The sequence below is a fragment of the Vibrio pomeroyi genome (assembly GCF_024347595.1).
In the GTDB taxonomy this organism is placed as follows: domain Bacteria; phylum Pseudomonadota; class Gammaproteobacteria; order Enterobacterales; family Vibrionaceae; genus Vibrio; species Vibrio pomeroyi.
The window spans coordinates 346030-403700 of record NZ_AP025506.1 but is presented as its reverse complement, the minus strand read 5'-3'; the positions used below and the strand labels follow the sequence as shown (position 1 = coordinate 403700).

Here is a 57671-nt window from a genome sequence, read left to right as displayed (position 1 = left end):
TAATGCGACTACCACTACATTAAATGGTTTGGTGGCTCGTAGGTTCACAAGCCACTCTCCAAACACTTTCCCTGTCGTCTCTAGCCTAGAGAGTACAGCCCTTGCCCCATGGACAAACAGAGTTCTGAGGTGTTTATTCCCTCGTTTACTCATACCAAGTAGTTTGGTCTTTCCTCCCGTTGAGAATTGCCTTGGCACAAGCCCCAACCAAGCCGCCATCTCACGGCCATTGGTAAAGTTATTCGGAGAGCTTACATCGGCTATACACAATGTGGAGGTAAGATCGCCAATTCCAGGGATAGTTTTTAATAATTGAGCACTTTCATTGTTATTAACAATAGTTTGAAGCTTGTTATCTTGAGTTTTGATTTGTTCATTAAGGTACTTGTAATGTTCGTGGATAGATATCAATTCACATAGCAAGCTTTTTGGTAATGAGACTGTTTGTTCTGCTAACCATTGAAACAGAGACTTCATCTTTGCATGTCCTTTGGGAAAGCTAAGGCCGAACTCAAGTAAGATCGCCCCGATCCGCGACATAGTGGCAGTTCTCTCCTTGATATAACTATCTCTGACTCGATGAATCGCTGCGATGACTTGAGCCTCTTCACTTTTTACAGCTACAAACCTCATAGTCGGTCGACCCGCAGCCTCTGCGATCGCTGATGCATCAATGAAATCGTTTTTATTGCCTTTGACATAAGGCTTAACATACTGAGGAGGAATAAGTCGGGGTTGATGACCAAGTTCACCACACTTTCGAGCAAGCCAATGAGCACCGCCACAGGCTTCGAAAGCAATAGTTGTTGGTTCTATTTTACTAAGAAAGATTAAAAGTTGGTTGCGATTAAATTTACGACGAAGCACTTCCACTCCACAACGGTTATGTGCGATAGCATGGAAGCAATGTTTACCTAGGTCGATACCTAAAATATGAATAGAAGACATATGGTTCACCTCATTCTGAGAGCCTACTCTAAGCTTAAGGGCTTGAGAGTGAGGCGGACCATATAATTAAGCCCATCATTGGATGGGCTTCTTATTATCTATTTCTTAGATAAGCTGTCGATTACTCAACGGTTACCGCTTTCGCTAGGTTACGAGGTTGGTCAACATCGGTACCTTTGATTAGCGCTACGTGGTAAGACAGCAGCTGCATCGGTACAGTGTAGTAGATAGGTGCTGTAACTTCGCTTACGTGAGGCATCTTGATGATCTTCATGTTCTCATCGCTTTCAAAGCCAGCATCTTGGTCTGCGAATACGTAAAGTAGACCACCACGAGCACGTACTTCTTCAACGTTTGATTTCAGCTTCTCTAGTAGGTCATTGCTTGGTGCAATTACTACTACTGGCATGTCAGCATCAATAAGTGCTAGAGGGCCGTGCTTAAGTTCGCCAGCTGCATATGCTTCTGCGTGAATGTAAGAGATCTCTTTCAGCTTCAGAGACGCTTCCATTGCGATTGGGTAGAACTCGCCACGACCTAGGAACAATGTGTGGTGCTTATCAGCAAAGTCAGGTGCTAGTGCTTCGATCTCTTTATCGAATGCTAGAGCTTGCTCGATAGCCGTTGGTAGCTCATGCAGCGCTTTAACGATTTCAGCTTCTTTCTCTTCATTGATACGACCTTGTAGACGACCAATTGAAGTAACCATCATCAGCATTGCTGCTAGTTGAGTAGTGAAAGCCTTAGTAGAAGCTACACCGATCTCTGTTCCTGCGCGAGTCATGAAAGCAAAGTCAGATTCACGAACTAACGAAGAACCCGCAACGTTACAAATAGTCATTGCCGACATGTAGCCTTTCTCTTTTGCAAGACGAAGTGCAGCAAGCGTATCAGCCGTTTCACCTGACTGAGACAGAGTGACGAGTAGGCTGTTTGGACGCACAACGAAATCACGGTAACGGAATTCAGAAGCGATCTCTACATCACAGCTTACACCCGCTAGAGATTCAAACCAGTAACGCGCAGCCATGCCTGAGTTGTAAGAAGTACCACATGCGATGATCTGCACGTGTTCAACCTTGCTTAGGATCTCTTCAGCTTTAACACCAATTGCATTAGTGATAACCGAAGTTTCAGAGATACGACCTTCCATTGTGTTGATCAGCGCGGTTGGCTGTTCGAAGATCTCTTTCTGCATGAAGTGACGGTATTTACCTTTGTCACCTGCATCGTGTTCTGCGTTTGATTCAACGATTTCACGCTCTACACGCTCACCCGCCACATCAAATACTGTTACATCACGACGAGTAACCTCAGCAACATCACCTTCTTCTAGGTACATGAAACGACGAGTTACGCTTAGTAGTGCAAGTTGGTCTGATGCTAGGAAGTTCTCACCGACACCAAAACCAATAACGATTGGGCTACCAGAACGAGCAACAACAATGCGGCTAGGATCTTTGCGATCAACCACAACCGTGCCGTACGCACCGTCTAACTGTTTAGCTGTTTTTTGCAGAGCTTCAACCAATGAATCAGAAGTACGAAGTTCCCACTCAACTAAGTGAGCGATAACTTCTGTATCCGTTTGTGAAGTAAATACGTAGCCACGCTCTTGCAACAGAGTACGCAGTGCTTCGTGGTTTTCGATAATACCGTTATGTACAACTGCGATATCACCAGACATGTGTGGGTGTGCGTTTGCTTCAGACGGCTCACCGTGTGTTGCCCAACGAGTGTGAGCGATACCTGTACCGCCAATCACTTGTTGTTCTTCTACCGCGTCTGCTAGCTCTTGTACTTTACCTAAACGGCGAACACGAGTTAGGTTAGATTCGCTATCCACCACAGCGACACCTGCAGAGTCGTAGCCACGGTATTCTAGGCGGCGAAGGCCTTCTACTAAGATTTCGGCTACATCACGTTGTGCTACTGCACCAACAATTCCACACATAGTTTTACTCCATCAATTTTGTTTATTCCTACTGGCAGCAAGCAAAGGCCATATCTTTAATAAGATCAATTATAGGAAGTTAAATGCATAATATTTAAAATTAGTTTTAAGCTGGATCAGTCAGGATCACTCGAACGTCATGTGATTCGATACTTGCTTGAGATTCTTTGCTCAAGTCTGTATCGGTAATCAAAATATCGATGTGGTTCCAAGCCAGCTCTAAGTTGGGGATCTTTCGTCCCACTTTTTCAGACTCAACCATCACGATCACTTCTCGTGACACTTCAGCCATAACTTTACTCAGGCCAACCAACTCATTGAATGTGGTTGTGCCTCTGTCGAGGTCGATACCATCAGCCCCGATAAACAGTTGGTCAAAATCGTAAGCACGCAGTACTGACTCTGCGACTTTGCCTTGGAAAGAATCCGAATGGGTATCCCAAGTGCCGCCGGTCATGAGTAGCGTCGGTTCACTTTCCAGCTCATTAAGAGCGTTAGCCACATGCAATGAGTTGGTCATAACCACCAAACCACGCTTACTGTTTAGCTGCTGAATTAGGGCACCTGTTGTGCTGCCGCTGTCGATCACAATACGGTTATGGTCACGAATTAAATCTGCAGCAGCTTTTGCCAAAGAAAGCTTTCGAGTCGAAACTTGTTGACCCAGTTCTTCGTTCACAACCTCTTTCGGTAACGAAATCGCACCACCATAACGGCGTAAAAGCTGACCGTTTTTCTCTAAAGACGCCAAGTCCTTTCTAATAGTGACCTCTGAGGTTTCGAACTTAGCGGATAATTCATCAACACTAACCTCCCCTTTTTCGTTCACTAGGTTAGAAATTGCATGTCTTCTGAGCTGAGTGTTTCGTTTCGACATTTAAAAAAGACCGTTAAGTTTCGATATGAAACATATTATAGTTGCAACGAAACTATTTAGTCCATTTATTTTGATCCAAAAAATTAATAAATAGCGATAAAACCTTGTCCTAAGACAATTGTTAAGCAGTGATATTGAAGTCATTAGGTGGTAGAATCCGCACCCGAAAAGAAAAAAAATTACAAAACTGACTGTTATTTTTTTGCAACTTACCGCCTATATAGTGGGGTAAGTCACAGAAAACCGATATTGAATCAAAATCTTTTGGTCATAAAATGACTAAAATTGATGAAAGACTTACAACTCTGAAGGACATATTGGAAGTCCCGCGCTTTTACACAACAGGCACAAAATGTTGATGTAGCGGACCAATCTTCAGAACTTAAATAAATTTCAAATTGTAACAATACTTACCGGAGAGTACCTTCCATGAAAAAGACCAAAATCGTATGTACGATTGGCCCTAAAACTGAATCTGTAGAGAAGCTAACTGAACTAGTAGATGCTGGCATGAACGTTATGCGTCTTAACTTCTCTCACGGTGATTTCGCAGAGCACGGCACTCGTATCGCGAACTTCCGTAAAGTAATGGAAAACAAAGGTGAGCAACTTGCTATCCTTCTAGATACTAAAGGTCCAGAAATCCGTACTATCAAACTTGAAGATGGTAACGACGTAGATCTAGTAGCTGGTCAAGAGTTCACTTTCACAACTGACGCAACAGTTGTTGGTAACAAAGACGTAGTTGCAGTAACTTACCTAGGTTTCGCTAAAGACCTAACTGCAGGTAACACTATCCTTGTTGATGACGGCCTTATCGAAATGGAAGTTATCGCAACAACAGAAACTGAAGTTAAGTGTAAAGTTCTTAACAACGGTGCTCTAGGCGAAAACAAAGGTGTTAACCTTCCTGGCGTTTCTGTTCAACTTCCTGCTCTTTCTGAGAAAGACAAAGCTGACCTTAAGTTTGGTTGTGAGCAAGGCGTAGATTTCGTTGCTGCTTCTTTCATCCGTAAAGAAGAAGACGTTAAAGAAATCCGTGAGCTTCTAAACGCTAACGGCGGCGAGAACATCCACATCATTTCTAAGATTGAAAACCAAGAAGGTGTAGATAACTTCGATTCAATCCTTGAAGCTTCTGACGGCATCATGGTTGCTCGTGGTGACCTAGGTGTTGAAATCCCTGCTGAAGAAGTAATCTTCGCTCAGAAGATGATGATCGAGAAGTGTAACCGTGCACGTAAGATGGTTATCACAGCAACTCAAATGCTTGACTCTATGATCAGCAACCCACGTCCAACTCGTGCAGAAGCGGGTGACGTTGCGAACGCAATCATGGATGGTACTGATGCAGTAATGCTTTCTGGCGAAACTGCTAAAGGTAAGTACCCAGTTGAAGCTGTTACTATCATGGCTCAAATCGCGAACCGTACTGATTCTGCTCTTAAAGCTGAGCTAGGTTCTCGTCTAGACAGCCCACGTCTACGCATCACTGAAGCAGTATGTAAAGGCGCTGTAGACACAGCAGAGAAGCTAGCTGCTCCTCTAATCGTTGTTGCAACTGAAGGCGGCAAGTCTGCACGTTCAGTACGTAAGTACTTCCCAACTGCAAACATCCTTGCTCTAACAACTAACGAAAAGACAGCTGCACAGCTAGTTCTTACTAAAGGTGTTAAGCCAGTTCTTGTTGACTCTATCGAGAACACAGACGCGTTCTACATCAACGGTAAAGAAATCGCTCTACAATCTGGCCTAGGTAACAAAGGCGACATCGTAGTTATGGTTTCTGGTGCTCTAGTAGCTTCTGGTACTACAAACACGGCATCTGTTCACGTTCTATAAGAATGAACCGATTCGCATAAAATATAAAAGAGGGCTTCGGCCCTCTTTTTTTATGAAACAAAATCTTGCCTAACTTTTCAGTACGCTGTATTATCAATCACAATAGAACTACGTACTGTTAACTTCCAATGGGCTCTTTCTAAGAGACGGATTAGCAGACTAGAAATCAATATACATGAGGTTTGTAATGTCTAGTCCTACGCTCACTGACAAAGTATCAAAGATGATTCGCCAAGATATTCTTAATGGTGAGTTAACCCCAGGCCAAAAACTCGTTGTTGCTGATCTAAAAGCACGATACAACGTAGGCGCATCTCCAATTCGCGAAGCCTTGGTACAATTATCTTGGAGCAAATACGTAAAGCTTGAGCCACAAAAAGGCTGCTGGGTATCTCCTGTATCAAAGAAAGAACTGAATGATCTATACGAAAGCCTTCGTGTTGTCTCTTCTGTTCTACTCAAAAAGGCGATTTCAGCGGGTGATGAGAGCTGGGAACTAGATGTACTTACGTCTTACCATAAATTGTCACGAGTACAGCACGTATCAGAAGAGTTTGATTGTGTTGAGTGGGAAGAGCGTCACCAACAATTCCACGTTGCGTTACTTGAAGGCGCTGATTCAGAGAACATGTTTAAGTTCTTTGATGACCTGATCAACCAAGTAAAACGTTACCGCTTCTTAGCGATGTCTGCTGAAAGCGCGTCTGATGATCTGTTCAATATTGATGAGCACGAAATGATCATGAAGCTAGTACTGTCGAAAAATGTAGAACAAGCGACTGAACTGCTTGATCAACACCTGCTAGGTTCAATGAAACGAATTGAAGAAGTTATCGAAGCGGCATAACGCTAAAGTAGTTTCTAACCAAATAAAAACGGAGCCCAATGGCTCCGTTTTTTGTTTCCAGTATTACGACTGAACTACCACCCAAAAAACTCTTTGTGATGAGTATTGAGCAGCACAACCATAGGTAAAAAATACAAAGCACTCAATTGAAAGCCAAGAATGGCTAATGTGCCTATGGTTAACCTCACTAAAAAATCGACAAACATACCACGCCTCTTTTAACCAGACTGTATGATCCCCAAACTCTTGCTCCAGCTAACCTAATTCTACTGCTGCTTTTCAAACCATTGAAAAAGCTAGCTAATCAGTTGAATTAAGTTAACGGTGTCATCCTTTTACATCTGGTAAACACTCTATTTATTACACCGTTAAGCACGATGTAATCTGAAGCAAGGTAGTTTACTATTTGTTCAGTTTAGCTCAAATTATCACCAATATTAGACTTTAGTCTAACTGTATAGATTTTGTGACATAGGTCGCTCAAAAGTGAGATTCCTAATAAAGAGCAGGGAAGGCAAAATCAATCGAAAAGTAGTTTAAAGAGATGAGTCAGACAGAAGAAAGAAACTAAATAGGCAGAAAGCTAAGCAACATCAGCGTGGCTAGGACACATAGAGACCGTATTGCGACCAGAGGATTTCGATTCGTAGAGACCGACGTCCGCACATTTGTATGAGCGGGTGCTGTTACTGGTTAAATCCGTAAAGCCAACACTCACCGTCACCTTAGTACCGGCTGCTAACTCTATCTCAATGCGTAATCGGTCTAACACGCGCTTCGCTTCCGGCAGCGACGTGTGTGGCATCAGCAATGCGAACTCTTCTCCCCCAACACGAGCAACAAAGTCGGTACTGCGAAGGCTATCTTGTAAGAGCCCAGCAACGCGCGCAATCACGCGGTCACCCTCATCGTGGCCAAGCTCATCATTGATTCGCTTAAAGTTATCGATATCGACTAAGGCTAAACAAGTGGTGGCTTCATTAGGGTAACGCTCAACCAAGCGAGAATAGTAAGCCAGTTGTTCTTCGAACTTACGTCGGTTCCAGAGGTTACTCAAAGCGTCTCGCTCACTCAGAAAACGCAGACGCACTTCAAGCTCTTTCCTTACCGAGATATCAACCAACGAGGTAATGTAATAACTCACTTTGCCCGAATTGTTTTTGACCGCATGGACTCGCATGATGGCAGTAAAAGGAATACGAAGCTTGTTCTTACACAGCACCTCTCCTTCCCACACTTCCTCTTGCTCTAGGTGCTGCCAGATAGATTCACTAGAGAGCACCTGCTCGGTATTTTCCAGCAGCAGCTGCAAGGCATTGTGGCCGATGACTTGGTTTTTACTGTAACCCGTCATGTTTTCAAATTCGTTATTGATCATCATGGCACGATGTTGCTTGTCAGAGATCATCACTGCCGACATGCCGTTCAATGCCGCACGTGCTAATTTACTTTCCAAACTACGACGTCGATAGTGCGTCACCAGATAAGCAAATGGAAAGGCGAAAATCAGCACGGTAAATAGAACAATGATCTCTTCGTGGGCAAGATCATTCAAATCACGCTCAGCTCGATCAAGAAGCTGTTTCTCGTTCAAGTGGATCAACAGGTGCATTTTTTGATTATTCGCGAGCTTGACCGTGTTAAACGCGAACAGGTTACCGTCTTCAAACACCGTGCCCATTTGTTCACGAGAAATCGCTTCCCATGTCTTAGGCGCGAGATTTTTTAGGTTGAAGCTCTTTCTTTCTGGAACGGAATCACCGAAAAGCTTACTGCTGTTGTTACTCGCAATGTAATAGCCCGACTCATTGACGACCTCAGATCGAAAATCATAATCCGGTGAGAAATTAAGACGCGAAGACAGTCCCCAAACATCCAAATTAATCACAAGATAGCCGACACGCTTCTCTGGTGTTTCAACGGGAGTGAAGACTCGCAGAACGGGTTTATAAGGATAGGTTAACTCGCCATGTTCGGTTTCAAGTTCTATCCCCCAGCCGCCAATCTCTTCACGTTCCAAGCCTTGTGCAAATTGGTAGTAACTCGATTCCGATCGGTCTTGAAGGTGCTGAGGTAACGTCACCTCGCCTGTTGCAGACGAATAGTTCACACGCACTAGTTCTTTACCGGAAATATCAAGCAGATGAATTTGTGTGTACCATTTTTGGTTCACTAGAACAGACTGCCACACTTCTTCAAGCAGGTTTTTGGTTTGGTCTGATGGAGAAGAGGCGAAATTAACTAAACTTTGGCTATGGCTGAGTAACTCCATAACAGAGACTAATTGAGATTTTAGAAGGTTGTAGTCTCGTTCTGCATAGACCAATTGATGAAGGGCTTGTTTTGCCGACTCATTGAAGCTCTGAGTTTTAACGTCTTGATAGCGTTGTAAATAATACAACCCTACAGCAGAAGACAGTGTGATAGAGATAATCAGCAATGTAATTATTGATTTTTTAGTTCTCATTGCTAACTCAGGTGAATGGAAGTCGAGCGCGGGATTATAGCACTCTAAAAAATTAACAAAATAAAAGCCGCTTAAAAAAGCGGCTTTAAAGCTATTTTATAAAGACTTATCGTCTAGGCTTTCAGCGCTCGTTCACCACGAGCGATACCAACCACGCCACTTCGCGCTACCTCAAGTACTTCCGTTACTTCAGACAAAGCCTGAATGAAAGCATCAAGCTTCTCGCTCGTGCCCGCCATTTGCACCGTATATTGCGAAGCTGTCACATCAACGATCTGACCACGGAAAATATCCGCTGTACGCTTCACTTCTGCACGAGCAAAGCCGCTCGCACGTACTTTTACCATCAGAAGTTCACGTTCGATGTGCTCAAGCTCAGAGACCTCCTGTACCTTAAGTACATCAATCAGCTTATGTAATTGTTTCTGAATCTGCTCAAGCTGCATTTCGCTTGAGTTAGTTGTCACGTTCAAACGAGAAAGTGTTGGATCATCGGTTGGAGATACGTTCAACGACTCGATGTTGTAGCCACGCTGAGAAAACAAGCCAACCACACGAGAAAGCGCACCCGGTTGGTTTTCCATTAGTAGTGAAATAATGTGTCTCATATTATGTTCTCTCCGTTTTGCTTAGCCACATGTTATCCATACCCTCGCCTTTGATCTGCATTGGGTATACGTGCTCGGTATCATCAACACTGATATCGACAAATACCAAACGGTCTTTCATCGCCAGTGCTTTTTCCAAACCTGATTCCAATTCATCCGGAGATGAAATGCGCATACCTACGTGGCCATAAGCCTCCGCGATTGCAGCAAAATCAGGAACAGAGTCCATATATGAGTTAGAGTGACGACCTTGATAAACAATGTCTTGCCACTGTTTAACCATTCCTAAGAAACGGTTGTTCAGGTTAATAATCTTAACTGGGATATTGTATTGCAGCGCCGTCGACAACTCTTGGATATTCATTTGAATACTGCCATCACCGGTTACAACAACCACTTCTTCGTCTGGCTTAGCAAACTTAACGCCCATACCAGCAGGTAGACCAAAGCCCATGGTGCCTAGGCCGCCTGAGTTAATCCAACGGCGTGGTTTGTTGAATGGGTAATACAATGCAGCAAACATCTGGTGCTGACCAACATCCGAAGCAACGTACGCGTCGCCATTAGTTACTTTGTGCAGTGTTTCAATAACTTGTTGCGGCTTAATGCGTTCAGAAGATTTCTCATAAGCTAAGCAATCACGCTCTTGCCACTGTTTGATTTCACTCCACCAGCTTTCCATCGCTTCAGCATCGTTAGTGCCACCTTGCTCAATCAGCAGGTTCACCATGCTCTCTAGTACTTTTTCTGCAGAACCTACAATCGGTAGATCCACTTTCACGTTCTTAGAGATCGACGATGGGTCGATATCAATGTGCATGATCTTCGCGTTCGGGCAGTACTTGTCTAGGTTGTTAGTAGTACGGTCATCAAAACGTACACCTACACCAAAGATAAGGTCGGCATTGTGCATCGCCATATTGGCTTCATACAAACCGTGCATGCCCAACATACCCAAAGAGTTCTTATGAGTGCCAGGGAAAGCACCAAGCCCCATTAGGGTACTTACAACGGGTAAATTCAGTGCTTCAGCCAATTTAATCAGCTGTTGGTCTGCTTCAGATATAACCGCACCACCGCCGACATAAAGTACCGGCTTCTTCGCTTCAAGAAGTGCTTTTAGTGCCTTCTTGATTTGACCTTTATGACCCGTAACCGTTGGGTTGTACGAACGCATTTTGATCGTCTCAGGATATTCATAAGGAAGCTTGATTTGTGGGTTTAGGATATCTTTCGGTAGATCGATAACCACAGGACCAGGACGTCCTGTCGTTGAAATATAGAAGGCTTTTTTAACGACTTCAGGGATATCTTCCGCTTTCTTAACTAGGAAGCTATGTTTAACGATCGGGCGAGATACACCGACAATGTCACACTCTTGGAAGGCGTCGTTACCAATCAGGTTATTTGGTACGTTACCAGAAATAACAATCATTGGGATTGAGTCCATGTACGCTGTCGCAATACCTGTAACGGTATTGGTTGCGCCTGGACCAGAACACACAAGTACTACGCCCGGTTTACCGGTAGAACGAGTATAGCCATCTGCCATGTGGGTAGCGGCTTGTTCATGTCGTACTAATACGTGTTTAATTTCAGCAGTTTTAGCATGCAGCGCATCGTAGATATCAAGTACAGAACCACCTGGATAACCAAAGATTTGTTCTACACCCTCTTCAATTAGAGACTGCACCACCATCTCAGCGCCGGATAACATTGCTGTTTCAGGTTTTGTTGTCATATTGCTCTCCTCACCAGTTTCCAATCATATTTGGTGAACATGTTGGGCTGGTTTTTCATAGTCTAGGGCTTATTCGTAGCCTAATTCGAAATACTTCCACTTTTTCGGCTATGTCTGTTTGTCGTGATAACAACAAACAGTAATACGAAACAACTTTAACGCTTTATTATCATATGGTCTAACACCTGTTATCCGACAATCATGCCAAAAAACCAACTATTAGCTTAAAACATCAAATAAAACCCAAACCAAGATTGATAACTAGACATTAAAACTAGAAAGGAAACAAAAAAAAGCACTTAATATTTAAATGAATCGCTAATTATCGATAAATAACGAGCTTATCTGTGTGCGCTTTCGCACATTGTGCTTAGTCACTAGATACAAAAAATCCCCCTAAAAATGCAATCACATTCGTAGGGGGATTTTTAAACAACTGAAAATTTATCTCAGTAGAAAACTACTTATCTTTCGACTTTTCAGTGTACATTTCTTCGATTTCGTCTTGATACTTATCGTTGATAACCTTACGACGCAGTTTCTGGGTCGGCGTCAGTTCGCCATCATCCATAGAAAACGCTTTTGGCAGTAGCTTGAACTTCTTCACTTGCTCAAACTTCGCGAGCTCTTGCTGCAGGTCATTCACACGCTTCTCTAGCATCTCAACAATTTGGTGGTGCTTAATAAGCTCAACACGGTCGTGATACTTGATGTTCAGTTCTTTCGCGTACTCTTCTAGCGAGTCGTAACAAGGAACAATCAGTGCAGAAACGAATTTACGTGTGTCAGCGATAACCGCAATCTGTTCGATAAAGTGATCTTTACCAATCGCGCCTTCCACCACTTGCGGTGCAATGTATTTACCGCCAGAGGTTTTCATCAGCTCTTTGATACGGTCAGTAATGAACAGGTTACCATTTTCATCAAAATGACCCGCGTCACCGGTTTTCAAGAAGCCGTGTTCATCGAATGTTTTCGCAGTTTCTTCAGGCATCTTGTAGTAGCCGCGCATCACCATTGGGCCTCGAACAAGAATCTCGTTCTGAGCACCAATTTTTACTTCTGCGCCCGGCATAGACATACCGATAGAATCAGGGTTAAAGCAGCGGTCATCCCAGCAAGACACCGTTGCTGTGGTTTCTGTCATGCCGTAGCCAAGTTTTACGTTGATACCGATAGCATGGAAGAAGCGACCGATGGTTTCATCTAGCTTCGCACCACCACATGGCATGAAGTTGATGTTGCCGCCTAACAGTGCTCGCAGCTTAGATAACACAAGCTTGTCTGCTAGCGCATGGCTCTTCTTCAGCATTAACGAAGGAGTACGACCTTCTTGGTGACAAACAGAGAGTTTCGCTCCCATGTTCACCGCCCAAGTAAATAGCACCTTACGGATAAACGGCGCTTTCGATACTTTCTCGTGAATCGCAGAGAAGATCTTCTCGTAGAAACGCGGAACCGCACACATTACGGTTGGCTTCACGTCGCTCAGCGCGTCACGTACCTGCATCGTATCTTGCAGGTAACAGTTGGTTGCGCCTTTATAGAGAACGTAGAAAGTCCACGCTCGCTCAAATACGTGAGATAGAGGTAAGAAACACAATGAGACATCGTCTTTGCTTAAGCTTAGACGCTCATCGTGGCCTTCTAGTTGGTAGCCAATATTGGTGTAATCAAGCATTACGCCTTTCGGCTGGCCAGTTGTACCAGAGGTATAGATAAGAGTCAGCAAGTCGTCCATGCTTGCATCGGCAAGGCGAGTCTCAAGTTCAGCTTGCTGAGCCTCAACACCGCGCGCCATGAAATCAGCCCAAGATACCGCGAAGCTATGGCCTTGAAGATCGATATCATCAGACATCGCAACAACCACTTCTAGCTGCTCACACTCTTCAAATAGGCTCACCGCCGCGTCAAATTGAACTTGCTCACCAACAAATAAGATCTTCACATCCGCATTCTGGATGATGTAAGACGACTGCGCTGCTGTGTTGGTTGGATAAATCGGCACAGTCACAAGGCGAGCTTGTAAAGATGCAAAATCTGCCACTGTCCATTGAGGCATATTGTTTGAATAGATACCGATCTTATCTTGAACTCTCAGTCCCTGAGCCAATAGTGCTAATGAAAGCGTATCGATTTGTTGTCCAAACTGCTCCCAGCTAATACCTTGCCATACATTGTCTACTTTGTGCTTCAAAGCTGTACGGTTGCCGCCTTGGGCAATTTGGTCACGAAGTCTTTTTACGATATGAAAATCTAAATTGGCCATCTCTTTACCTTTGGCTTACACCTGTAAGCTTTTTTGAGCGCACAAGTGTACCTCTGATCATGGAAAAGGCAACTGATGAAGCTCAAAGTTATAAGTAATAGTACGTCTCACGCTAAGTTTTCTATCAACAAAAATAGCAGGTACAAAAAAGCCCCAAGCCAGACTCCTAGCTTAGGGCTTATAAAACATAGGGATTAGTGTCTAGTTAAGTGCCACTACTTCGCCACAGATCATCATTAACTGATCTCGTAACCAAATGTGTCCTTTGTCCTTTTCACTTGATTCGTGCCAGCTTAGGAAGCCTGAAATTGCCGCATTATCAAATGGGAAGTCTAGGATCTGAAGCTGCTCTTTGTTTGCTGCATGCTCTACCATCCAACGAGGAGCAATCGTTACTAGCTCAGACTGACCTACAACGTAAAGAACGTTACTTAGGCTCGTACCTTCGTAGAAAGGCATGCAATCTAAGTCACGGTAAGCTTGCTCAGAGAAACTACGTTGACCGTGAATGCGAGACAGTTTCGCGTGCTTTTCGTTAAGCAACTCTGCCGCTGTTACTTCACCGTTAATGCGTGGGTGAGAAGCAGAAGCAACAACAACCAACTCATCTTGGAAGATTTCAGTGCTTGAGAAACCTTGCTCATCAAAGCGAGCGTAATCGATCACGAAGTCGATTTCTTGGTAGCGCATACGCTCAGAAAGCTGACGATCGAACTCAGCATCCATGTGCAATTTAACACTTGGTGCTTGCTCGTTAATTGTCGACATAATCTTAGGTGCAAAACGCATGTCACAAGGGCTGCAAATCGCAAGTTTGAACAGGCGAGAAGACGACTCTGGAGAGAACACAGAACTTGGTAGTTCGTTGCGTACTAACTGTAGCGCTTGGCGGATTGGGCCAAACAACTGACGAGCACGTTGAGTCGGTTGAATACCACGACCTTGACGCATGAATAGTTCGTCGTTGAACATCACTTTTAGACGAGCAACAGCGTTACTTACAGCAGGCTGAGACATACCCAGATTGTGAGCTGCACGTGTAATGTTTTGCTCTTGCATAACTGCATCAAATACAGTCAATAAGTTTAAGTCGACTCCACGAAGTGTGCTTTCCATTCTGTAGCTTGCAATTGCACTCATTGCGTCTTTTTTCTCTAACATTCAAGTTGCCTCTTGTCGGTTCGACAGCGTTAAATTGGTAATGGTATGGGAATAGATAACCACTAATTCTTATATTTATCAGACCGATGTTTTTCGGATTACCATTACTATTAACCAATACATCTCGAGCTACCAACAAGATTGATAAAGAATAATTTTATTTTACCTTAATGATTAATTAACACCTAAAAATCAGTAATTTATAGAGTTATAAAAAAACATAAAATGCGTCACTTATGAGTTTCATTTCGACTTATTTAGCTGTTCTATCGTTTGGTTACATTTGTTACAATTTATTGAACGCGTGAATTGTTCGACTGGTCGATTCAGAAATAACACTTATGAGTTAGGTAAGCGATGCATAACTAGGAAAGTCTACCTTGTCCCAAAGTTGCTTTCTTAAGTCATCTTGGTTGGACCAATTTCCTGCCAATACCCACTCAACAAGTGCGCTCGCGACGTCTGGATAAGTGACCACTTCCGCTTGTTTTTCGTTGAGCCAACCACGCAAGATAGCAGGGTCTAAAAAGCTCATTGTTTGAGCCAATCCAAGCGCCTCTAGCGTCGCCACATTGCTCTGTTGTTCAAACTGCCCATCAAGCGGTTTAAGCAGCAACTTCTTACCCAACGTTAGAGCTTCAGAGGGTAATTCAAATCCGCCATTTGCCACCACACCTGAGCACTGGCTGAGGTCGAATTGGAAGCCTGCATGACTGAGCGGTTTGAACTCAATATTTTCGACTCGGCTTTGCTCAATCACATTCGGGTGATAGCAGACAAAGTTATGAGAAATGAACTTCATCAACAGCTCTGAAATCGCCTCTAGATCCTCAAACGGCAGATAGACCAAAGTGAAATCTTGCGGCGCTTTGGTTTGTTGTTCGCCAGTGAGTGTGTGAACGATCGGTGGCAATATTGGCTGTTCAAAGTGATACCAGTGCAGCCCAATTGAGTGCTCGGTTGGGGCAAAGTGTTGAATCACAGAATGCTCAATCCAGTTGCCGCCTTCTTTAGGCACATCATAACGGAATGCATTTTGGTGGCTTATACCTATGCAAGGTACGCCCTGTCTTTTAGCTGCCCAAGCGGTCACGGGTTCAAAGTCGTTAAGCACTAAATCATACGGTGTCAGATCGATCTGGTTAATCTCACTCAGAAATCGCCAGATGTTGTTCTTGATGAATGTCTTGCCGTATTTCACCTGCCCCTGCTCACTGTAAAACGTTAAGCCACTGCGGGTTTGATAGTTTCCAAATTCTTCCATTGAGAAATACTTGCTCTCATCTCTTCCTGAAAATAGAAAGTCGACATCGATGTTTTGCTGACGAAAGGCGACGGCCATGGCTCTCGCACGCGCGATGTGACCATTTCCAGTACCCTGTACGCCATATAAGATTTTCATGCTTTTTCCTTTGGAGTTGCCACTTGAACGCGGCAGAGGTTGCCAACAAAATGATTACAGAATGAAACTGATAGCTAGGCTCGTACAAGCAATGCCCAAAGCGGCACCTATCAGTACGTCTGTTAAAAAGTGAACACCAAGTAAGATTCGGGAGCCAGCGATCGCTATCGCCCAAAACAAACTAAAGAGATATAAGCTCGGATAGAAATGTCCGATGAGAGTCGCCATAACAAAAGCCGCCGCGGAGTGCCCAGATGGCAAACTGTATTTATCGGATGGCACAATGTGGGAATAAAGCAGTGAAGAGAACTCTGCCGGTCTGCGGCGTTTAAGGGTATTTTTCGCGAACCAGTAGATAGGCAGCTCGATAGCAAAGGCGGTTAAACCGACCAATAGAAAGTCTCGGCCAGTACTGCTATCAGCCAACAAAGCAATCAATGCAATTAACACGTAAAGGTGTCCATCTCCAGTATGAGACACCGCTTTACTGAGTGTTGCATGTTGCCCGCTATAACGGTTTTTTAAACAGAAAACAGAAAATGCCACATCCCAGCGGACAATAGGTTCGATAGTACGCATACGATCTCCTTAACAATCCTTATTCAGTTAAGGGTCAAGTTATGCCCAACAAATGACAGTTAAGTGACGTTTTGAATGAACTAAAATGAAATTTCCTTGGGATGCGCAGTGAAGCCGCTCAGCCCAAGGTGATAACAAAAACACCCTATAAAAATAAAGCGACACTAGGCCGCTTTATTGTTTATTACTTCTTTTCTTGCCTCAAAACTCTATAGCGAAAGAGGCTCGTGCTTTTTCACTAAACCAAAGTCAGCCAAGATCGCGTAGGCCGCAGGGATCATAAACAACACCAACAAGGTTGAGGCAAATATTCCGAACACAATAGATATCACCAGAGGCTGAATAACCTGAGCCTGTAAGCTGGTTTCCGTTAATAGCGGTAGCAAGCCGGCAGCGGTGGTCATAGAGGTTAAAAATACCGCGCGGAAACGCTCGCGACTGGCTTTAACAACTGAATCATGCACGCTATCCCCTTCATCGACATGGTGACGTATGTATTGCACCAACAAGATCGAATCATTGACCACGATCCCAGCGAGCGACACAAAGCCCATCATGCTTGGCATACTCAGTGCGTGACCTAACAACCAGTGACCAACAACGACACCAATGAACGCCAATGGAATCGCCAACATCACGACCACAGGCTCCAAGTAGCTTCGGAATTGATAACTAAGAATCGCAAACACACCGAATAAGCCCAATAAGAAACCTTTGCCCATCGAGGCTCCGGTCTTAGCGGCATCTTTGGCTTCGCCTTCAAAATCAAAACGTAAGCCCGGGTATTTTTGAATCAGCTTAGCTGCTTCTTCTTTTTGGAACTGAGCTAAAATCGCGGAAGAGCTCGCCTTCTTATTATCTATGTCACCAAAGATACTGATGGTTCTCAGGCCATCGATACGTTGGATTCGCACGTAGTTACGTTGAAAATCTAACGTTGCCAGGGTAGCTAATGGAATCTGACTGCCATCTGCGGTAATGATCGGGAAATTAGCCAGTTGCTGTAAATCACCCGCTTGTTCTTTATCAAGACGAACCTCAATCGAGATATTCTCAACACCAATTTGAATCTCATCCGCTGTCTGACCAAAGAAAGCCGCACGTAATTGGGAAGCGATCATCTGCCCATTCACGTTGTAGGTTTCAGCGCCTGGACGCAGCTTCACCAAGATCTCTTCTTTACCCATGCGCATGTCATCAAGCACACCGTGCACGCCATCGAACTGATTAAGGTATTCCTGAATATCCAAAGACGCCGATTTCAATGCACTTAAGTCATCATGTTTAGCACGAATCTCAATCGCACGACCGCCCGGCCCCATGGTCGGTTGCTTGAAAACTAGCGAGATAGGATCAGCCAAGTCACCGATGTCTTCTCGCCATGCATCAATAAAGTCATCAATAACCGTATTACGGCTCTCTGCTCCACGTAAGTCTAAGCGCACAGTAGCTAAATGCGGGCCAGATTCGTTGGCATCTGCGTTGGCATTAAACTGGCTAGTAATGTGCTCAACCAAGGTGTTGCCTTCTTCAACCTCTTCGCTCCACTGCGCATTCAAACGCTCGGCAGATGCGACGATCTTATTGACCACTCGCTCGGTTTGAGACAGTGACGCCCCCGGAGGAAGAATGATACGCGCCTCGGCAATATCGCCATCCAACTCAGGGAACGGTTGGAATTTGACAACACCACCAGCAATCAACGAGATAGATAGAAGCAACAAGGTGATCACTCCACCCATAAAGGCGTAGCGGAAGGTCACCACCTTCTCGACCATGCTCATCAAGGTGGTATTACGGAAGTTCTCAAACTTCTCTAGCAGCACGACTTTGAAGCGCAGCGCTGGCTTGTCATTTTTTTCTTTGTGTAATGAATGAGATAAGTGATTTGGCAGAATCAAGAAGGCTTCAATCAAGCTCAGAGAGAGCACCAATATTAACACTTGAGGTACCGCTTTAAGCACCGCCCCCATTTCACCATCAAGGAACAGTAAGCTACCAAAGATACACACCGTGGTTAGGAAAGAAGACAAGACTCCGGGGAGCACCTTCTTAACACCGTTGTACACCGCATCATCAACGTTTTGCCCCCGATCCAGATGGGAGGCTATCGATTCAGCGATCACTATCGCGTCATCCATCATGATACCGATCGCCATCAACAAGCCGACCAGAGACATGATGTTGATCGACAAACCTAGGTTCGCCATCAAAAACAAACCACCAAGGAAGGCTACTGGCAGGCCAGCCGCCACCCAAAACGAATAGCGTAAGCTGAAGAACAGCCACATGGTTGCGAACACCAACACAATACCTTGCCAGCCATTGCGCACCATCATGGTCAAGCGATCCCACAAAACAGAGGAGAGATCGTTGGTCATTTGCAGTGTCACGCCATCAGGTGCAATCGCACTTTGATCTTCTACGAATCGAGTCACGTTCTCTTTGATTCGTAGCGCATCATCTTCTTTGTTCTTGCTGATCTTCAGTAGTGCCGATGGCTTACCATCAAACAGGACTTTCTGTTCATCAAGTTCAAAGCGATCGGTCACCTTCGCAATATCTCGTAAACGGATCACAGAACCATTAGGCGCCGATCCGACCACAATACTTTCGAGCTCGACGGGCGTAATGCGTCTTTCATCAAAACGAATTAAGAAGTTTTTGTCCGGCGTTTCTACGTTACCACTCGGCAGTTTTACGTTTTGACGGCCAATTTGATCGGCAATATCTCCGACACTCAGACCGAGCTGGCGGATCGCTTGGGTATCCAATTCAACTCGATATTGATGATCGGAGAAGCCGCTGACCTCAACCAATGAAACGTCGTAATCGAGCTTCATGGTGCGCTTGAGATCTTCCGCGTATGCCTTAAGTTCTGGCCATGAAGTTTCTGCGGTAATCGCAATATCAACAACCGGTTCGTTCCAATCCAACTCTTGTACGACTGGTGATTCAATTTCTGTAGGGAAATCATTGATCGAGTTGATCTGAGTTTGCACGTCCACCAGCATTCGACCGATATCTGCTTTCTCATTCAACTTAAGGATAAGTCGAGCACTACCTTCTATCGCCTCACATTGAGTTTCTTCAATGTTAGCTAAACCATCGACTGCATCTTCCATTCGCACACACAAGCTCTCTTCCACCTCTTGTGGTGAAGCGCCCGGGTAGACAATCGCCGCCATAATATAAGGTGGATCGTAGGCTGGAAAGGTTTCACGCTTGATGGTGGATAAAGAGGCCAAGCCCATGATCAACAACCCGAGCATCAGCAGGTTAGCTGCGGTTGGGTGCCTAGAGAAAAACTTGATCATGAGGCGCTCTCCTCAGTATCAACGGAAAGGCCATCATCATTTGAAGCAGATTCTTTCAATAACATGCCTTCAATAGCAGGCAAAACATCGTTAAGAATCAGCTTGTCTCCAGCTTGCAGTTCACCGTTAACCACCACTTGGTTGTCTCGGCGATAAAGCACTTCAACATTAACCACTTGCAAGCGCTGGCTGTCATCCATCAGATAAATCTTATCGCCATGCAGGGCGCGCTCAGGCACAACCCAACTCAGGTTCGCCAAGCCTTCAATCTCCGCTTTGACGAACATACCATTCACCAAGGGAGTGGCACTGCTTGGCTGTAAGGCTGAATAATCTTGATTGATTTCAAGAATGATCCCTGCCGTGGCTTGGTTTTCATCAACGGTTTCACTGATTCTTGCGACTTTCGCAGGCCAACTCAGATTCAAACTGCCACTGTTCATCTGGATCGTCGCTTTAATCGGCGCTTGGTAAGGGTTAGGTATGCCGGCAGCATCACGAGGGAATTGAGTAAAGCTTGAGGCTAAAGTTTGCATATCGTGAATAGAGAGTTGCGCCTCAACTTCCATAACGTTAATCCCATGAGCAACAAACATCTCTTGTTGAAGATTAACCACTTGGTTTTGTTCAATATCTACCTGAGCGATTCGCATTGCTCTAGGCAAGATAATGGTCGTTTTATCCAAAGAACGTTGCGCCTCTTTGACCTTAGAAACATTGACCTTAATCACCGCTTCCGCGACGCGCTTTTCATCTGGCATCAAAGCGATTTGATTCTGTATGTCTAACACCAACTTCTGTTGAGAGAGTGCACTTTGTTGTTGTAGATCGACATCTGACTGAGAGGTAAGTCCTTTCTTGCGAAGATCCTGTTTACGTTGAAGCTCTTTATTACTGATTACTAGCCGATTTTTTTCGATCTTTAATGTTTGTTGTAGGTTGTCTTCTTCTTGATTCAACTTAGCAAGTGAGGTCTGGCTTGATTTAAGATCCGCTTCCGCTTGCACCAACTTCAGTTCGTAATCCAAAGGATCGATCTTTAATACCTCAGTACCCGCTGCAATAATTTGTCCCTTTTCTAGATCAGGATGACGGTACACGATCTGTCCTGTCACCTCAGCAATCGCTTTCCATTCAACCTTTGGTACTACTTTGCCAAAACCAACCGCTAATGGCGCGATCATCTGCTTTTCTAGACTCACGGTTTCAACCAAACGCGCTCTATCTCCGGCAGGCTTAGTCGGTAAGTCCGGCTTTAGATTAATCGCTGCCACTAGGCCAATAACACCAACGGCCAGAGCCGGAAAGAAGAGGAGTTTTTTACTTATTTTCATTATTTTGGTTCCTGCAAAGGTGAAGGGCTCGGGGCGTTTACAAAGCCTTCCGTCATCAGTTGGATGTTGTGTTCGATAAGTCGGTTAAGAAATTCTTCATTGAGTTCAATACCATGAATAGCAAGCAAAGGTGGCGGCGCAATGAACGGGAACACCATCAAGCTTATATACGACACGCGGCAGAGTCTGGGATCCATATCTTTTCTTAAAACGCCTTGTTCAACTAGCTTTTCAAAAATGACATCTTGGGCAGGTTTGGCAACATCAAGAAAGACCTTTTCGAGTAACTCTCTCTGTACTTCTGAAGGCGGCATGTTCATCACTTGGGCTATTAAGCGAGGAAACTTCGGCACCTTCACCATCTCTTTGTAATAGGTTCTCATGAGATCGAGAAAGTTCTCATGGCTGCTTTCATCAACAAGTCTCTGCATTTGTAATTGCATAGGGCGTAATGTTTCACGCAGCATCGCCTCAAACAATCCGGCTTTACTACCAAAGTAATAGCGAATCATCGCAATATTCACACCCGCTCGCTCAGCAACTAAACGAGTCGATACCTTGTCATACGGTTGAACCACGAACAGATCTCGAGCGTGCTCAATGAGTAACTGCCGTACATCTAGATTCTGTTGAGGTCGCCCTGCTTTACGCGCTGCCATCTCTGAGACCTATCCCTATAATTAATCACACGATTAATTATAGGGATAAATCAACATGGTTGTAGAAGATTAATTACTCACTATTTAATCAAATGATTAATTAATTTAGCCACCCTTTTAATTTTATTGGTGAATCGTTCCATCAAAAAGATTTACTACAAAGTTTTAACCTACACATCAGCCAAACGATAAACTAACCGCCCAGTACAAAACATTCAATCAGCCGATAACACCAACAAACAACACGCAAGCAGCACAAACCAAACCAAAACACCGCCAAAGCACGCTGATATTGGATTTTCTTGTTTGACGCTCAGAATAAATTGCGGTAAATATGGTGTTAACAGTTTATTTACGGATATTTGTGTAATGATTTTTTCTTCTTCTCGACTGCTGAAACTTCTCCTTATCGTGAACCAATCGCGCGGGTAAGTTGTGGGTCAAGAACTACACAAATATTAAAACCCGCGCTGAGCGGGTTTTTTTGTAACTGACACTTTTAAAAGAACATCATTCTTAATAATAATTTGGATAGCAATCGATTCATTATCGATATAAGGAAGCACCCATGAACGATCAAGTGATAATTTTTGACACGACCTTACGTGATGGCGAGCAAGCGTTGGCTGCAAGCTTAACGGTAAAAGAGAAATTACAGATCGCTTATGCACTTGAACGACTGGGTGTAGATGTTATTGAAGCGGGCTTCCCAGTGTCATCACCAGGCGATTTCGAGTCAGTACAAACCATTGCAAAGAATATTAAAGACAGCCGAATCTGTGCACTTTCTCGTGCAGTAGCGAAGGATATCGACGCCGCTGCAGAAGCGTTAAAAGTCGCTGAGCAGTTCCGTATTCACACCTTCATTTCTACATCAACGGTTCACGTTCAAGATAAATTGCGCCGTAGCTACGACGATGTAGTTGAGATGGCAGTAAAAGCGGTTAAACACGCTCGTAACTACACAGACGATGTTGAGTTCTCTTGTGAAGATGCAGGCCGTACGCCTATCGACAACCTTTGTCGTATGGTTGAAGCAGCAATCAACGCGGGCGCCAAAACCATCAACATTCCAGACACAGTGGGCTACACAGTACCTAACGAGTTTGGTGGCATTATCAAAACGCTATTTGATCGCGTTCCAAACATCGACCAAGCGATCATCTCTGTTCACTGTCACGATGACTTGGGCATGTCGGTTGCTAACTCAATTGCAGCGGTACAAGCCGGTGCTCGTCAAGTTGAAGGTACTATTAACGGTATAGGTGAGCGCGCTGGTAACTGTTCTTTAGAAGAAATCGCAATGATCATCAAAACTCGCCAAGAGTTACTAGGTGTTCATACTGGTTTGAATCATCAAGAGATTCACCGTACCAGTAAGTTGGTTAGCCAGCTTTGTCACATGCCAATTCAAGACAACAAAGCTATCGTCGGTGCAAACGCGTTCAGCCACTCTTCAGGTATTCACCAGGATGGCATGCTAAAGAACAAGAACACTTACGAGATCATGACTCCTGAGTCTATTGGCTTGAAAAACAAAGCGTTGAACCTAACAAGCCGTAGTGGCCGTGCTGCTGTTAAGAGCCACATGGACGCAATGGGTTATAAAGACAATGAGTACAACCTAGATTCATTGTACGAAGACTTCTTGAAGCTTGCTGACCGTAAAGGCCAAGTGTTCGATTACGACTTAGAAGCATTAATGCACTTCGCGAATCTACGCGATGAAGATGACTTCTATAAACTTAACTACCTAAGCGTACAATCTGGTAGTGTTATGTCTACGACCAGCATCAAGCTGCAATGTGGTGATGAAGAGAAGTGCGAAGCCGCTGTCGGTAACGGCCCTGTTGATGCGCTATACCAATGTATCTACCGCTTAACTGGCTACGAAATCGTACTAGACAAGTTCGACCTAACCGCAAAAGGTGAAGGCGAAGATGGCTTAGGCCAAGCGGACATCATTGCCAACTACAAAGGTCGTAAGTACCACGGCACGGGCGTTTCAACAGACATAGTTGAAGCTTCTGGTCAAGCGCTACTGCACGTTATCAATAGCATTCAACGCGCAGACACCATTGCTGAAATGAAACAGCAAAAAATCGCGACAGTTTAAGTACCCAATAACAGAGCCCTAGAGCCGATGTTATTGGCTTTAGGGACAAAATTTAAAACGAGCCAAATAGCTCAGTAACAAAGAATTAAAGGATTAACATGACTGATAAATCATACAAAATTGCCGTACTACCTGGTGATGGCATTGGCCCAGAAGTAATGCAACAAGCACATAAAGTGCTAGACGCGATCGAAAAGAAGCACGCAATTAGCTTTTCTCGCGAAGAGTATGATGTTGGTGGTATTGCGATTGATAACCACGGCTGTCCACTTCCAGAAGCAACAGTATCTGGCTGTGAAGAATCTGACGCAGTGCTTTTTGGTTCTGTTGGCGGTCCTAAATGGGAACACCTTCCGCCAAACGATCAACCAGAGCGTGGTGCCCTACTTCCTCTACGTAAACACTTCCAACTGTTCTGTAACCTACGTCCTGCGCAAATCCATAAAGGTCTAGAGTCGTTCTCTCCTTTACGTGCTGACATCTCAGGTAATGGTTTCGACATCGTGGTAGTACGTGAGTTAACAGGCGGTATCTACTTCGGCCAACCTAAAGGTCGTGAAGGCGAAGGCGCAACTGAAAAGGCTTTTGATACTGAGGTTTACCACCGCTACGAAATCGAGCGCATTGCAAAGATTGCTTTCGAATCTGCTCGCCTACGTAACAAAAACGTTTACTCAATCGATAAAGCGAACGTTCTACAAAGCTCTATCTTGTGGCGTGAAGTCGTTGAAGAAATCGCAAAAGATTACCCAGATGTAACGCTAAACCATATGTACATCGACAACGCGACTATGCAGCTAATCAAAGATCCATCTCAGTTTGACGTAATGCTTTGTTCAAACATCTTCGGCGACATCATCTCTGATGAGTGTGCAATGATCACTGGCTCTATGGGAATGCTTCCTTCTGCAAGCTTGAACGAAAGCAACTTCGGCCTATACGAACCAGCAGGCGGCAGTGCTCCAGATATCGCAGGCAAGAACATCGCAAACCCAGTTGCACAAATTCTTTCTGCAGCGCTAATGCTTCGTTACAGCCTAGGCGAAGAAGCGGCAGCACAAGACATTGAAACAGCGGTATCTAAAGCGCTTTCAGCAGGCGAGCTAACAGCTGACCTTGCAGGCGACAACCAAGCGCTGACCACCTCTGAAATGGGTGACAAGATCGCAGAGTACATCTTAGCTTCATAAGCTAATAGCTCGGAAATAGAAGCAAGTATATAAGAATAATATCAAGCCAAGTCAGCGGAAAATTGCATGACTTGGCTCGAAACAAACACTGGGACTGATACTCCCAAGGAAGAAAAGCTATGTCGACAAACCAGCAAGCCAAAACCTTATACGAAAAAGTTTATGACGCGCACGTTGCAGTAGCAGCGGAAGGCGAAAACCCGATTCTTTATATCGACCGTCACCTAGTTCACGAAGTAACGTCGCCTCAAGCCTTTGATGGATTACGTGAAAAGGGCCGTAAAGTTCGCCAAGTCGGCAAGACTTTCGCGACCATGGACCACAACGTATCAACCCAAACCAAAGACATTAACGCTTCTGGTGAGATGGCTCGCATCCAAATGGAAACGCTATCGAAGAACTGTGAAGAGTTTGGTGTAACGCTTTACGACCTAAACCACAAATACCAAGGTATTGTGCACGTAATGGGCCCTGAGCTAGGTATTACCCTGCCAGGCATGACTATCGTATGTGGTGACTCACACACTGCGACACACGGTGCATTTGGTTCATTAGCATTCGGTATCGGTACTTCAGAAGTTGAGCACGTTCTAGCAACTCAAACGCTAAAACAAGCTCGTGCTAAAACGATGAAGATCGAAGTAAAAGGCAAGGTTGCTCCAGGCATCACTGCAAAAGACATCGTGCTAGCGATTATCGGTAAGACGACTGCTGCAGGCGGTACTGGCTACGTAGTAGAATTTTGTGGTGAGGCAATTACTGACCTTACGATGGAAGGCCGTATGACAGTATGTAACATGGCTATCGAACTTGGCGCTAAAGCCGGCCTAATTGCTCCAGACACAACAACCTACGAGTACATCAAAGGTCGTAAGTTCTCTCCACAAGGCGAAGACTTAGAAGCCGCAATCCAATACTGGGATACGCTAAAAACCGATGCTGATGCAGAATTCGATGCAGTTGTGACACTAGAAGCAGCAGACATCAACCCACAAGTAACTTGGGGCACGAACCCAGGTCAGGTTATCTCGGTAGACACGCCAATCCCAGCACCAGAAAGCTTCTCAGACCCTGTTGAAAAAGCATCGGCAGAGAAAGCACTGGCTTACATGGGCCTTGAAGCAGGTAAATCTCTATCTGAATACAACGTCGATAAAGTGTTTGTGGGTTCTTGTACTAACTCTCGTATCGAAGACATGCGTGCAGCAGCAGCGGTAGCGAAAGGTCGCCAAGTTGCAAAACATGTGCAAGCGCTTATTGTTCCGGGTTCTGAGCAAGTAAAAGCTCAAGCCGAAGCCGAAGGCTTAGATGTTATCTTCAAAGAAGCAGGCTTCGAGTGGCGTCTACCGGGTTGTTCTATGTGTCTTGCAATGAACAACGACCGTCTTGGTCCACAAGAACGTTGTGCTTCTACATCCAACCGTAACTTTGAAGGTCGCCAAGGCCGTGATGGTCGTACGCACCTAGTTAGCCCTGCAATGGCTGCAGCTGCAGCGATCGCTGGTCACTTTGTCGATATTCGTGAACTTTAATTAGAGGATTTAACATGTCAGGTTTTCAACAACACACCGGATTAGTCGTTCCTCTAGATACGGCCAACATCGATACTGATGCGATCATTCCAAAGCAGTTCCTACAAAAAGTGAACCGCATTGGTTTTGGTAAACACTTGTTCCACGACTGGCGCTTCCTAGACGACGCAGGCCAACAGCCAAACCCTGAGTTTGTGATGAACGAGGCACGCTACCAAGGCGCTTCGATTCTACTGGCTCGTGAGAACTTCGGTTGTGGTTCATCTCGTGAACACGCACCTTGGGCACTTGCTGATTACGGTATCCAAGTGATGATTGCGCCAAGCTTTGCAGACATCTTCTACGGTAACTCGATCAATAACCAAATGGTTCCAGTTCGATTGACTGAGCAAGAAGTGGATGAGATCTTCCAATTCGTAGAAGCGAATGAAGGCGCTGAAGTTACTGTCGATCTAGAAGCAATGAAAGTGAGCGCGAATGGCAAACAATACTCATTTGAAATTGATGAGTTCCGTCGTCATTGCCTACTGAACGGTTTAGACAACATCGGCCTAACACTGCAGCACGCTGATAAGATTTCTGCGTATGAAGAAAAGATTCCAAGCTTCCTAAAATAAAGAAGCCTTGAAATAGAAAAGCTGTTTCAAAAATCGAAAAGGTTGGCTCAATGCCAACCTTTTTTATTTGGTGGAATTTTTAGCTTAACTTAATGTGCTTATTAAGCTCAGCCCTTTATTTAGATCAGTTCCGCTATTTAACTGAAAAGCCATGAAAGAAAACCGTAAAGCATAAGGTCTTAGTAGTTAGCTATCAGGAGAATGCCATGAAACAACTACTCGTTATTATCAGCCTACTTTTTTCAACCTTAGCTTGGTCGGCACCTAAGTCTGAACTGTGGCCGTACTGGAATCAAAGTAATGAGGCCAACTCAGAACAAGTTTCTCATCAAAGCTGGCAGCAATTCCTCGATAGCTACTTGGTTAAACAGGGGCAACATACGTTAGTCCGTTATCAAGCAGTGACCGTTACAGATAAATCAAAGTTAAAGCAATACATCAAGCAGTTAGAACAGGTTAACCCACTCGACTATTCAAAAGCAGAGCAGTATGCCTATTGGATTAACCTATACAACGCCGTGACTGTCGATTTGATTCTTGATGCCCACCCAATCAAATCAATTACCAAGCTCGGCGGCCTATTCAGTTTTGGTCCCTGGGGAGATGATGTCGTCGTCGTCAATGGTAAATCACTGACACTCAACGACATTGAGCACAGCATCCTAAGACCAATATGGCGAGATCCACGTACACACTACGCCGTAAACTGTGCCAGCCTAGGGTGCCCAAACCTACAAATTCAAGCCTTTACGGCTGACAACACCGAGGCTCTACTAGAACAAGCAGCCTCTGAGTTTGTTAATAGTGATAAAGGTGTGTTGGTTGAAGGCAATAAGCTCAAACTATCATCGATTTATGAATGGTTTGCTGTGGATTTTGGTGACCAAAATCAGCTAATTCAACACCTAGACCAATATCGAGCTAAGCCAGTACCGAGTGCTAACAAAATCAACTATGAGTACGATTGGTCACTCAACCAAGCAAACTAATTTCAGTCACTAAGAACACAACTAAAACGAAAAAAGAGGCGAGCGGTTTATAAACCACTCGCCTCTTTTTTATTGGACCGTATTTCTACAATTAAAAGCTTGAGCCCGGTTGTTGCAAGAACTCAACCTCTTCAGGCGTAGAGGTTCGTCCTAAGACTTCATTGCGATGTGGATAGCGACCAAAACGCTCAATGATAACCTTGTGCTTAAACTCAAAATCCAAATTGTTCTCTAGCCCAGTTTGAGAAAAAAGCTCAACGGCTTGCTCATGAATCAACAGAGACTCACTGTGCATATAAGGCATGTACAAAAAGCTTTTCTTTTGTTGGCTAAGCTGATGGTCAAAACCACCTGCTACCGCTTCTTGAGCTAATGCTAACGCCATAGGATCTGCTGAAAATGCAGCTGGGCTGTTTCTGCCAATATTTCTCGAAAACTGGTCCAGCACAATAATCTCAGCTAAACGCCCTTGTGCATTTTGACGCCATTCAAACAGCTCTCCTTGAATCGCAGTTTGGTGTAAGTCTGAGAATCGATCGTTAATCAAAGCATCAATTTTTTCACCGCCAGTAAACCAGTCATTTGGTGTCAATTCACCAAACCAAAAATCTAGAACGTCCTGATAAGTTATCGTCATATTTATTCCTTTAAACAAAAAGAGTCGCTCCTATGAAGCGACTCTAGTGACGTTATTTAAAACCTTTAACCTTCTTAATTAGGTCATAAGCATTTTGAATTTCTTGCGATTTTTCTTTCGCAACGTTCATCATCTCTGGTGGTAAACCTTTCGCCATCAACTTATCTGGGTGATGTTCATTCATCAGCTTGCGGTAGGCTTTCTTCACTTCTTTACCGTCGGCACTTTCGCTCACATCAAGAACCTTAAAGGCATCCGCCAATTGGTTTTGTTGTGAAGCTTGTTGCCAGCCAGATGACTGACCTTGGTGATGACCGCCACCGAAGCTTCCGCCCTGTTGCTGGAAACGGAATGCCGCTTCTTGCATTTGCAAACGACGCTCGAGTTGCTCTGCTGAGAAACCAAGGCCTTGAGCAATCTTATGCAAAACCTGACGCTCACTTGGGTGCAGGCTTCCATCTGCAAATGCTGCTGAAACTTGAAGCTCTAGGAAGAACTGCAGAAGATCAAAACGCCCACCTGACGAGATCTTTACGCGCTCAAGTACATCACTTAGCGGGAAGTCGCTTTCTTTACCGTCACGGAATGCATCTTGTGCTGCTTTGCGTTGATCTCCATGCAGGTTCATACGCTCCATCATTGTAGAAGCGAGCTGAATCTCTTCTGGCGTAACCTGCCCCTTGGCTTTAGCAACATGTCCCATAACCGCAAAAGCAGATTTGAAAAACTCATTTTGCCTCTCGGCTTGGCTTGGCCCTCGTCCAAAACCAGATGTATTAAAACCCGATTGGGTCAATCGACGAGCTTTATCGAATTGGTGCCCTAAAAATAGGCCAAAAATTAGACCAAGCGGACCTCCAAATAAAAAGCCAAAAAAAGCGCCCAAAATTTTGCCAAATATTTGCATTATGTGTTCTCTATCTATGAATTTTATCTGAGTACTGCTGTCTTATGGTGCTGAATGCTAATATTTCCTTTATCATAAGGAAAATGCTTTATTAATTGGATTGATACTAGATCAACCCTTCATCTAGTGACACAGGATAGTTCAACTTCATGCAATGTTTTTCCCGCACCTTGTTAGCCGCGTCTATAAGCACCGCTTTATACGTGTCGACAACTCAAGCTGAAACAATAACCGATAGTAGTGTGCAGGAAATGCCCTCTATAGATCAATGCTTGATCGAACCCGCTGCCGAAAACGAGACACAACTGCCCGCTCATGTGGAATCAGATCGCTTAGAGGCTATCAATGGTGACAAGGCAATATATTCAGGTGATGTAAGAGTTACGCAAGGAAACAAGACTATCCTTGCCGATAATGTAACGCTTCACCAACAAGAAAACATCGTTGTAGCTGAAGGCAACGTAAACTTTAGTGACGGTCAAATTAAGTCGGTGTCGGATAGAGCGACTAACAATCTGACCACAGATGAAATGACGCTAGAAAACACCGATTACGAATTTCTTTGTGAACCAGGCCGTGGTGATGCGGTATACATATCTAAGACAGGCAAAGCTGTTTACGAAATTGAAGATGGCTCAATCACCTCTTGCCCTATCGGTGACAACGCTTGGCGCCTAAGAGCTTCAAGTATCAGCGTCGATCAAGATGAAGAACAAGCCACTTTCTATAATCCGCGTTTTGAGATCCAAAGCGTTCCTGTCTTTTACTTGCCTTACTTGACCGTACCTGTCGGCGACACACGTAAAACCGGATTCTTGTATCCAACGGTTTCATACGGTTCAAGTGATGGCTTCGAAGCTGAGATTCCTGTGTATTGGAACTTAGCTCCAAATTACGACTTGGAAACCACATTCAAGTACATGCAAGAGCGTGGCACGCAACTTAACAGTAAATTCCGCTACTTGAGTGACTTTGGTTCGGGTAGCATCAAATCTGAATACCTACCCGACGATAAAAAGTTCGAAGAGAAAGGTGACCGATGGGGTGCTCAACTAGAACACTCAGGAATATTCCAGCAATCTTGGTTATTTGAGATTGATTACTCAAAAGTCAGTGACATCGATTACTTCACTGATGTGAGTTCAAGCAGCATTGGTAACCGTGAAGATGGCCAGTTACTTCAAGAAGGTAAAGCGACTTACCGTTCTCAAAACTGGGATGCATCGGTGCTTGTCCGAGATTTCCAAGTCCTAACCGATACAACGAATAATTTACCTTATCGACTAATGCCACAACTCGAGTATAACTATTATGCTCCAGAGGTAATGGATTACTTAGACTTCGACATGATCAGCCATGTCTCTCTCTTTGATACCGACGCTTCAGGTAAGCCTTCTGCTACTCGTGTACACGTTGAGCCAGGGATAACCGTCCCGGTAGGTAATACTTGGGGTACTTGGACAACCGAAGCTCGATTACTTGGTACATACTATCAGCAAGACCTTGATGGAGTAGATACGACTAATGAATTTATTCCGGGAACAACAGACAAGAACCCATACTACGGTCTTGAAGATACGACATCTCGTGTAATACCTGAATTTAGGAGCCACGCGGGTATCGTGCTAGAGCGTGATACCACAATTGTCGGCAACTACACTCAAACATTAGAGCCACAGGTTCAGTATTTGTATGTTCCGGAACAAGATCAAAGTGAAATTGGTCTTTACGATACAACACTACTTCAAACCGATTACTATGGTCTATTTCGGAGCCGAAAATACAGTGGGGTAGACCGTATTGCGTCAGCAAATCAAATTAGCTATGGCGCATCATCTCGCTTTTTTGATGATGAGTACCGAGAGCGCTTAAACATCTCCTTTGGTCAAATTTTCTATTTTGATAAAGATGCAAAGCAAACTTTAAGCAGCGAAGACTCAAGTGATAAAACTAATTATTCATCTTGGGCTATTGAAATGGACTTCAATTATGATGATTATCTTTTCTACCATGGCGGTGTGCAATACGACATTGATTCATCTTCGATGCAACTTGCTAACAGCACACTAGAGTACCGTTTTGCAGGCGGCTATATACAAACCAACTACCGCTACGTTACAGAAGAATACATAAATGAAACTGTAGATTTTGACGTATCATCAATAACAAAAGATGGTATTTCACAAGCCGGCTTACTTGGTGCTTATCAAATTTCACCGAAATGGAGCACTAGTGCTCAATACTTCTATGACTTGACCACACAAGAAGATCTAGAATGGTTAGCTCGTTTAAATTACAGATCGGATTGTTGGTACATCGGCTTTACCTATAGTAATCGTTTAACGAATAACATTAGTGTTCCAAATACCACACCTGAATATGAAAACAACTTCAGTGTGAACTTCGGTATTGTTGGTTTCGGTACCAACATAGGCTCTGATTCCGGTGCTCTTGGAGAAAGTAGTTCTGATAACTCTCTCAGCTACGGTCGTCCATTCTTCTTAAACAACTAATTTTCTTTATTGATAAAACATCAGTAAATTTAAAGGATTACACATGACATTGTGGAAACGCACATTAATAGCTATCGCAGCAGCTTTTACTTTATCAACAAGCTACGCAGCCCCGGTTGAACTAGATAGCGTAAAAGTGATCGTGAACGAAGGCGTGATTTTGCAAAGTGACATCGATGCTTCGATGAAAACGCTACGCGCAAACGCTAAGAAAAGTGGTCAAACATTACCGTCACAAGATGTGTTGAATGAACAAGTGCTAGAAAAACTGATCATCGATACGATTCAAACTCAAGAAGCGGAACGTATCGGGGTTCGTATTGATGATGCCCGACTTGATCAAGCAATCGAAGGCATCGCGAAAGACAACAACCAAACCGTAGAACAACTTACCGCATCGGTTGCTGAAGAAGGCCTGAGCTACAATGCATTTCGTGAGCAAGTAAGAAAAGAGATCGCAGCAAGCGAAGCTCGTAACGCGCTCGTTCGTCGTCGTATCAACATTCTTCCAGCAGAAGTCGATAACCTTGCAGACATCTTAGCGCAAGAGACTAACGCGACGGTTCAATACAAAATTGGTCACATTCAACTTCGCTTTAATGATGATCAAACAAAAGAAGAGCTAGAAGCTCAAGCTAAAGATTTAGTTGAAGAACTAAACTCAGGCAAAGACTTCAGCACCATGGCTTATACTTACTCTAAGGGCCCTAAAGCACTGCAAGGCGGTGATTGGGGTTGGATGCGTAAAGAAGAGATGCCAACCATCTTTGCAGACCAAATCAAAATGCAGAACAAAGGCAGCATCATTGGCCCATTCCGTAGCGGTGTTGGCTTCCACATTCTAAAAATTGAAGATGTGAAAGGCCTAGAAACCGTAGCGGTAACTGAGGTGAATGCACGCCATATTTTGATTAAGCCTACGGTGATCCTAAGTGATGATGGCGCGAAGGAGCAACTTGAAGAAATCACACGCCGCGTAAATGCTGGTGAAGCGAGCTTCGGTGACCTCGCTCAACAATACAGCCAAGATCCGGGTTCAGCGGTTCAAGACGGCGAGCTAGGCTATCAAACACCTGACTTGTACGTACCAGAATTCAAGCACCAAGTAGAAACGCTACCTGAAGGAAAAATCAGCGCGCCATTTAAGACCGTTCATGGCTGGCACATCGTTGAAGTTCTTGACCGTCGTGAGGTTGACCGTACGGATTCAGCGTTGAAGAACAAGGCTTACCAAATTTTATTTAACCGTAAGTTCAACGAAGAAGCTGGTGCTTGGTTACAAGAAGTAAGAGCAAGTGCCTTTGTTGAAATGGTTGAGGGCGACCAAGATGACAACTAAACGCATTGTCATTACCGCGGGTGAACCAGCAGGGATAGGACCAGATTTAACTCTGGCTCTATCTCAAGAGAGCTGGCCTCATCAACTCGTGGTTTGTGCCGATAAGAAACTGCTAGCCGAGCGAGCGAAAATCCTAGGTATTGACGTAGAGCTGCTGGACTACGACGCAGATGCGGCTAAGCAACCACAACGCTCTGGCACACTGGTTGTGAAACATGTTCCACTCGCTGAAACGGCTACTGCTGGCCAACTCAACGAGGCTAACGGTCATTACGTATTAAATACTTTAGAAACCGCAGCAATTGGCTGTATGAATGATGAATTTGATGCTATTGTCACCGGCCCTGTTCACAAGGGTGTAATTAACCGAGCTGGCGTTGCTTTTAGCGGCCATACTGAGTTCTTTGCAGAGAAGTCCAATACACCGCTCGTGGTGATGATGTTGGCAACTGAAGGGCTGCGTGTTGCGCTAGTAACAACACATATCCCACTAGCTTATGTATCTCAAGCCGTAACCGAAGACAGATTAGAGCAAATTATTGCGATTCTGAATAAAGACTTGGTTGAAAAGTTTGCTATTGAGAAACCAACTATCTACGTATGTGGCTTGAATCCACATGCAGGTGAAGATGGTTGTTTGGGTCGTGAAGAAATAGAAACCATCACCCCTACGCTAGAAAAAATTCGCCAAAAAGATGGCATCAATTTAGTTGGCCCATTGCCAGCAGACACCATCTTTAATGAAAAATATTTGCAAGATGCAGATGCTGTTTTAGGTATGTATCACGACCAAGTACTCCCGGTATTGAAATACAAAGGGTTTGGTCGCTCAGTGAACATCACGCTTGGCTTACCGTTTATTCGCACATCAGTCGACCACGGTACCGCCTTAGACTTGGCAGGGAAAGGCCAAGCCGATACAGGGAGCTTTAGAACAGCGCTCACGCACGCCATTGAATTAGTAGAGAAAAAGCAATGAGAAATGATGTCCACTTAGGACACAAAGCGCGTAAACGTTTTGGTCAAAACTTCCTTAACGATCCATACATTATTGATGGCATCGTATCGAGCATTAACCCACTACCAGGTCAAAACCTAGTAGAAATCGGCCCAGGCCTTGGCGCTATTACTGAGCCTGTAGGTAAGCTTGTCGATAAATTTACTGTTATCGAATTGGATAGAGACCTTGCAGAACGTCTTCGTAACCATCCGGATTTAGCTGACAAGCTAACAATCCGCGAAGGCGATGCGATGAAGTTCGACTTCCAAGAGCTTGTTAAGCCAAACAATAAGCTACGCATCTTTGGTAACTTGCCATACAACATCTCTACACCTTTGATGTTCCACCTTTTTGAATTCCATAAAGACGTACAAGATATGCACTTTATGCTTCAAAAAGAAGTGGTTAACCGTTTGGCAGCAGGCCCTGGCAGCAAAGCTTACGGTCGTCTTACTGTAATGGCTCAATACTACTGCAAAGTAACGCCAGTGCTGGAAGTGCCACCAACGGCTTTCGTTCCGCCACCGAAAGTAGACTCTGCAGTTGTACGCCTACAACCATATGAAGTGTTACCTTACCCAGCAAAAGATCTAAAATGGTTAGATCGTGTTTGTCGTGAAGGCTTTAACCAACGTCGTAAAACGGTTCGTAACTGCTACAAGAGCTTAATTGATAAGGAAGTGCTTGAAGAGCTTGGTATCAATCCTAGCATGCGCCCTGAGAACTTAACGCTCGAGCAGTTTGTCGACATGGCAAACTGGCTGCATGACAGTCACAACGCTGATAAATAAATAAAAAAGGCTCCTACACTTCGGTTAGGAGCCTTTTTTATGTAATACTTTAATTACATTAAGTATACCAACAACAAAAGGTGCGAATATGGATATATCTACGCCTTGTATCAAATGCCAGGTTCACTCTAAATACATAGAGGAACAATCAGAACCAACGAAGAACCGTTACGTCTTCGCCTACATCATAACCATCAAAAACCTAAGTAAAACAACGGTGCAGCTGATGTCTCGCCGCTGGTTAATTACCGACTCTAACGGCAAGCAACTCACCATTGAAGGTGATGGCGTGGTTGGACAACAACCCGTGATTGAAGCCAATGACGAATACACTTACACAAGTGGTACCGTCATCGAAACCCCCGTGGGTGTTATGCAGGGTCACTATGTGATGACCGATAACAAAGGCATTGATTTCATCACTGAGGTCGATCCATTCAGACTCGCGATCCCGAATATTCTCAATTAGTTATACTTCAGCATCTACAGGAAAATACTGTGTCGAATTATATTGTCGGAGACATCCAAGGATGCTTCGACGAACTTCAACTCTTACTTAAAACCGTTAAATTTGATAAACAAAAAGACACTTTGTGGGTCGCTGGTGACTTGGTCGCAAGGGGCCCTAAGTCACTTGATACACTCAGATTTATCCGGTCTTTAGGGGAATCTGCGAAGGTAGTATTAGGCAATCATGACCTACACCTGCTCGCCGTCTCGCTTGGTCTTTTTCCAGCAAAAAAGAAAGATCAAACTCAGCAGATCCTAGATGCTGATGACAAAGATGAGTTACTTGAGTGGCTTAGAGAGCAGCCGTTGATGCAAGAGCATGATCAATTTGTCATGACCCATGCGGGGATATCGCCGCAATGGACAGTAAAGCGAGCGCGTAAAGAGAACAAAAAGATCACAGGTCTATTGCGCTCAAAAAAATGGAAGTGGCTGATTGAGAACATGTACAGCAACGCTCCTGACTTATGGTCGAAAGATCTGAGCGATATAGAACGTTATCAATACGCGATCAATAGCTTTACACGTATGCGCTTCTGTTTTCCTGACGGGCGGTTAGACATGGGATGCAAGCTACCTCCAAAGGAAGTTACTGACAACGAATACATTCCTTGGTTTGACCTCCCTCAGAGAATTCAGTTAGATAAAACCGTGCTATTTGGGCACTGGGCAGCACTTGAGGGCTATAACGGAAAGGATGTGATTGGGCTTGATACTGGGTGTGTTTGGGGCGGAGAGCTAACGGCACTTCGCTGGGAAGACAAACAGTTTTTTACTCAAAAAGCGTTATAGATATACGGAACACTTGCGCTACTCGTGCTGCAGAGCAAGTGTTTTTAAATTAGGACTTAGCGCTCGAGAATCACAAACACCATATTGTGTTTGTTTTTCTCATCCGCTTGATACGTATCATTAAAGCTCTGCTTCCAACCTTCTCCCCAGTCTGGGAATTGAGTGTCGCCAGCAACATCAAAATCGATATAGGTTAGGTACAACTTATCCGCTTTAGGTAGGCAACTTTCATAGATTGAACCACCACCGATAATCATCACCTCTTCAACATCACTAACAAGCTCCAGAGCATTTTCAATAGAAGTAACCGTCGTCACCCCTTCGATCTCTAAGCTCTCATCACGGCTGATCACAACATTCAATCGACCTGGTAGAGGACGCCCGATTGAATCGTAAGTCTTACGTCCCATTACGACAGGTTTACCCATAGTTGAGCGCTTGAACCATGCGAAGTCCGCAGGTAAATGCCAAGGCATCTGATTGTCTTTACCTATTACACGGTTGTTTGCCATTGCTGCAATCATGCTGATGATCATAAATCGAAAGTCCTGTCCTTAACTGGAGAAAATTGATGCTAGACGATAGGTCTACGGCGGTAGAATAACAGCCCAGGCACAGCTAAGCCAACCGCCAGTCCGGCGATAATGAACATCGATTTCAAAAAGTTCTCCATCAACATTGCCAGTAATTCAGGGCTGTACCCTGCTCTGTTTATCTCAACCATGGCAATCATCGCTTTAAAGGCAAAGACACCCGGCACCATTGGAATCAAAGCTGCGACCGTAAACACCTTAGGGTGCGCTAACAATTTATGCGACCAATGCACGCCAATCATGCCTACTATTGTCGCGGCAAAAAAGGTGGCCCACTCAATAGGGACACCAAAGTGCATCATCAAATAACGACTGCCGTGGCCAATAGAACCGCCCAGCGCACAATAAATTAAGGCGCGTTGTGGAACATTAAATACCAATGCGAATCCGACAGCGGGAATCGCGGCGAAAAACATATCGTTGAGTAAACCTAGAAATAATTCAAAAAGACTCATTAGCTCGCCCACCCCCAAACATCAGACAGACTCATCGCAGCGACAATACCTAAGCTTGTCGCTAGTGTGAGCAGACTGGCCATGGTAAAACGCGCTAAGCCCATGTTTATGTGACCTTTAAGCATATCTGCAACGGAGTTAATCAGAGGGAAGCCTGGCACAAGCATCAACACCGACGAAGCCATCACAATCGTGGGTTGACCGCCAATATTGTAAAGCACAGCTTGAGCCGAAATGGTGGTGGTCACGAAAGCCGTGATCGCAAAATTTAATAGCGGATTGAAATGGCGATGACCAATCTCTTGTCTGACGATCATGCCACAAGCAGAGGCAATAAAGGTCATCATGAATACCTGCCAATCACCGCCCGCAAGACGACTAAAAGAGGCACACGACAGCCCTATCATCACGACCACTATCCAACGGTTATAACGCTCAGGGCTGATGCTTTGGATCTTCTTATACGCCAATCCATAATCGAGAATTCCCTTCTCCATCATGATACAAACTCGTTGAATGTCGGTGATCACTTGCATGTTAATGCCACGATCAGCACAGCTTCGAGTGGTGGTAATACAGTGATCATTCATCACAGTCGTGACTACAAGCGCATTGGCTGATAGTGCGACTTCAACTTCGTCAACACCGCAAGCGATGCCAATGCGGCGCATGATATCACCAACTAAAGTGCTTTCAGCACCGTGTGCCAATAACATTTGTCCTGACTGAGCGACCAATCGAGAGATCGCTCTTTGCTTTGATGCCATGATTTCCTTCCCATAGGCGTTAACTAGTTAGAATAAATTCTGCATTAAAATCCGACAGTACATAATGATTTAGATACAAAAAAACCGCAATTTTCATTGCGGTTTAATAAAACTATCGGCGTTCTTTAGAAGAAGCGACCTAAGTGTTCAAAGAAATACGAGGATTAGTCACGAACGTAGATAACATGACCGTCATCTTCTTCGTCGTCCCAATCATCCCAGTCGTCATCATCTTCAGTAACGACATTCTTACCACTCATCGCATCTTTATGGTAGTCATCCCACATAAAGTCTACTTTTTCTTCTTCTTCAACTTCTTCAATTTCACGAGGTAGGTTCTCCATGAACTCACCTAATTTGAAACAAAGATCTTTTGTGCCCATTTTGTTCACAGCAGAGATCTTGAAGTATTCGCCTTCCCAACCTAAAGCATCGATGATTTCTTGAATCTTTTCGTCTGCTTCTTCTTCTGGCATTAGGTCAACTTTGTTGAATACTAACCAACGAGGTTTTTGTGCCACTTTTTCGCTGTATTGCTCAAGTTCATCGATGATTGTCAGTGCGTTCTGAATAGGATCAGATTCATCGATCGGCATAATATCAATCATATGAAGCAGAACACGACAACGCTCAAGGTGCTTCAAGAAACGAATACCAAGGCCCGCGCCATCAGCAGCACCTTCGATTAGACCTGGGATATCGGCTACTACGAAACTCTTCTCAGGAACCACACTCACCACGCCCAAGCTTGGGATCAAAGTTGTGAACGGGTAATCCGCTACTTTTGGTTTCGCTGCAGATACAGAACGAATAAAGGTAGATTTACCTGCGTTTGGTAGGCCAAGCATACCAACGTCGGCTAATAGAAGAAGTTCTAAACGCAGTTCACGAACTTCACCTTTAGTACCCATTGTCTTTTGACGAGGAGCGCGGTTAACAGACGATTTAAAACGCGTGTTACCAAGACCGTGCCAACCACCTTTACCAACCATTACTTTTTTGCCGTGTTCAGCAACTTCAGCAACGATTTCGTTGGTATGGATATCAACCGCACGCGTACCAACTGGTACTTTCAGCGTAATATCTTTACCACGTTTACCAGTACAGTTACCGCCGCGACCATTCTCGCCACGCTCTGCATTGTAAAAACGTTGGAAACGGTAATCGATCAGTGTGTTTAAGTTCTCATCCGCTTGGATGTAAACATCACCACCGTCACCGCCGTCGCCGCCATCAGGACCACCTTTAGCGACGAACTTTTCGCGCCAAAAGCTTACTGTACCATTACCGCCATCACCGGCTTCTATTTTTACTACCGCTTCATCAACGAATTTCATTTTTTAACTCCGCACTTACGTTGCGTTACCACTCATCATGGAGTGATATAAATTCTAGCAGATCCGTGTTTAGATCGATCACCTAAGATCTAGGCCGACCTGCAACCAAGGAACAAAGAAGGAGAGGTTCTTTGCTTTAAGCTTATTAAAGCTAAGACAAGAGCGTCTGCTTTTTTATTCTCGCTATAAATAAAAAACCCTGCCGAATCGGCAGGGCTTTTGAATTCAGCTTGAAAGCTATTAAAATAATCTAGTTAAAGATTAAATTACTCAGCTTCGATGCTTACAAACTTACGGTTTTTAGGACCTTTAACAGCAAATTTCACTTTACCTTCAGTAAGAGCGAAAAGAGTGTGGTCTTTACCGATGCCAACGTTTGTGCCAGCGTGGAACTTAGTACCACGTTGACGAACGATGATGTTACCTGCAAGAACAGATTCACCACCAAAACGCTTAACACCAAGACGTTTGCTTTCTGAATCGCGGCCGTTATTAGTAGAACCGCCAGCTTTTTTATGTGCCATTGTTAAACTCTCCTAATACTTAAGCGTTAATGCCAGTGATTTTCACTTCAGTGAACCACTGACGGTGACCAGCTTGCTTACGCGAGTGCTTACGACGACGGAACTTAACGATTTTTACTTTATCGCCACGACCGTGTTGTACTACTTCTGCAGTAACCTTGCCACCTTCAACAAGAGGTGCACCAACAGCGATTTCTTCGCCGTTAGCAACAAGAAGAACTTTATCAAATTCAACAGTTGCACCAGTTTCAACGTCTAATTTCTCTAAACGAAGTGTTTGACCTTCGCTTACTCGGTGTTGTTTGCCACCAGATTGGAAAACAGCGTACATATTTTACTCCGCTTTTTCCGCACAGCCTATGGTTGTTATTTGTACAACTCGGGTGTGCGCTAAACTAATCAATAGGGCGCAGATTCTACGGGAATCATGGCGCTATGACAAGCCATATTTTTAAAAAATTGGCGAAAACCTGTTCGCCAAAGAAAAGTGCGGCAATCATGCCCTTTAGCGATGTATTAATCAACGTTTTTTAGTGTATTATTCAACAATTAAATACAACGTATAAGCCTTACAGGGTCTAACTTCAGCCGGATGAACAATGGATTTTAAAGCTATCCAAACGCTTACTGCCAATGATATGGCAAAAGTGAATGAAACAATTCAAGCCCAACTTAATTCTGACGTAAGTTTAATCAACCAGCTTGGTTTTTATATCGTTAGCGGCGGTGGTAAACGCCTACGCCCTTTGCTTGCTCTTTTATCTGCTCGCGCTCTTGGTTACCAAGGTGAAGCTCATATCACCTCTGCAGCCTTTATCGAGTTTATTCACACAGCAACCCTACTTCATGATGATGTCGTCGACGAATCGGACATGAGACGCGGTAAAGCGACAGCCAACGCAGCTTTTGGTAATGCCGCTAGCGTTTTGGTGGGTGACTTTATTTACACTCGCTCGTTCCAAATGATGACAACGCTAGGATCTTTAAAGATCCTTGAGCTAATGAGTGAAGCGGTAAACGTGATTGCCGAGGGCGAAGTTCAACAATTAATGAACTGCAATAACCCCGACACCACAGAAGAAAGCTACATGCAGGTTATTTACTCTAAGACTGCTCGCTTATTCGAAGCCGCGACCCAAATCGGCGCGATTCTTACTGAGTCGTCACCTGAAATCGAAACCGCTATGCAGAACTACGGTAAATACCTAGGCACTGCATTCCAACTGATTGACGATGTGATGGACTACACTGCTGATGGTAAAGAGATGGGTAAGAACGTTGGTGACGATCTTGCTGAAGGCAAACCAACACTGCCTCTACTTTACGCAATGCACAATGGTTCTCCTGAACAAGCAAGCATGATTCGTGAAGCTATTGAAAAAGCCAACGGGATGGAGCGTCTCGACGAGATTATGGCTGTAATGAAAGAGACAGGCTCATTAGAGTACACGACTAATAAGGCTTATGAAGAAGCCGACAAAGCGATTGCTGAGCTTTCTATACTGCCTGACTCTGAATATAAGCAAGCACTGACCACACTTGCTCACTTGGCTGTTAAACGCAGCAAGTAACTTTGTAGACCGTCTTCTATACAGACAACATTACATAGATAATAAAAAAGAGCCTCAGGGCTCTTTTTTGGTCCTCACGAAAATCTTTCCAAATCCACTCTCAGTAACGACTCGACTCTAACGACAATGGAAGTTGAGCTTCGACCTCTTCAATCTCTTCCAACGGCACTGCATACTGCTCGTGGCTGTTGTATGACTCAACCAGCGCAAATTGCTCTTGTTCATCTATAACGAGGATCTTTCCCAATCGACCTAAATGGAAATGGACGTTCATTCCTTTCTGAATACGGCTCATAATTCTTGCTCCACTCGCATCTCTAAAACACTGTTTACGAATGAGGCAAATCCAAGGATCAAAAAAGCCGATCATAATGACCGGCTCTTATTAGCAATTTTAACCTGAGTTAGTGCTGTATCGCTTATTTAGCGAATTCAACACCAATCTCGATATCGCCATTTAGCGTTTCTAGCATGCTGTCTAGAGCGTTACGTTCGAAGTCGCTCAGTTCGCCGTAGCTAAGGATCGCTTCTGCGCCCTCTTTACCTAGCTTAACTGGTTGAGCGAAGAATGGTGCGTGCTCGCCTTCACCTTCAACGTATGCACACTCAATCACGTTCTCTTCGCCTTGAAGAGCTTTCACTAGCGCAAGGCCGAAACGACAAGCCGCTTGACCCATAGATAGTGTTGCACTGCCGCCGCCAGCTTTAGCTTCTACTACTTCAGTACCCGCGTTTTGGATACGAGTTGTTAGTGCTGCGATTTCTTCGTCAGTGAACTCTACGCCTTCAACTTGAGAAAGTAGAGGAAGGATAGTTACACCTGAGTGACCACCGATTACAGGAACACGGATGTCGCCTGGATCTTTGTCTTTCAGCTCAGCAACAAACGTTTCTGAACGAATTACATCAAGAGTAGTAATACCGAATAGACGACGCTTGTCGTAAACGCCAGCTTTCTTAAGTACTTCAGCAGCGATTGGCACTGTTGTGTTGACTGGGTTAGTGATGATACCAACACAAGCAGTAGGACAAGTAACTGCGATTTTCTCTGCAAGAGACTTAACAATGCCAGCGTTCACATTGAAAAGATCCGCACGATCCATACCAGGCTTACGAGCAACACCTGCAGAAATAAGCACAACATCCGCACCTTCTAGTGCTGGAGTTGGATCTTCACCCGCGTAACCTTTGATCGAAACAGGCGTTGGGATATGGCTAAGATCGGCAGCGACACCCGGAGTTACCGGTGCAATGTCGTAAAGTGCAAGATCTGAACCAGCAGGCAGGCGGTTCTTAAGTAGTAGGGCTAGGGCTTGACCGATGCCACCAGCGGCACCAATAACAGCTACTTTCATTGTTATTCTCCTTGAGAGCTTTCTCTTATAGATTCTTTGTAGGGTAATTCTTGAGCTAAATCTAAGTTAAAAAACTATATTAATCACAAAGTGATTACAATCAATTAACGCTAGCTTTGCGACTTCGCGCAAGTCAATAAAACCGTGCTACACAGCAAGTTCGCATTATGGCGATAATCGTCTGAAATAACAAAATAAGTCGTCGCAAATAACACATTATTCTATTAAATATTTACAGTGATATGACTAACAAATTACAGGGATGTTTTGGCTAAAATTGAATATGTATGCGAGAATATGCAAACATCTTTGTTAATGAATAAGAATGACATATGCGCAATACAGAAAAGCAAGACAACTTAGTTCGTGCATTTAAAGCCTTACTAAAAGAAGAACGTTTTGGCTCACAGGGCGAAATTGTTGATGCCCTCAAACACGAAGGTTTTGAAAGCATCAACCAATCTAAAGTCTCGCGTATGTTAACCAAGTTTGGTGCTGTTCGAACTCGTAACGCGAAAATGGAGATGGTTTACTGTCTTCCTGCTGAACTGGGTGTTCCAACCGTTTCTAGCTCGCTAAGAGAATTAGTATTAGATATTGACCACAACAATGCATTGGTTGTGATACACACAGGCCCTGGTGCAGCGCAGCTGATTGCGCGTTTATTAGACTCACTAGGCAAGTCGGAAGGCATACTGGGCGTAGTCGCAGGCGATGACACTATCTTTATTACACCAACCTTATCGGTAACGACCAAGCAACTGTTCGATTCAGTGTGCGAACTGTTTGAATACGCTGGCTAATTGCTCATAGTTTCATAACTATCCATCGTATTAATGGATCACGAATATCTATTTGCTTCGTGATCCAAATCACATCCTAGAATATCTACCTCCCCTTCCTCTGAACAACACTAAACCATTGATTTTAAAAAACTCAGTAGCAAGTTAAACACGAGATCTACGCATCATTTGTTAGATTTTTTAGCTATATCTTTTAACATTCGAGTAATTTTCTGCCAATTTTTGATATTATTCAGACACTTTTTCATCACATGGATTGAAAAAGGTGCCGTTTCCAAATAGGAAACTCCAGAAACAACTACACTTGTTTCAGGGTTAATAATGAATAAAGGAAGGGAAATTCATGGCATTTACCAAACTTATTAAAGTTGGTGCTATTGCAGCTGCTGTAATGGGCGCTGGCGCAGTTAACGCTCAAGAGTTCATCACAATTGGTACTGGTTCAGTTACGGGTGTTTACTACCCAACTGGTGGTGCGATTTGTAAGCTAGTGAACAAGGGCCGCAAAGACCACAACATTCGTTGTTCTGTAGAGTCTACTGGTGGTTCAATCTACAACGTTAACACCATCCGTGCTGGTGAACTAGATTTCGGTGTTGTTCAATCGGACTGGCAATACCACGGCTACAACGGTACAAGTAAGTTCAAAGATCAGGGCGAATACAAGAAACTTCGCGCTATGTTCTCTCTACATACAGAACCGTTCAACATCATTGCTCGTACCGATGCTGGCATCAACAATGTTTCTGACCTTGCAGGTAAGCGTGTAAACATTGGTAACCCAGGCTCTGGTGACCGTGCAACTATGGGTGTTGTAATGGACGCTATGGGTTGGACAAACGATAGCTTCAAGCTGGCTTCTGAACTTAAAGGTTCTGAGCGTTCACAAGCACTTTGTGACAACAAGATTGATGCATTCATCTACATGGTTGGTCACCCGAACGGATCAATCAAAGAAGCAACAACGTCTTGTGATGCAAAACTGGTTTCAGCAACAGGTCCACAGATCGACAAGATCGTAGCTGAAAACCCATACTACGCTTACAGCACAGTTCCTGCTGGCATGTACCGCGGTACAGACGCTGACGTAAACAGCTTCGGTGTTGCAGCAACTATGGTAACAACTTCAGACGTTTCTGAAGAAGTTGCATACAACGTTGCTAAGGCAGTATTTGAAAACTTTGACACTTTCAAACGCCTACACCCAGCATTTGCTAACCTGAAGAAAGAAGACATGGTTAAAGCGGGTATCTCTATCCCTCTTCACCCAGGTGCAGAAAAATACTACAAAGAAGTGGGCCTTCTAAAGTAACTCTACTTTAAGCCTACTACACCAATAAGGAGGCTAGCCCTCCTTATTGGCTTTTCACGTTTTATAAAAATAACTTAAGTGAAAAGAGCAAACCTTTAAGTTTCTCCAATTTGGCGAACTTACCTTCGTATCAAGCCTAAGACAAAGACGAACAAACAAACAAACGCATTTCCCTATCTATTCACTACACTAGATAGGAAATAAATAACGTCTCGTTGTTCGTAAGAAAGGCAGACCATCAATAATAAGGATAAAGTACATGACGCAGACAACATCACCGTCTCCAGATGTGCAAGAAATGGTGGCACAATCAGACACTGGTGCGCGTAGCCCTCGCGGTATCCAAGGCCGTATTTTATGGTTTGTGCCTCTATGTTGGTCACTGTTCCAACTTTGGTATGCATCTCCGCTGCCGTTCATTTTTAACTTCGCAATTTTAAACGACACTGAAGCTCGAGCAATTCACCTTACGTTCGCTATTTTCCTAGCCTTTACCGCTTATCCTGCCATGAAGAGCTCGCCGCGGGATCGCATCCCAGCAGTCGACTGGATATTGGCGCTAGTAGGTAGTTTTTCAGCTTCTTATATCTATATTTTCTACACTGAACTTGCCGGTCGTTCAGGCGCACCAACAACATTCGATATTGTTGCAGCCGTATTTGGCATGGTTCTACTGCTTGAAGCAACACGACGCGCTTTAGGTCCACCTCTTATGGTTGTGGCGGCAGTATTCCTACTTTACACCTTTGGCGGTCCACACATGCCAGACGTTATCGCCCATAAAGGTGCGAGCCTGAACAAGGCAATGTCGCACCTGTGGCTAACAACAGAAGGTGTATTCGGTGTAGCTCTTGGCGTATCAACCTCATTTGTATTCTTGTTTGTACTGTTTGGTGCAATGCTAGAACGTGCGGGGGCTGGTGCTTACTTCATCAAGGTTGCATTCTCTCTGCTTGGTCATATGAAAGGTGGTCCAGCAAAAGCAGCCGTTGTAGCCTCTGGTCTATCTGGCCTAGTATCCGGTTCATCTATTGCAAACGTGGTAACCACGGGTACCTTTACTATCCCGCTAATGAAGCGTGTTGGTTTCCCTGGTACAAAAGCAGGTGCAGTAGAAGTAGCGGCTTCAACCAACGGTCAATTAACACCACCTATCATGGGTGCTGCGGCATTCTTGATGGTTGAGTATGTGGGCATCTCGTATGTGGAAGTTATCAAAGCAGCGTTACTGCCAGCTCTGATTTCTTACATCGCTCTGATTTACATCGTTCACCTAGAAGCATGTAAAGCAGGCATGACAGGCCTACCTCGTCGTCACACGCCAACTATCGTACAAAGCCTGCTGTCTTTCACTGGCACCATTTTAGGTCTATGTGTTATCAGTGCCGCGGTGTACTACGGTGTGGGTTGGACGAAAGATGTATTTGGCGATGCGGCAACACCAATCGTAACTGTGGCGCTATTGATCGCTTATGTTGCTCTGGTTCGCGTATCAGCAAAATACGCAGCTGAAGGCGGTATGGAAATCGATGCGGATCTAAAAGAAGTTCCAGATCCAGGTCCAACGATTAAATCTGGTTTGCACTTCCTACTGCCTATCGTAGTACTAGTTTGGTGTTTAACGGTTGAACGTTTTTCTCCAGGCCTATCTGCATTCTGGGCAACAGTGTTCATGATCTTTATCTTGATCACTCAGCGTCCTTTAATGACTCTGATGAACAAATCTGACGATCTTGCAGAGCAAACTAAAGCCGGTTTCGTTGACCTAGCAGAGAGCTTGGTTTCAGGCGCACGTAACATGATCGGTATCGGTGTAGCGACCGCTGCTGCTGGTACGGTTGTAGGCGTAGTGACTCTGACGGGTATCGGCCTTGTAATGACTGATTTCGTTGAGTTTATCTCAGGCGGTAGCATCATTCTTATGCTGCTATTTACTGCGGTAATCAGCTTGATCCTAGGTATGGGCTTACCAACCACAGCAAACTACATCGTTGTATCAACGCTGATGGCTCCGGTAATCGTGACCCTAGGTGCTGCGCACGGTCTTATCATCCCACTGATTGCGGTGCACTTATTCGTATTCTACTTCGGTATTCTTGCTGATGACACGCCTCCAGTTGGTCTAGCAGCGTTTGCTGCAGCCGCGATTGCGAAATCCGATCCGATTCGTACGGGTATTCAAGGCTTTACCTACGATATTCGTACCGCGATTCTGCCATTCATGTTCATCTTCAACACCCAACTTCTATTGATGGGTATTGATTCTTGGTGGCACTTAGCGTTGACAATTTTCTCCTCTGTGACTGCGGTACTTATCTTTGCAGCAGCGACACAAGGTTGGTGGTTCACGAAGAACAAGTGGTGGGAAACGGTGCTGCTTATCGTTCTGACCTTCTCTTTCTTCCGCCCAGGTTTCTGGTGGGACATGATCTACCCAGAGAAAGTTCTTTCACCTGGAGTTGAGATCGCTCAAATCACAGAAAATCTATCTGTGGGACAATCACTTGAATTGAGAGTAGGTGGCGAAAACTTAGAAGGTAACTATTCTGAGAAGACGGTTCGCCTTCCATTTGAAGATTCTGCGAAAACAAGTGAAGACCGTATTGCTTCAATGGGCCTTATGCTGACACAAGCCGACGACAAGATGATTGTTGATATGGTTGAGTTTGGCAGCCCAGCAGAAGCAGCCGGCATTGACTTTGATTGGGAAATTAAATCAGTTATCCAAGACGCAGATCGACCGATGAAAGAGTGGGTATTCTTGCCTGCCCTACTGATTTTGATTGGTTTAGCGATGAACCAAAGAAGACGTGCTCGTAAGGATGAGATTAGCGCGTAATGGATAGAGCCAAGTAGTGCTCAACCCTATTTGGCTTTTTTATTACATGGAAAAGATAATGACAGCGCTTGGTAAGCACTAGGCGCTGCTTAAAATGAGACGAATACATGTATAGACAAATCCTTGTTCCCGTTGATCTTAACGACAAAGGCTTTTCTGACAAAGCTGTCGAGCTAGCGGTATGGCACGCAAAACACAGTAATGCTGAGATTCACATTCTGAACGTACTACCGGGCATTCACATGTCGATGGTAGCGTCTTACTTCCCGAAAGATGCAGCGAACCAAATGAAGCTCGATGTTAAAAATCAGCTGAAAGAGTTTGCCGACAAACACATCGATGATGAAGTGGTATATAAGGTTCACGTTGCTGAAGGTAAAACTTACGCGACGATTCTTGATTACGCAGAAAAGCTTGGCGCCGACCTTATTGTGATGCCTAGCCATAAGCGTTCGAAAATCGACAAAGTTGTGCTTGGTTCTGTTGCGAGCAAAGTGGTACAGAACTCACCAATCAATGTATTGGTTGTTAAGCCGCAAGGTTAAGTCATTTAATCAACATAACGATCTAAAAAGGTTGGCCTACAAGCCAACCTTTTTTGTTTTAACTCATGCTACATAGCTTTAATCAATTCACTATGTTTTGCGGGCGACCCGCGATAAACCCATCAATATTATCGATTAAGATATCCGACAGCTTTTGAATGGAACTGTCACTGCCCCACGCCACATGTGGTGTCAGTAGTAAGTTAGGTAAGTGGCTGTTGGCCAATAGTGGATTTGAGTTATCTGCAGGCTCTTGTGTGAACACATCCATACCCGCTCCGGCAATCTCATGGTTTTTCAAAGCCTCAACTAGGGCTTGCTCATCGACCAATCCACCACGCCCCGCATTGATCAGCACCGCGCTTGGTTTCATCATTGCTAGCTCTTGATCCGAAATCAGATTTTGTGTCACTTCAGTCAAAGGACAATGTAGGCTGATCGCATCCGCTTGCTGCAATACAGTTTCAAAAGGCAGATAGCCTTCTCGACAAGAATCTGCCCCTTTTCGCTCAGCAAAGATGACCTTCATACCAATCGCTTTAGCTAATATTGCGGTTGCTTGCCCTAAACTACCACTGCCCATTAAGCCCAATGTGCTGCCCGCCACGTCTTGAATCGGATGAGTAAAGAAACAGAACTGCTTATCCTTCTGCCACTCTCCCGCTTCAATATCTTGGTGATAGCCGACGAGGCTTCTCTTTAACGTAAATAGCATTGCAATTACATGCTCAGGAACAGATTGAGTCGCGTAACCCTGTACGTTAGCCACCGCGATATTATTGCTCTTGCAGTATTCCACATCGACATTGTTCACACCTGTCGCTGAAACCGCGATCAGCTTAAGTTGATGTGCTTGAGCCAAATTCGATTCATTGAGCACCACTTTATTGGTGATCACGACATCGGCACCTTCAACTCGCTCTAAGACTTGCTCGGGAGTCGTGAAATCATATTCAATCCATTCATGTTCAAAGCTAAGCGGTTTTAAATTGATTTGAGATGGGATGGTGGCTCGGTCGAGAAAGACCACTTTCAGCTTCGGCATTGTACTTCCTTGGATAAGTCGATTGATTACTCTTATTCTAAGCTTTTAGCTTACTGTAGTCTGAAAGCTCTGGCGCAATTTCAAAGTGCTGTTCAATTTGTGGTGACGCTTGAGGGTAAAACTCGCAAGGGACAAAGGCTTTGAACAGTTGGTTGTTAGCTGGATGATAGAAGCTCAATTCAGACGCATGCAAAGCCAGACGATCGCTATATTCAAAAGCTTCAGGCGTTGCATAAAATTCGTCGCCCACAATTGGATTCCCAATTTCCATACAATGCACACGCAACTGATGAGAGCGGCCAGTAATCGGCAGTAACTTCAATAAGGTGGTTTGAGCCTCTACTTGCTCTACCACATAACGAGTCTGTGATGGCTTGCCGTCATCAAAACACACTTTCTGCCTAGGACGATTCGGCCAATCACAAATGAGTGGCAGATCAATGAGCCCTTCTTTTTCCTCTACTGCCCCCCACACTCGTGCGTAATAGAGCTTATGTGTCAGTCGATATTGGAACTGCTTCTTCAAATGCCGCTCAGCTTGTTTGTGTTTAGCCAACAGCATCAAGCCCGATGTCGACATATCCAAGCGATGCACGACTTGAATATCAGCAAACTCGTCAACCAACCGGCTCCACATACTGTCGTAATGCTCTGGCAACCTTCCCGGCACTGAAAGTAGGCCAGCTGGCTTATTCACCAAAAGAATATCATCATCTTGATAGACAATGTCGATCCACGGTTCACGTGGTGGTGTGTACTGTTCTAACGCCATTGAAGCCTCTTAATTACTGGTGAATAAATAATTCACGGTTGGTTTGTTTATTATTAAATACAATCCCCAACATTTTCGTACATAAAAGTTGACGACTTTACAAAACATGGTATTGATAGGGTAACGGAAAATAAGAAGTCAGCATCAAAGGAAAAATGATGGAAAGTACGGTTAAAACAACCACCGAAAAAACACAAACCTCTGCTCCCCTATCAAGTTTAATCAAGTCTCTTGGCCCAGGTATCATGATGGCTGCTGCAGCAGTAGGTGGCTCTCATTTAGTTGCCTCGACCAAAGCTGGTGCGATTTATGGCTGGCAGCTCGCCGCTCTTATTATTCTGGTTAACGTATTTAAATACCCATTCTTTAGAGCCGGTATCCAATATACATTGGGGACAGGCCAAAGCTTAGTTGAAGGTTACTCTAATCTAGGTCGCCCATACCTTGTGATCTTTTCAATATTGAGCGCCATTTCCGCCGTCGTAAACACGGCTGCTTTGCTGCTATTCAGTGCAAGCCTACTGAGCTACTTTGTTCCTTTCGAATTAGCTACCAGTACATTATGCATGATCGTTTTAGCAACCTGCTTGATCATTCTATTTGCAGGCCACTATCGTGCTCTTGATACATTATCGAAGACAATCATGGCGATCCTTACGATCACTACTCTAGCCGCTGTCGCGATTGCTATTGGCTCTCCTGTTGAACCTGATGCGGCTTTTGTTCCGCCATCACCTTGGTCGTTGGCCGCTATCGGCTTTATCGTGGTGACCATGGGTTGGATGCCTGCACCTATCGAGATATCCAGCATCACCTCTATGTGGTTAAAAAGCCAAAAAGAGAAGCAAGAAGTCACAGCTCAATCAGCGCTGTTCGATTTTAACGTCGGCTACATTGGTACGGCACTGCTTGCTTTAGTATTCGTAGCTTTAGGCGCGCTGGTACTTCACGGTTCAGGTGTTGAACTGTCTCGTTCTGGTGTTGGGTTCACTCATCAATTGGTGGGTATCTACGCCTCAACGATTGGTGAATGGTCTCGTCCGCTCATCGCCATCATTGCTTTCTTCTGTATCTTTGGCAGCACGATTACGGTTATCGACGGTTACTCACGTGTACTTGCGGAATCACAACGTTTGTTATTCAAGAAAGAATCGAGCCCACGCATGCTGCAAGGCTGGATCATCATTGTCTCTATCGCAGCACTCGCGATTGTGATGTTCTTCAGTGCTGCATTGATGCCAATGCTAGATTTCGCAATGGTACTCGCCTTTGCGACTACGCCATTCTTCGCGCTGCTTAACTTCATCTTAGTGAACAAAGCTAAACTCCCAGAAGCACTAGCAATTGGCACCAAATTAAAATGGTTGTCTGTAGCAGGTCTTGTGTACCTATTTGGTTTCCTAGCAGTATTTGTTTGGTGGAAATGGTTAATGTAATTCCTCTGCCATTACACCTTCAACAACACAAATACCTTTCAAACGCTAGATAAAAAATAAGGCCTTCATGATGGAGGCCTTATTTCGTTGAAGCTTTTCGCTAATTCAAAATTAGTTGTGAGAAACCACAATCAAACGTAAGGAATCCAGCTGAACCTGAGCTTTGCTGATGTAACCTGTCAGTTCATTGATTTGAGCTTCGATAACCTCAAGCTCTTCATCACGAATGTTAGGGTTCACCGCTTTAAGCGCTTGTAGACGCTCTAACTCACCATTCAAGTTAGTTTGCATATCCTTCTGAGCTTGCTGACGAACTTCTTCAACCTTCGGCAGTACATGTGTCTCACCCGCTTCGATTAGCTTGTGAATCTCGCCTTGTACCGAGTTCACTAGCTTGCTCGCTAAGTGACGGTTTACAGGGCTTAGCTGGCGGTTAAAGCTATCAAACTCAACCTGAGCAGATAGATCGTTACCACGACCATCCATCATCAAACGAATTGGTGTCTTAGGTAGGAACTGGCTGATACCGCTGCGTTTCGGAGCTTGCGCATCGACAAGGTAAACCAGCTCAAGCAGGATAGTACCAACAGGCAACGCTTTGTTTTTCAGCAGTGATACCGCTGACGCACCCACACCTTCACTCAATAGCAGATCAATACCGCCTTGAATCATTGGGTGTTCCCAGCTAATGAAGTTCATGTCTTCACGAGAAAGGGCTGTATCACGGTCGAACGTGATGGTTGCGCCTTCGTAAGGTAAACCTGGGTAGCTTGGAACCATCATGTGCTCAGATGGTGTCACAACTAGCGCATTTTCACCCTTGTCGTCTTGGTTCAAACCAATCGTGTCGAACAGGCTCAGTGCAAACGTCACTAGGTTAGTATCACCATCAGTCGATGCAATCTTCTCTGCGATTTCGTGCGCTTTGTCGCCGCCGTTTGAATGCATCTCTAGCAGGCGATCTCGGCCTTTTTCTAGATCCGCTTTTAGGCTTTGGTTTAGCTTGGCTGACTCTTCAATCACTTCATCAAGCTGATCTGTATTACCAGAAGCCAGCATTTCGATTAGTACATCTGAGTACTTGTCATAAACCGTGCGACCCGTTGGGCAGGTTTCTGCGAATGCATTTAGACCTTCATCAAACCAACGTGCAAGGATCGCTTGTGATGTACCTTTTAGATAAGGAACATGGATGTCGATATCACGCAGTTGACCGATACGGTCCAAACGGCCAATGCGTTGTTCTAGCAAGTCTGGGTTGAACGGAAGATCGAACATTACTAGCTGGTTCGCGAACTGGAAGTTACGACCTTCAGAGCCGATTTCACTACAGATCAGAACCTGAGCGCCGCCCTCTTCTTGAGCAAAATAAGCCGCGGCTTTATCACGTTCAAGAATCGACATGCCTTCGTGGAATACGGTTGCACGCACACCTTCACGCTCACGCAGTGCTTGCTCTAATTGAAGAGCCGTACTTGCACGTGATGCGATCACTAGGATCTTTTCGCTGCGCTTGTCTTGGATCTTCTCAATCAACCAGTTAACTCGTGAATCGAACTGCCACCAGCTTGAGTCTTCACCTTCAAACTCTTGGAAGATCTCTTCTGGGTACAGCATCTTCATCGCACGAGCTTCTGGTGCCATCTTGCCACCGATCATGCCCGATACACGCATCGAGGTTGTGTACTGCGTTGGAATGTCCATCGGCAGTAGGTTTACATTACGCTTAGGGAAGCCTTTGATTGCAGCACGTGTGTTTCTAAATAGAACACGACCAGTACCATGGCGATCCATAAGGTTATCGATCAGTTCTTGGCGAGCTAATGCCTGCTCTTCTTCGCTGCTATCACCTTCGATAACGCGGAATAGAGGCTCTACATCTTGCTCAGAAAGCAACTCAGTAATCTGATTCTTCGCACTGTTTTCAAGCTTCACGCCAGAGAATAGCGCTGTTACAGCATCAGCAACCGGTGCGTATTGATCTTCTTCTTCAACGAAGGCTTCGTAATCGTAGAAGCGATCAGGATCCAGCAAGCGTAGACGTGCGAAGTGGCTCTCACGACCCAATTGCTCTGGAGTTGCAGTCAGTAGTAGTACGCCAGATGTATTTTCAGCCAAACCTTCCACCACTTGGTATTCGCGGCTTGGTTTATCTTGGCTCCACTCAAGGTGGTGCGCTTCATCGACAACCAACAGATCCCACTCACCTTCAAGTGCTTGCTCGTAGCGCTTGCGGCTCTTACGTAGGAAATCCAGAGAACACAGAACGTATTGCTGAGTATCAAATGGGTTATCTGATTCAGCAAAAGATTCGATGCAACGCTCTTCATCAAAGATCGAGAAGTGCAGATTGAAACGACGCATCATCTCTACTAACCATTGGTGCTGAAGAGTTTCAGGCACAACAATCAGAATGCGTTCAGCACGACCAGACAATACTTGTTGGTGGATAATCATGCCCGCTTCGATGGTTTTACCTAGGCCAACTTCATCGGCAAGTAAAACACGTGGAGCGTGACGACGACCCACTTCATGAGCAATGTACAGCTGATGAGGAATCAAGCCAGCACGCATGCCACACAGGCCACGCATTGGGCTCTTATGTTGTTGGTATTGATTGCTCAGCGCGCGGTAACGCAACACAAAATTATCCATACGGTCGATTTGACCTGCGTAGAGTTTGTCTTGTGGTTTGTTAAAGCGGATCTGATTGCTTAGGAATATTTCACGTAGAGCGACTTCTGTTTCTTGAGTATCTTCGCGAGTACCTAAGTAGGTTAGCAGTCCTTTGTCTTCGATGACTTCTTCGACAGACAGAGACCAACCTTCTTGGCATTCGATGACATCGCCTACATTAAACGTTACTCGGGTTACGGGAGCATCAGTGCGTGCATACACACGGTTTTCTTCTGATGCTGCAAACATTAGTGTCACTGTGCGAGCATCCATTGCTACAACGGTACCTAAACCTAAATCGCTCTCCGTATCGCTTATCCAGCGTTGCCCCAAAGCAAATGTCATGAATCGACTACCTCAATCTTATAGTTGGAATTTGGTCTTTTTTAACTGCAATTTTGAACAAGAGCATTATCACTCCCGAACTAAAAATATAGCCAAAAATACCTAGTTTGCAGCCACTTTTTAAATGCGCTCTAGATAATAAATATCTCGAGAAAATGGTGCAGAAAAAGGTCGCTAATCTTACTCGATGCTGTGATTTAGGTCACGCCTAAAGGAGATGATTTCGTGCTTTTTTTCTGTTTTCGCCAGTGCAATCAAACTGTCAAAAAATCATGGTTAATCTATAGGTAGCAGATTGCTGCTCTCAAACGAATACGCCATATTCATCGACAACGATATGGCGGTATTCCTCTAGATGAAGTTTAGGTGAGTAGTTGACTATCACCAGAATCAGATACTAATCTTTATATGAGCTTTATCTACGTTCAATGAATGCAAGGCAAGCCGCACGTCGGCAAGGAGATGCTATGGGCGAGACCAACCGGAAGCTATTTGTTTTAGACACCAATATCCTACTTCACGAACCCTTCGCTATATTTTCTTTCCAAGAGCACGATGTCGTTATCCCCATGACTGTGCTAGAAGAACTCGACAGAATCAAAGACAGCAAAAGAGACGTTGCTCGAGATGCGAGAATTGCGATTCGAACGCTCGAAGACCTATTCAGGGAAGCCACACCAGACCAAATATCGGAAGGCATTCCATTTTCTAAAGACATTAACGCCTCTGGCAGTATTTCAATACTCGCTGACTACGAACTTCAAGAAAGCATCAAGGCCTTCGCCGACGACAAAGCTGGCGATAACCGAATCCTCAACGCAGTCCTCTATCTTCAAAACAAACGCGCGCCACGCGAAGTGGTTCTCATCACCAAAGACATCAACATGCGCTTGCGAGCCAAAGGCGCAGGTGTTCGCTTTGTTGAAGATTACCAAACAGACCAACTGATCGATGACATCCAATACCTCACCAAGGGCTTTCAACAACTGGAAGGTTCATTTTGGGATGGTATCGACAATGTCGAGAGCCGAAGTTTAGGTGGTAAGACGCTGCACACTTTAGCAAGAGAGCCACTCGAACCTACGTTCCTCAACCAATATGTGATTGACGAAGAGAGTGACTTTGCCGCTCGAGTTGAAGAGATTGAGCCAGAAAGCATCACACTGAGAGACCTCAGTCGCGAAAGACTGATGAATCGCAGAGCGTGGGACATCACACCCAAAAACGTCTACCAAGGTATGGCGATCGATGCCCTACTCGACCCCGATATTGACCTTGTAATCCTCACTGGTGCAGCTGGTAGTGGTAAGACACTGTTAGCTATGGCCGCTGCGCTTGAACAAACGATTGAACGTAAACAGTTCGATAAGATCATCGTAACCCGAAACACGCCCGACATTGGTGAATCGATTGGTTTCCTTCCGGGTACCGAAGAAGAGAAGATGTTACCTTGGCTGGCCGCGGTGACCGATACACTCGAAGCGCTGCACAAGAATGACCACTGCACCGAAGGTTCAATGAAGTACATCTGTGACAAAGCCAACATCCAGTTCAAGTCGATCAACTTCATGCGTGGCCGTTCAATTCAGAATGCGTTTGTGCTTCTCGATGAGTGTCAAAACCTCACTGCATCACAAATCAAAACCATCATCACCCGTTGTGGTGAGGGGACCAAGATTGTCTGCTCAGGTAACCTAGCGCAGATAGATTCTTCTTACTTAACCCCTGTGACCTCGGGCTTAACCTACATGGTTGAGCGTTTTAAAAACTTCGAAGGCAGTGCCAATATCCACCTCAATGGCGTGGTACGTAGCCGACTGGCAGAGTTTGCTGAAGAGAACATGTAGTGACTCTATACGCTCACTGAATCAGTAATCTAAAAACAAAAAGCGCCTCACATTGGAGGCGCTTTTCAATTTGATTTTTTCAAGTAAGTTGGCAGAGATTCGTCTGAATTACTCAGTACCACCAACAGTTAGCGAGTCGAGTTTCAATGTTGGTTGACCAACACCCACTGGCACGCTTTGACCAGCCTTACCACACACACCTACACCACGGTCGATGCTTAGATCGTTACCGACCATAGACACTTGCTGCATCGCTTCAATACCGGAACCGATAAGCGTTGCACCCTTCACTGGGTGAGTGATCTTACCGTTTTCAATCATGTACGCTTCAGAAGCTGAGAACACAAACTTACCAGAAGTAATATCAACCTGACCGCCGCCGAAGTTCGGTGCGTAGATGCCTTTCTCAACTGTCGCAATGATCTCTTCAGGTGTGTGCTCACCCGGTAGCATGTAGGTGTTCGTCATACGTGGCATTGGAAGATGCGCGTAGGACTCACGACGACCGTTA

The 57671-nt window shown here is 44.7% G+C and carries 47 protein-coding genes (2 of these 47 only partly in view); 20 read left to right on the top strand and 27 right to left on the bottom strand.

Annotated elements, in window-relative coordinates:
- The 3 genes from OCV12_RS01815 to OCV12_RS01805 all read right to left on the bottom strand — a co-directional run.
- Window positions 1-948 carry the 5' portion of an IS110 family RNA-guided transposase gene (locus OCV12_RS01815; protein ID WP_261885227.1) on the bottom strand. The gene continues 66 nt to the left of window position 1, outside the view, so only the first 948 of its 1014 coding nucleotides appear in the window; its start codon is at window positions 946-948; the stop codon falls past the left edge of the window.
- A 121-nt stretch (window positions 949-1069) separates the two neighbouring features.
- Window positions 1070-2902: a glutamine--fructose-6-phosphate transaminase (isomerizing) gene (gene glmS, locus OCV12_RS01810; RefSeq protein ID WP_239830057.1), complete on the bottom strand. Its 1833-nt coding sequence runs from the start codon at window positions 2900-2902 to the stop codon at window positions 1070-1072.
- Between the two features lie 106 nt (window positions 2903-3008).
- A complete protein-coding gene (locus OCV12_RS01805) occupies window positions 3009-3779 on the bottom strand; it encodes a DeoR/GlpR family DNA-binding transcription regulator (protein WP_176680873.1) in 771 nt (256 codons plus the stop codon).
- Between the two features lie 429 nt (window positions 3780-4208).
- Between OCV12_RS01805 and pykF the strand changes: the two genes are divergently transcribed.
- Window positions 4209-5621 carry a pyruvate kinase PykF gene (gene pykF, locus OCV12_RS01800; RefSeq protein WP_017061403.1) on the top strand — a complete coding sequence of 471 codons (1413 nt, stop codon included), beginning with the start codon at window positions 4209-4211 and terminating at the stop codon, window positions 5619-5621.
- Window positions 5622-5844: 223 nt separating this feature from the next.
- Window positions 5845-6468, top strand: a complete 624-nt coding sequence (locus tag OCV12_RS01795) for a GntR family transcriptional regulator (RefSeq protein WP_239848871.1) — start codon at window positions 5845-5847, stop codon at window positions 6466-6468.
- A gap of 583 nt (window positions 6469-7051) precedes the next feature.
- Here the strand turns inward: OCV12_RS01795 and OCV12_RS01790 are convergent.
- The 10 genes from OCV12_RS01790 to OCV12_RS01745 all read right to left on the bottom strand — a co-directional run bounded on the left by OCV12_RS01790 (window position 7052) and on the right by OCV12_RS01745 (window position 22005).
- On the bottom strand, window positions 7052-8935 hold the full coding sequence (locus OCV12_RS01790; protein WP_176680871.1) for a sensor domain-containing diguanylate cyclase: 1884 nt from the start codon (window positions 8933-8935) through the stop codon (window positions 7052-7054).
- A 113-nt stretch (window positions 8936-9048) separates the two neighbouring features.
- On the bottom strand, window positions 9049-9543 hold the full coding sequence (gene ilvN / locus OCV12_RS01785; protein WP_008219984.1) for an acetolactate synthase small subunit: 495 nt from the start codon (window positions 9541-9543) through the stop codon (window positions 9049-9051).
- Between the two features lies 1 nt (window position 9544).
- On the bottom strand, window positions 9545-11284 hold the full coding sequence (locus OCV12_RS01780; protein ID WP_017629395.1) for an acetolactate synthase 3 large subunit: 1740 nt from the start codon (window positions 11282-11284) through the stop codon (window positions 9545-9547).
- A 460-nt stretch (window positions 11285-11744) separates the two neighbouring features.
- Window positions 11745-13553 carry an AMP-dependent synthetase/ligase gene (locus OCV12_RS01775; protein WP_239830053.1) on the bottom strand — a complete coding sequence of 603 codons (1809 nt, stop codon included), beginning with the start codon at window positions 13551-13553 and terminating at the stop codon, window positions 11745-11747.
- 201 nt (window positions 13554-13754) lie between these two features.
- Complete coding sequence (gene leuO / locus OCV12_RS01770) at window positions 13755-14714, bottom strand: transcriptional regulator LeuO (protein ID WP_176680869.1); 960 nt, start codon at window positions 14712-14714, stop codon at window positions 13755-13757.
- Window positions 14715-15060: 346 nt separating this feature from the next.
- Window positions 15061-16116, bottom strand: a complete 1056-nt coding sequence (locus tag OCV12_RS01765) for an MJ1255/VC2487 family glycosyltransferase (RefSeq protein ID WP_261885226.1) — start codon at window positions 16114-16116, stop codon at window positions 15061-15063.
- Between the two features lie 54 nt (window positions 16117-16170).
- A complete protein-coding gene (locus OCV12_RS01760; protein WP_176680867.1) occupies window positions 16171-16695 on the bottom strand; it encodes a phosphatase PAP2 family protein in 525 nt (174 codons plus the stop codon).
- 209 nt (window positions 16696-16904) lie between these two features.
- Window positions 16905-20012, bottom strand: a complete 3108-nt coding sequence (locus OCV12_RS01755) for an efflux RND transporter permease subunit (protein ID WP_261885225.1) — start codon at window positions 20010-20012, stop codon at window positions 16905-16907.
- Window positions 20009-21346, bottom strand: coding sequence for an efflux RND transporter periplasmic adaptor subunit (locus OCV12_RS01750; protein ID WP_261885224.1), 1338 nt, complete (start codon window positions 21344-21346; stop codon window positions 20009-20011). The genes OCV12_RS01755 and OCV12_RS01750 overlap by 4 nt, the downstream gene beginning before the upstream one ends.
- The gene (locus tag OCV12_RS01745) at window positions 21346-22005 is read right to left on the bottom strand and encodes a TetR/AcrR family transcriptional regulator (protein WP_239848862.1); all 660 of its coding nucleotides are present in this window, start codon (window positions 22003-22005) and stop codon (window positions 21346-21348) included. Before OCV12_RS01745 ends, OCV12_RS01750 begins: the two co-directional genes overlap by 1 nt.
- A 568-nt stretch (window positions 22006-22573) precedes the next feature.
- Here OCV12_RS01745 and leuA point away from each other — a divergent pair.
- From leuA to OCV12_RS01720, 5 genes are all read left to right on the top strand, one after another.
- Window positions 22574-24121, top strand: a complete 1548-nt coding sequence (gene leuA / locus OCV12_RS01740; protein WP_239717290.1) for a 2-isopropylmalate synthase — start codon at window positions 22574-22576, stop codon at window positions 24119-24121.
- Window positions 24122-24219: 98 nt separating this feature from the next.
- Window positions 24220-25311 (top strand): 3-isopropylmalate dehydrogenase, encoded by a 1092-nt coding sequence (gene leuB, locus OCV12_RS01735; RefSeq protein ID WP_261885223.1) that lies wholly within the window; start codon window positions 24220-24222, stop codon window positions 25309-25311.
- 119 nt (window positions 25312-25430) lie between these two features.
- Window positions 25431-26843, top strand: coding sequence for a 3-isopropylmalate dehydratase large subunit (gene leuC, locus OCV12_RS01730; protein ID WP_261885222.1), 1413 nt, complete (start codon window positions 25431-25433; stop codon window positions 26841-26843).
- A gap of 14 nt (window positions 26844-26857) precedes the next feature.
- Entirely contained in the window at window positions 26858-27460 is a 603-nt protein-coding gene (leuD, locus tag OCV12_RS01725) for a 3-isopropylmalate dehydratase small subunit (protein WP_017632198.1), read from the top strand.
- A gap of 206 nt (window positions 27461-27666) precedes the next feature.
- On the top strand, window positions 27667-28449 hold the full coding sequence (locus OCV12_RS01720; protein WP_261885221.1) for a DUF547 domain-containing protein: 783 nt from the start codon (window positions 27667-27669) through the stop codon (window positions 28447-28449).
- Between the two features lie 91 nt (window positions 28450-28540).
- Here the strand turns inward: OCV12_RS01720 and OCV12_RS01715 are convergent, their stop codons facing one another.
- Window positions 28541-29086: a DUF924 family protein gene (locus OCV12_RS01715; RefSeq protein WP_261885220.1), complete on the bottom strand. Its 546-nt coding sequence runs from the start codon at window positions 29084-29086 to the stop codon at window positions 28541-28543.
- 52 nt (window positions 29087-29138) lie between these two features.
- Window positions 29139-29993, bottom strand: coding sequence for a co-chaperone DjlA (djlA, locus tag OCV12_RS01710; protein ID WP_261885219.1), 855 nt, complete (start codon window positions 29991-29993; stop codon window positions 29139-29141).
- 149 nt (window positions 29994-30142) lie between these two features.
- Here djlA and lptD point away from each other — a divergent pair, with 149 nt between their 5' ends.
- The 6 genes from lptD to OCV12_RS01680 all read left to right on the top strand — a co-directional run bounded on the left by lptD (window position 30143) and on the right by OCV12_RS01680 (window position 36938).
- Window positions 30143-32506 (top strand): LPS assembly protein LptD, encoded by a 2364-nt coding sequence (lptD, locus tag OCV12_RS01705; protein ID WP_261885218.1) that lies wholly within the window; start codon window positions 30143-30145, stop codon window positions 32504-32506.
- A gap of 43 nt (window positions 32507-32549) precedes the next feature.
- Window positions 32550-33845 carry a peptidylprolyl isomerase SurA gene (gene surA / locus OCV12_RS01700; RefSeq protein ID WP_261885217.1) on the top strand — a complete coding sequence of 432 codons (1296 nt, stop codon included), beginning with the start codon at window positions 32550-32552 and terminating at the stop codon, window positions 33843-33845.
- Window positions 33835-34824: a 4-hydroxythreonine-4-phosphate dehydrogenase PdxA gene (pdxA, locus tag OCV12_RS01695; RefSeq protein ID WP_261885216.1), complete on the top strand. Its 990-nt coding sequence runs from the start codon at window positions 33835-33837 to the stop codon at window positions 34822-34824. Before surA ends, pdxA begins: the two co-directional genes overlap by 11 nt.
- On the top strand, window positions 34821-35636 hold the full coding sequence (gene rsmA / locus OCV12_RS01690; protein WP_017632191.1) for a 16S rRNA (adenine(1518)-N(6)/adenine(1519)-N(6))-dimethyltransferase RsmA: 816 nt from the start codon (window positions 34821-34823) through the stop codon (window positions 35634-35636). Before pdxA ends, rsmA begins: the two co-directional genes overlap by 4 nt.
- 88 nt (window positions 35637-35724) lie before the next feature.
- On the top strand, window positions 35725-36105 hold the full coding sequence (gene apaG / locus OCV12_RS01685; RefSeq protein ID WP_004735899.1) for a Co2+/Mg2+ efflux protein ApaG: 381 nt from the start codon (window positions 35725-35727) through the stop codon (window positions 36103-36105).
- Window positions 36106-36134: 29 nt separating this feature from the next.
- Complete coding sequence (locus tag OCV12_RS01680) at window positions 36135-36938, top strand: symmetrical bis(5'-nucleosyl)-tetraphosphatase (RefSeq protein WP_261885215.1); 804 nt, start codon at window positions 36135-36137, stop codon at window positions 36936-36938.
- A gap of 56 nt (window positions 36939-36994) precedes the next feature.
- Here the strand turns inward: OCV12_RS01680 and folA are convergent, their stop codons facing one another.
- The 6 genes from folA to rplU all read right to left on the bottom strand — a co-directional run bounded on the left by folA (window position 36995) and on the right by rplU (window position 40945).
- A complete protein-coding gene (gene folA / locus OCV12_RS01675; protein ID WP_261885214.1) occupies window positions 36995-37474 on the bottom strand; it encodes a type 3 dihydrofolate reductase in 480 nt (159 codons plus the stop codon).
- Window positions 37475-37512: 38 nt separating this feature from the next.
- On the bottom strand, window positions 37513-37986 hold the full coding sequence (locus OCV12_RS01670) for a threonine/serine exporter family protein (RefSeq protein WP_261885213.1): 474 nt from the start codon (window positions 37984-37986) through the stop codon (window positions 37513-37515).
- The gene (locus OCV12_RS01665; RefSeq protein WP_239830036.1) at window positions 37986-38753 is read right to left on the bottom strand and encodes a threonine/serine exporter family protein; all 768 of its coding nucleotides are present in this window, start codon (window positions 38751-38753) and stop codon (window positions 37986-37988) included. The genes OCV12_RS01670 and OCV12_RS01665 overlap by 1 nt, the downstream gene beginning before the upstream one ends.
- Before the next feature lie 164 nt (window positions 38754-38917).
- Entirely contained in the window at window positions 38918-40090 is a 1173-nt protein-coding gene (cgtA, locus tag OCV12_RS01660) for an Obg family GTPase CgtA (RefSeq protein ID WP_017632186.1), read from the bottom strand.
- A gap of 266 nt (window positions 40091-40356) precedes the next feature.
- On the bottom strand, window positions 40357-40614 hold the full coding sequence (rpmA, locus tag OCV12_RS01655; protein ID WP_004735905.1) for a 50S ribosomal protein L27: 258 nt from the start codon (window positions 40612-40614) through the stop codon (window positions 40357-40359).
- Between the two features lie 19 nt (window positions 40615-40633).
- On the bottom strand, window positions 40634-40945 hold the full coding sequence (gene rplU / locus OCV12_RS01650; protein WP_004740823.1) for a 50S ribosomal protein L21: 312 nt from the start codon (window positions 40943-40945) through the stop codon (window positions 40634-40636).
- Between the two features lie 268 nt (window positions 40946-41213).
- Between rplU and ispB the strand changes: the two genes are divergently transcribed.
- Window positions 41214-42185, top strand: coding sequence for an octaprenyl diphosphate synthase (gene ispB, locus OCV12_RS01645; RefSeq protein WP_261885212.1), 972 nt, complete (start codon window positions 41214-41216; stop codon window positions 42183-42185).
- A gap of 100 nt (window positions 42186-42285) precedes the next feature.
- On the opposite strand, the gene OCV12_RS01640 is transcribed toward ispB, so the two are convergent.
- Window positions 42286-42480, bottom strand: coding sequence for a hypothetical protein (locus OCV12_RS01640; protein ID WP_102432791.1), 195 nt, complete (start codon window positions 42478-42480; stop codon window positions 42286-42288).
- A gap of 124 nt (window positions 42481-42604) precedes the next feature.
- Window positions 42605-43540, bottom strand: a complete 936-nt coding sequence (gene mdh / locus OCV12_RS01635) for a malate dehydrogenase (RefSeq protein ID WP_009847834.1) — start codon at window positions 43538-43540, stop codon at window positions 42605-42607.
- Between the two features lie 332 nt (window positions 43541-43872).
- Between mdh and argR the strand changes: the two genes are divergently transcribed.
- From argR to OCV12_RS01615, 4 genes are all read left to right on the top strand, one after another.
- Window positions 43873-44343: a transcriptional regulator ArgR gene (argR, locus tag OCV12_RS01630; protein ID WP_004740827.1), complete on the top strand. Its 471-nt coding sequence runs from the start codon at window positions 43873-43875 to the stop codon at window positions 44341-44343.
- Window positions 44344-44686: 343 nt separating this feature from the next.
- Entirely contained in the window at window positions 44687-45655 is a 969-nt protein-coding gene (locus OCV12_RS01625; RefSeq protein WP_017630725.1) for a TAXI family TRAP transporter solute-binding subunit, read from the top strand.
- Between the two features lie 259 nt (window positions 45656-45914).
- Window positions 45915-48494: a TRAP transporter permease gene (locus OCV12_RS01620; RefSeq protein WP_261885211.1), complete on the top strand. Its 2580-nt coding sequence runs from the start codon at window positions 45915-45917 to the stop codon at window positions 48492-48494.
- 107 nt (window positions 48495-48601) lie between these two features.
- Window positions 48602-49039 carry a universal stress protein gene (locus tag OCV12_RS01615; RefSeq protein ID WP_017630727.1) on the top strand — a complete coding sequence of 146 codons (438 nt, stop codon included), beginning with the start codon at window positions 48602-48604 and terminating at the stop codon, window positions 49037-49039.
- Window positions 49040-49121: 82 nt separating this feature from the next.
- On the opposite strand, the gene OCV12_RS01610 is transcribed toward OCV12_RS01615, so the two are convergent.
- Together OCV12_RS01610 and OCV12_RS01605 are read right to left on the bottom strand one after the other, a co-directional pair.
- Window positions 49122-50084, bottom strand: a complete 963-nt coding sequence (locus OCV12_RS01610) for a D-2-hydroxyacid dehydrogenase (protein WP_261885210.1) — start codon at window positions 50082-50084, stop codon at window positions 49122-49124.
- Window positions 50085-50121: 37 nt separating this feature from the next.
- A complete protein-coding gene (locus OCV12_RS01605; protein WP_261885209.1) occupies window positions 50122-50856 on the bottom strand; it encodes a pseudouridine synthase in 735 nt (244 codons plus the stop codon).
- A 158-nt stretch (window positions 50857-51014) separates the two neighbouring features.
- Between OCV12_RS01605 and OCV12_RS01600 the strand changes: the two genes are divergently transcribed.
- Entirely contained in the window at window positions 51015-52292 is a 1278-nt protein-coding gene (locus OCV12_RS01600) for an NRAMP family divalent metal transporter (RefSeq protein ID WP_261885208.1), read from the top strand.
- Window positions 52293-52403: 111 nt separating this feature from the next.
- Here OCV12_RS01600 and rapA read toward each other — a convergent pair whose 3' ends face one another.
- On the bottom strand, window positions 52404-55313 hold the full coding sequence (gene rapA, locus OCV12_RS01595) for an RNA polymerase-associated protein RapA (protein WP_239848846.1): 2910 nt from the start codon (window positions 55311-55313) through the stop codon (window positions 52404-52406).
- Window positions 55314-55780: 467 nt separating this feature from the next.
- Between rapA and OCV12_RS01590 the strand changes: the two genes are divergently transcribed.
- Complete coding sequence (locus OCV12_RS01590; RefSeq protein ID WP_261885207.1) at window positions 55781-57160, top strand: PhoH family protein; 1380 nt, start codon at window positions 55781-55783, stop codon at window positions 57158-57160.
- A gap of 108 nt (window positions 57161-57268) precedes the next feature.
- Here the strand turns inward: OCV12_RS01590 and tldD are convergent, their stop codons facing one another.
- Window positions 57269-57671: the 3' end of a metalloprotease TldD gene (tldD, locus tag OCV12_RS01585; RefSeq protein ID WP_261885206.1), read on the bottom strand. It continues 1043 nt past the right edge of the window; only the last 403 of its 1446 coding nucleotides appear in the window; its start codon lies off the right edge, out of view; the stop codon is at window positions 57269-57271.

Bases quoted from the DNA above. Each gene is read 5' to 3' on its own strand.
- glmS (WP_239830057.1), bottom strand. From the start codon at position 2,902: ATGTGTGGAATTGTTGGTGCAGTAGCACAACGTGATGTAGCCGAAATC.
- OCV12_RS01805 (WP_176680873.1), bottom strand. From the start codon at position 3,779: ATGTCGAAACGAAACACTCAGCTCAGAAGACATGCAATTTCTAACCTA.
- pykF (WP_017061403.1), top strand. From the start codon at position 4,209: ATGAAAAAGACCAAAATCGTATGTACGATTGGCCCTAAAACTGAATCT.
- OCV12_RS01795 (WP_239848871.1), top strand. From the start codon at position 5,845: ATGATTCGCCAAGATATTCTTAATGGTGAGTTAACCCCAGGCCAAAAA.
- OCV12_RS01790 (WP_176680871.1), bottom strand. From the start codon at position 8,935: ATGAGAACTAAAAAATCAATAATTACATTGCTGATTATCTCTATCACA.
- ilvN (WP_008219984.1), bottom strand. From the start codon at position 9,543: ATGAGACACATTATTTCACTACTAATGGAAAACCAACCGGGTGCGCTT.
- OCV12_RS01780 (WP_017629395.1), bottom strand. From the start codon at position 11,284: ATGACAACAAAACCTGAAACAGCAATGTTATCCGGCGCTGAGATGGTG.
- OCV12_RS01775 (WP_239830053.1), bottom strand. From the start codon at position 13,553: ATGGCCAATTTAGATTTTCATATCGTAAAAAGACTTCGTGACCAAATT.
- leuO (WP_176680869.1), bottom strand. From the start codon at position 14,714: ATGTTAGAGAAAAAAGACGCAATGAGTGCAATTGCAAGCTACAGAATG.
- OCV12_RS01765 (WP_261885226.1), bottom strand. From the start codon at position 16,116: ATGAAAATCTTATATGGCGTACAGGGTACTGGAAATGGTCACATCGCG.
- OCV12_RS01760 (WP_176680867.1), bottom strand. From the start codon at position 16,695: ATGCGTACTATCGAACCTATTGTCCGCTGGGATGTGGCATTTTCTGTT.
- OCV12_RS01755 (WP_261885225.1), bottom strand. From the start codon at position 20,012: ATGATCAAGTTTTTCTCTAGGCACCCAACCGCAGCTAACCTGCTGATG.
- OCV12_RS01750 (WP_261885224.1), bottom strand. From the start codon at position 21,346: ATGAAAATAAGTAAAAAACTCCTCTTCTTTCCGGCTCTGGCCGTTGGT.
- OCV12_RS01745 (WP_239848862.1), bottom strand. From the start codon at position 22,005: ATGGCAGCGCGTAAAGCAGGGCGACCTCAACAGAATCTAGATGTACGG.
- leuA (WP_239717290.1), top strand. From the start codon at position 22,574: ATGAACGATCAAGTGATAATTTTTGACACGACCTTACGTGATGGCGAG.
- leuB (WP_261885223.1), top strand. From the start codon at position 24,220: ATGACTGATAAATCATACAAAATTGCCGTACTACCTGGTGATGGCATT.
- leuC (WP_261885222.1), top strand. From the start codon at position 25,431: ATGTCGACAAACCAGCAAGCCAAAACCTTATACGAAAAAGTTTATGAC.
- leuD (WP_017632198.1), top strand. From the start codon at position 26,858: ATGTCAGGTTTTCAACAACACACCGGATTAGTCGTTCCTCTAGATACG.
- OCV12_RS01720 (WP_261885221.1), top strand. From the start codon at position 27,667: ATGAAACAACTACTCGTTATTATCAGCCTACTTTTTTCAACCTTAGCT.
- OCV12_RS01715 (WP_261885220.1), bottom strand. From the start codon at position 29,086: ATGACGATAACTTATCAGGACGTTCTAGATTTTTGGTTTGGTGAATTG.
- djlA (WP_261885219.1), bottom strand. From the start codon at position 29,993: ATGCAAATATTTGGCAAAATTTTGGGCGCTTTTTTTGGCTTTTTATTT.
- lptD (WP_261885218.1), top strand. From the start codon at position 30,143: ATGCAATGTTTTTCCCGCACCTTGTTAGCCGCGTCTATAAGCACCGCT.
- surA (WP_261885217.1), top strand. From the start codon at position 32,550: ATGACATTGTGGAAACGCACATTAATAGCTATCGCAGCAGCTTTTACT.
- pdxA (WP_261885216.1), top strand. From the start codon at position 33,835: ATGACAACTAAACGCATTGTCATTACCGCGGGTGAACCAGCAGGGATA.
- rsmA (WP_017632191.1), top strand. From the start codon at position 34,821: ATGAGAAATGATGTCCACTTAGGACACAAAGCGCGTAAACGTTTTGGT.
- apaG (WP_004735899.1), top strand. From the start codon at position 35,725: ATGGATATATCTACGCCTTGTATCAAATGCCAGGTTCACTCTAAATAC.
- folA (WP_261885214.1), bottom strand. From the start codon at position 37,474: ATGATCATCAGCATGATTGCAGCAATGGCAAACAACCGTGTAATAGGT.
- OCV12_RS01670 (WP_261885213.1), bottom strand. From the start codon at position 37,986: ATGAGTCTTTTTGAATTATTTCTAGGTTTACTCAACGATATGTTTTTC.
- OCV12_RS01665 (WP_239830036.1), bottom strand. From the start codon at position 38,753: ATGGCATCAAAGCAAAGAGCGATCTCTCGATTGGTCGCTCAGTCAGGA.
- cgtA (WP_017632186.1), bottom strand. From the start codon at position 40,090: ATGAAATTCGTTGATGAAGCGGTAGTAAAAATAGAAGCCGGTGATGGC.
- rpmA (WP_004735905.1), bottom strand. From the start codon at position 40,614: ATGGCACATAAAAAAGCTGGCGGTTCTACTAATAACGGCCGCGATTCA.
- rplU (WP_004740823.1), bottom strand. From the start codon at position 40,945: ATGTACGCTGTTTTCCAATCTGGTGGCAAACAACACCGAGTAAGCGAA.
- ispB (WP_261885212.1), top strand. From the start codon at position 41,214: ATGGATTTTAAAGCTATCCAAACGCTTACTGCCAATGATATGGCAAAA.
- OCV12_RS01640 (WP_102432791.1), bottom strand. From the start codon at position 42,480: ATGAGCCGTATTCAGAAAGGAATGAACGTCCATTTCCATTTAGGTCGA.
- mdh (WP_009847834.1), bottom strand. From the start codon at position 43,540: ATGAAAGTAGCTGTTATTGGTGCCGCTGGTGGCATCGGTCAAGCCCTA.
- argR (WP_004740827.1), top strand. From the start codon at position 43,873: ATGCGCAATACAGAAAAGCAAGACAACTTAGTTCGTGCATTTAAAGCC.
- OCV12_RS01625 (WP_017630725.1), top strand. From the start codon at position 44,687: ATGGCATTTACCAAACTTATTAAAGTTGGTGCTATTGCAGCTGCTGTA.
- OCV12_RS01620 (WP_261885211.1), top strand. From the start codon at position 45,915: ATGACGCAGACAACATCACCGTCTCCAGATGTGCAAGAAATGGTGGCA.
- OCV12_RS01615 (WP_017630727.1), top strand. From the start codon at position 48,602: ATGTATAGACAAATCCTTGTTCCCGTTGATCTTAACGACAAAGGCTTT.
- OCV12_RS01610 (WP_261885210.1), bottom strand. From the start codon at position 50,084: ATGCCGAAGCTGAAAGTGGTCTTTCTCGACCGAGCCACCATCCCATCT.
- OCV12_RS01605 (WP_261885209.1), bottom strand. From the start codon at position 50,856: ATGGCGTTAGAACAGTACACACCACCACGTGAACCGTGGATCGACATT.
- OCV12_RS01600 (WP_261885208.1), top strand. From the start codon at position 51,015: ATGGAAAGTACGGTTAAAACAACCACCGAAAAAACACAAACCTCTGCT.
- rapA (WP_239848846.1), bottom strand. From the start codon at position 55,313: ATGACATTTGCTTTGGGGCAACGCTGGATAAGCGATACGGAGAGCGAT.
- OCV12_RS01590 (WP_261885207.1), top strand. From the start codon at position 55,781: ATGGGCGAGACCAACCGGAAGCTATTTGTTTTAGACACCAATATCCTA.